The following is a 57,274-nucleotide window of genomic DNA, read 5'->3' on the forward strand; positions in this document are numbered from 1 at the left end:
TGACCATCTAGGAAAACCTTACACTAACCTTTTTATGATAAAGGTCTATACTTAATTTGTAAACAATTATCTAAGGAAGGTCTATTATGAGTAATTCAGTATCAATCACAGAACTAACTGCACCAAATCAACTCAAAGCCGTTACCACGTTTGCAAAGTTCTATATCAAACTTTACAAGTCAGAAAACCTTGAGATTATTTCTTCATATGTTCCCGCTGGTTATTTGAGTGACATCAACGCCTTCATTGCGCGGAATCGTTACCTAACCAAAGAGGAACTGCTATCCATCAGTATTGAAGCTTCCCGGGCAGATTACATTCAAGTAATCGCGCACCTTGGCCAAAGCTTCACTCCTAATGGTGCTCCAGAAATATCATGGAATGACTGGGAAATTTCTCATCACAAACATCTTGTGGTAGAAAGCTAGTCAGCAACATCCATTAAATATCATGCCGGTCGCGCGTAAATAGCTCATTACTTTTTCCACGAAAAACTTCAGCCTGTAAAGTCACGTGATCCACGTGATATTTTTTTTGCAATAAATTCTCTAAATCACGGTAAACAGGCTCCACATCACTTAATAATTGATCGTTTAAATTAATATGTGCAGAAAACATAATCCGATTTTCATCAATTTGCCAAGCGTGAATATGATGGACATTGACCACTCCAGGCTCTTTTAACATATCACGTTTCATTGCCTCAAAATCAAGATTTGGAGCCGCCTGCATCAGAATATTAATTGATTCTTTTAACACAGGCCATGTTTCCCATAAAATATAAAGCGAAACTAAAATCGTCACAATTGGATCTACAAGGTCAATCTTCCAAATTTGAATGATAATGGCACCAATGATAATTCCAAAAGACGACAACGCATCACTCAGAATATGAAGATACGTCGCTTTTATGTTTAGATTATCCTTTGCCCCTTTGCTTAACAACAAAGCCGACCCAAAATTTGCAATTGTCCCAATGATGGCCACAATCAGCATAATGCCACCATTCACTGCCTCTGGGTGAAACAGACGGCGGACACTTTCCCCCATTAAAACTACGGATACTAAAATTAAAAATATTGAATTGATAAATGCTGAAATGATTTCGGCTCTTCGATATCCAAATGTTTTTGAATCATTTGAATTCTTGAGCCCGATTCGACTCGCTACATACGCCAAAACAACTGATGCAGAATCGCCGAGATTATGAAAGGCATCAGAAAGAAGTGCTAAACTACCAGAAAGCATCCCTCCTATTAACTCAACCACTGTGATCAAAGCATTCAAAATTGTAACAAGTAGGAATCGTATCCCGCTCATATTTGAATTATCATGCATCGTAAAACTCCCCTTCAGCCATAATTATCAACCAAAATAGGTGAGTAAGCAAGTCCCGTTCATTATACAAAAATAAGGCCTCCGAATTTTAATCGTTGGTCTTATTTTATAACCTTAAAATTATTATTAACGGTAGCTTCAATGATCGGATGCTGCTGAAGATAATCGGCAATTAATTCTGACATGGCTTCCGTATTTTCGCGAATAATTTTCGACTCGGAAAACATAGGATAATGACCACCACCAACAGCCCGATACTTATTCAAAACAATTTCAAATGAGTCATTGGCTTCAATGGTATGCCCCTTACAGCTTAATTGGGTAACCCGTTTACCAATTGGTTTGGAGATATCTAATGTGTAGTCAATGCCTTCATACATATCATAATTATAATGACGTTTTTTGGGCGATAGATACTTTGGATTTACCATCAATTGATTATGGCCATCCAACGTGAAATACTTGGCGCTCACTTCCAATGCCGCCCGCAGATCTGCTCCGGAAACTCGCAGCACTGCTAGTGAGTTAGGATAAATATAATTTGTAACCACTTCACGCATCGTAATTTGGCTACCAAATCCGGTTGCCTCATCATTGAACAAGGCCGTCGCCGAAATGGAAGTTCCTGTAGCTGCCATTTGAACTTTTTGAATAAACTCAATAAATGCCGACTCTTCAACGCGCGCCCGAAAGGGATTGTTAATTCTCATATCTCCATGAACTTGACCCAGTGGTTGATCCAACCAAGTCTGCGTGTCAGTTTCAACATCTGACATAATGGCCCTTAACTTTTTATGTACTGGTGCTTTTGCAGCCGAACATAATTCAGCCGTAGCATCCACCACCATGTGGGGACGACTTGGATCAATTTTTAAAACGATTTTGCCAACCGCTGCTCCGCGATGACCGGCTTGCACAATCGGCACACCAAATAATTTAGTTGCAATTAATCGATGTTGATGGGCAGAAATTAAAGCATCAATGCCTTTCACCGTTTTCAGAAGTTCATAGCCAACGTTCTCGCCACGAAGCGATTCGGTTTCTATCCCCGATTTCAAATCGCGTTCAAAACCGCCATGATAAACAACAATCACAACATCGGCACGTTTTCTTAGCCACGGAACATAACGTTTAGCAGTATCAAGTACCCTGTTGAATTTAAGTCCCTTAATATGTACTGGATCTTCCCAGAAAGGAATGTAAGCCGTTGTTAACCCCAAAATGGCGATCCGAACTCCATGAATTTTTAAAATTCGATAAGCGCCATCACCAATTGGTTCATCATTGTCATTTAAAATATTGGCTGATAGCATCGGATAATCTGTACTTCGAATAGCAGCGTTTAGATAACTCATTCCATAATTGAACTCGTGATTACCTAATACCCCAATATCATACCCAATCGCATTGTACGCTTTAAGCAGGCGTTGCGGTGCGGACGGATTACTAAATTTAGCCAAATATTCGGTTAACGGTGACCCTTCTAAAACATCTCCCGCATCAATAGTTAAAACGGGATCTGTTGTTTTTTTGCGTTCATTTTCAATAATACTCGCCGCTTTTAAAAGACCAAACGGCAAATTGGAATGGCGTTTCACAAAATTAGTTGGGTACACGAAGCCGTGAACATCACTTGTTGAAAGTAACGTTAAATTAAATGCCAAAATCTCGCCTCCTGCAAAACTTTTGATAACTTAAATTCTACCACAAACTGATCTCATCGCGTTGGTTTTTTAAGATGAAACGAACTATAACAATGTTTTTTACATAAAAATCCCCTATTTTGTAATTTATCATCCACTATTAATTGACCCCAACCCGCTGAAATTCTATACTTACGATATTACAAATACGAAACGAGGAATTTTTAAATGACCTATCAAGTCGATTTCAAAACTGTTTCAACAGTGGGACTCGAAAGCTCACCAGTTGCAAAAGCTCTGGCTGGCTTACGCGCAAACGAAGCTCGCTATTACTGGAACAAATATAAACATATTTTTACCACCGTTCCTGCCGACGGGGATCCCGAAACCGTTGCCTGGATAGAAAAAATTCTTTTAGAAAAAGACATGAAGTTTGCGGATAAACCATTGGAAACCACAACTTTTGAAGTCGATAACATCAAAATGGCCTATATTTTTTACGAAAACGGTCTTGCGGTCAATGTGATGTATAGTTTAGATCCAGCTGGTAAGCGCGCCGTTGGGTTTAAACTCTCGGACGGAATGGCTATTCCTAAAGAATTTGAAGACAAATTTAAATTTGCCCATCAAAAATCGCGTTTAGCTGGAACGATTCGCGGATCCTACTTTGTAATCAAAGGTACTTATTAGTATTAAAAAGGCTTCAAACGAAGAAAATCGTTTGAAGCCTTTTTTAGTCTTAAATTATTTTAATGGCGACTATGCCGACCTTGCGCGTCAGTCTCTACATATCTTGCGACCAAATCGTAAAACTTATTATACAACCAACGGGCGATTGCCAACCATGCAACGGCTAAGAAGAACGCCGCAAAGACATCGGAAGGATAATGGGCACCAAGGTAAACTCTGGAGTACATAACTAACACAACCCAAATGATCAATACAATCTGACAAACCTTTTGCACCGTTTGTGAATTGATTTGGCTCACAAAGAACCAAACCAAGAAAAAGACGATTAGCACAGCGCCAAATGTATGCCCACTTGGAAAACTAAATCCCGTTTCAGGAATTACTTGATTCCATCTTGGCCGGGGCCGTTGGGCAATTTCTTTGAAGATATAAGCCACCACATCGCCACCACCCAGGGTAGCTAACGTCCAGATTGCATCAACCCGCAGCCGCATGAACCATAAGACGGCAGCAATAATAACGGCATAGACAATTGCAAATTTTGGTTCCGCAATCGTCGTAACGGCCTTCATGATGTCAGTTACGAACGTAGGCATGCTGTTTTGAACAATACTAATGATTCCTGTATCGAATCGCAAAAGCAAAGCAGAGTTGGCTTTTACAGCCGCTAGTAATAAAGCAAAAAGAAAGCCCGAAGTCCAGGCATATTTAGCAGAAATTGAGTTTTGATTTTTTAACATGAGTCGCTCCAATTATTTATTTTGATTCCATTCAGCTTTAAATTCTTGTAGAAAATCTTCTAATACCGCTGTTCGATGTTGCGCAGCTTGTTTAGCAGCGCTGGTATTCATTAAATCTGCAAGCTTTAAAAGCTTTTCATAAAAGTGGTTAATCACCGTTTCATTCTGACGATATTCATCGTGAGTCATTTTTTGCCGGGGAGCAATCTTCGGATCATACATGATATGGCCATGGGCCCCGCCATAATAAAAAGCCCGGCCAATCCCAATTGCACCAATCGCATCCAGACGATCCGCATCCTGAACAATCTGCCCTTCAAGGGTTAATTGGTAATGATGTTCAAGATTCTTCGAAAATGACATGTGTGTAATGATTGCAAAGATTGCGTCAATATCAGCTTGGAAAACCTGATGGGCTTCTAAAAATGACCTGACTTCGTTTTCTGCCTTGGTTTGATCTGCTACAATTTTTTCATCAATTACATCATGCAACTCCGCACTTACCAGAACGACAAAAAGACGCCCTTGTGCACTGTCTTGAGCCAAGCGCTGGGCCATTTTTACAACCCGTTGAATGTGAGCATAGTCATGTCCCGTTTTGTCATCACTTAGCTTTGAATACACAAACTTATCGACTGTCTTAAGAATCTCTTGTTCTTTTTCAGTTATTTTTTCCATGTTTACCCCGCGTACTCAACCACTTGTAATTTACGAACAACTGTCACCTTCACCTGACCAGGGTAGGTAACTTCTTGCTCAATTTGATCTTTAACATTGCCAGCCAGCTTCTCAATACTCTTATCGGAAGTTTGGTTAGGCTTAACAATTACTCGAAGTTCACGGCCCGCCTGAATGGCGTAGCTTTCCTGAACTCCAGGATATTGGTTGGCAATTCCCTCTAAACTAGAAATTCTTTGTAGATAGTCTGCAGCAGATTCACTACGAGCACCCTGGCGCGCACCAGAAATGGCATCGGCAGCAGCCACTAGATCAGAAATAACATATTTAGCTTCTACATCCCCATGATGAGAAGCAATTGCATTAATCACAACCGGATCTTCATGGTATTTAGTTGCAAGCTCTACACCTAATTCCACATGGGTAGCCTCAACATCACGGTCAATTGCTTTTCCAATATCATGCAAGAGCCCCGCCCGTTTCGCTAGGTTTACATCCTCGCCAAGTTCAGCCGCAAACACACCTGCTAGATTGGCTGCTTCGATCGAGTGATCCAAAATATTCTGGCCATAACTGGTCCGAAAATGCATTCTCCCAATCAACTTGATTAAATCGGGATGCATATTTTTAATATTCAACTCATTAATTGCTTGCTCACCGAACCCACGAATGAGTTCATCCACTGATTTCACAGTTTGATTTACAATTTGTTCAACAATGTCCGGATTAATCCGATTTACTTGAACAATCTGCGTCATTGCGCGTTTGGCAATTTCACGACGCATGGGATCATACCCATTCAAGGTAATCATCCGTTTTTGATCATCAATATTAATATCAATCCCTGTCAAAGCCTCTAAGGCCCGGACATTTTGACCAGAATTCCCGATAATTTTACCAAGCGCCTCATTGTTAGGCACTTCCATGGTTCGGTTAGATGAATAAACATGGGACCGAATCCCACTGTGCTCAATGGCGTGAGAAATTAGATTTTTGGCTTCCTTTTCGCTACTGCTCTTATATTCAGTTTCTGTGTTTCGAACAACTCGTTTTTCTTCTTCTTTTAAGTCCCGAGAAGTTTGATCTAAAACGTAATCTTTTGCCTTAGCTTTGCTCATTTCGGCCGTTTCTTCTAAGGTTTCTTCCCGTTTGCCGATTAAGCCTTCTGCCTGTTGTTTTATTTCTTTTAGTGCTGACTTATCATCTTTTAAAGCGTCTTGTTTGCTCTTAAAGTTATCAGAACGCCGGTTTAAAAGATCCTCTTTTTCTTTCAAAACTTGATCACGTTGATCCAACCAGGTTGCCTTACGCTCATTATCTTTCACATCAGTTGTGATCTCTTGATCAATTGACTCTTGGTAAGCTAAAGTTTCAGCACGTCCTTTTTTATGTTCTTTTTGGGCGGCAGCTTTCCCTTCTGCCTCAGCCTTGGCAAGCGTCTGTTGTGCTTGTTCATGGGCTATTTTCAACTGTCGCTGATGTTCAATTTTACGAATTTCAAACCCAATTGCAACAGCAATCAGAAGGATAATAATACTCACAACAAACATCTTGGTTGCCTCCCATTTTAGAATTTAATCGTTAATTTCATATCTTTCATTATATCACACTGTCACAAATTGCTTCTCGCTTTTCCAGACACCCGATTGCCTAATAAAAGGCATCAAAAAAGCACCTTTCAAGAACCTGCTCAACTTGAAAAGTGCCTGGGGGATAGATCTAAGTACCAATCTAAAACATAAAGTTTCAAGGTACATATTGTTTCAATTACGATTCCTTACCTTTCCTAGGATTCAGTAGGAAGAGTAGTCAAGCGTATTTGTACGCATCTAATTAAAAAATCTTTCACAAAACTTTCTTCTTAAAAACGTTGCAACATGATAAGCATCGGTCCATCCAAAAAATCGGCCGATATTTGCAGGTATTACTTGGTACGAAGATCGAACCCTACCCCAAACAAAGAGTAGCATCTTTGAAACTAAGTCACAAGCAAAAAGACATAAAATATCAACTATCTTAATCTTCTGCATACCAGCTGTGATACAAATCTTCAATAATCTTGGTTGTTTGCAGTGTAATAGCCGGTTTCATAATCGGACTTAATTGTTTACCGTTTAAAATTTGTTCAGAAACATGATTAAATTCATACACAAATTCACTCGCCTGGGGGTGCGCAAACTTCTGCGTTTTATCGCCAACTGTCAATTCATAATGATCTGTTTTCCAATAATTGGGAACCTTTAATGATCCAGTTGTGCCCCAAAATGTCATTTGACTAGGCACTTGATCAGTCGTTGTCGTTATATAAACGCTCGCCAGAACTCCCGAACTCAATCTAAAGTTTACTTGGACTTGGTCATCCGCCTGCGACCCAACTTTACTAATTTGACCCTGATAAGCTGTAATATCGCTTTCCAAAACCAGTTGAAGGTACTCTGCAGAATATGAAGCACTGCCATAAAAAGCACCACCACCTACAGACACATCATGGAACCAGGGAATTTTTTCAATGCCTGGATGTGATTCTTGAATCGTGACCCCTTGAATATCTCCAATCGCATGTTTAGTTACGAGCTGCTGTCGAACCTGATCGGTAATTGGTAAAAAGGCCGCCTTTTGAGCTTCCATGATGAAACAATGTTGCTTTTTAGCCAATGCAAATAGCTCTTGTGCTTGCGCGAGTTTTAAAGTAAATGGCTTTTCCAAAAGAACATTTTTATGATTGTTCAAGGCCAGTTTGGCGCCATCATAGTGACCGGCATTCCAAAGTGGAATGTAAATCACGTCAATATCAGGATCCTTACAAAGTTCTTGATAACTCCCATAGGCTTTTGAAATGTTAAACTGACTTGCAACCACTTCGGCCTTTTCTAGTTTACGTGCTGCAATTGCCACCACTTCACTATTAAAAGACTCACGAATTCCTGCAATAATTCGGGGAACAATGGAGGCGGCCCCCATAATGCCATATCGAATAATTTTTTGTGTCATGTTATTGCCTCAAACTTAGTCCTTCTTTGGCTCCTCGTCTGAATCTGGATCGTTAATCATGCGCCACTCACCTTCGCCAGCTTTGGAAATATCATTCACAAAGCCAGTTACCATTTGTGCGCGTTCCATATCTTTTTCAGATAAAACGTTCAAACCTTTTCCAGTCGTCATTGGAATTCCAAGTTCGAACTGCTCTTTACCCATTTTTCCTTCTGTAAAGGCAACGACCCAATCCTTGGTATCAATTTGTGTATATAAGAAGAACAGTGAAAAACCGTCTGCCAAATATGCAGGTACAGCCCAAACATTTTCGCCAACTTCTTGCATTTCATTACCGTTGAAATTGTATTGACTGGCATTATCTTTTGTAATTCCGTGATTTAAAACCAACAGCATTTGTTCAAACTTTTTATCACCTAATGATAATTCTACATCTTGGAAATCTTCATCCTCATTACTCATTTTAATTACCCCATTACTTTCTATTTTTCTTGATTACATTGATTTTATAATAAAACAAAGGTAAAAGATACCGCAACGATTAGAAAAAAGCCGAATCCAGACATTCATCTGAATTCGACTCCTATTTTTTATATTTAAGAACCTAAGCGTAAACTGGTTCGGTTGTTACAATTGGTTTTTGCATATGATCATACATATGATCGCCAATCTTTTTGGTGCCCACTTTTTTAAATCCATGACGCGCATACAGACGCTCGGCAGCGGGGTTTGCAAGATCCACGTTCAAGCCAATAATGGTATCGCCATCCTGACGAACAAAATCAGGCAATGCTTTTAGCAATCTTCCGCCAATGCCTTGGCCTTGATACTCAGGGTCAACAGCAATGGAATCAAGATACCATTCATCTTTAAATGCTTCTAAATCAGGATCCAAAACATCCCCATCAAAAATATTTGCTTTAAGCGTGATTCGATCAATAATTGCATCCAAATCTTCTTCATACTGGTCTGGGTAACCAAACGCTACCCCAACCACTTTGCCTGTGGTCGTTTCTTCTGCCACAATCGTTGTGGCCTTTTCACCAGTGTAAGCATCCGTTTGGTAAGCTCGTTGTAACACGCGCATCCAAACAGGGTCAGGAACATCATCCAATTCATCAAGCTCCATCTCATCATAAATAATATTAATTAATGGCGCTATCTGACCGGCATCATCTTTATCAGCTTCACGTATAATTATCACAAAAATCCTCCTTTAATCTATTTACTAGATTACGGTATGCCGATAAAAAAGTAAAGCTGTCTGTTCCAATGCAAGTATAAGTTTACAAAAAGATAAGTATCTAAAGTTTGAAAGTATAAAAATTCATCTAATTAACTGGTAAAAAAGATTAACAGTTTAAATTCCGTCTTCCAGCAAATTTGGGCTGGAACGTAGTGGGCACGACTTAGAGCTGAAATTCACATCTCTAAGCTCGGCCTTTATCTAAGCAAAAATCGCTAAGATAAATAACACTACTGAGCCCATTTGCTTCCAGACTGATTCATACGCTGTCGATTCTTGTAGCAAAAATAGCCGCAAAAATTCGCACCTCGTTCCAGGCCAAGTAAGCCGGAGAACGGCAAGTAATCTAATTTCGGTGGGCTAAAATGTTTAATAACAGTTACTAGAACTACTTCTATATTTTCAATCTTTAGTAAATATTCTAAACTGGTTGCATGCCACTATTTACCAAACATCTCATAATAACCTACCGCAGCAATTGCCTGTGCTGAACGAATTCGGCCCTGCTTGATCAACCGTTTTAAATGATCATAACGAATCAGTTGGCTATTCACAAACTCATCCGCATCAAAATGTTGCGCAATCTTTTTAGCTGGATCAATCTGAGCCACAATTAATACAACCTTCTCTGTTGAAAAACCTTCTGAAGCCGTAATTGTCGTCAGCTCTCGCACTTGGGTTGCTTGATAGCCCGTTTCTTCTAATAATTCCCGTTTAGCTGCATCTTCCGCCGTTTCGTTTGGATTAATTAATCCTGCTGGTAAAGACAAGCTTTCTGCATTAATTCCTACACGATATTCTGTATTTAACAAAACATGCTGATCCGGTGTAAATGCCAAAATCGTAACTGCCGGTTGATGCACAATCACATCTCTGTTTACCACCAAACCATCTGGCGTTTCAATTTTTTGTTTATCTAATTGAAAAATTGGCCCCTCATATACTTGTTTTTGAGCTACGATCTTTCCTGATTTACCTTCATTTTTAAACATGTTTTAATTGCTCCATATCTTCCGGAAGTTTCACTTTAAACGTCTGTTCTCGATCAGTTAACGGATCCGTAAATGTCAGAGATTCAGCATGCAGAGCCTGGCGAGTGATGCCCATATCTAGCGGACCCCCGTATAGTTTGTCACCTAACAGTGGATGACCCAAAATGGTAAAATGAACACGAATTTGATGCGTTCGGCCAGTTAACAGCTCTGCTTCTACTTCAGCAAAGTTTTCATACTGATGAATCACCTGAAAACGCGTTTGCGCTTGTTGCCCATCTTCCGAAATTTCGCGATGAATCCCGTCAGCCGTTTTAGCAATTGGTTTATCAATCAGCCCTTGTTTTTCAGTCAATCTTCCCGAAACAAACGCCCGATACTTTTTTTGAATCGTGTGCTGCTCGATTTGTGGCGATAAAACGCTAGCTGCCAACCGATTTTCGCAATTAGCATCACGCCACTTGTGAACCGATCCAACCGTGTAATCACATGGGGAACCAAATCTTGACTCCCTTGATTTTTCAAATGGCCCTTCACCCGATTAACGACCGTGTCATCCCGGTTACTGGGACCGGGCACCGACGGCAGACCAGCGGGTTTATCAATCACCAGCCAATTAGCATCTTCGAAAACTACGGTCAAAGGTTCAAAACTAAACGGCACATTGGGATCTGATTTTTCTTTAGGCAATCGCAAATTCAAAATGTCACCAGATTCAATAAAATCTGCCGTTGTCTTCTTCTGCCCATCAATCCTCAACATTCCTGATTTCTTAATGGAACTAATCAGTCGATGACTAAACCCCTTGGAAACCAAAAAGGCCTTAATTTTCAATCGCTCTGAAGTTGCGTTTTGCATTGTCATAATCATAATAAACTCTCCATTATTTTGAAGCCTTGAGAACATGGCGCATCGACTTGCTTAGACGTAAGTACGCCACAAAATGATACACGATTCCTGCCAGTAATAAAAATGTTCCTAGCCAAATCGAAAAAAAGGTTGCCAGAATTGCCAGGCCGTATATTGAAACACTTCTAATCGGATCAAACTTAATTGCTTGATAAAAATGTTGTTGATCTTGTTTCATTTTGGTAAGTTCTGAATGATGCCGAACATAGGTATACAGCCAGGCAAACGTCAATGAGATAAATAACGCCACCAAGTCATAGTAGATAAACGCCACCCGCATATCGGCCACGTTGCCCACAGTTAGAGAGTGAGCAACTAACGCCGTTGGATAATCAATCAAGGTCACAGAAAAGAGCATCACTAAATTAATGACATTCAAACTCGTATTTGTCAGTTTTAACGTCTGAAAAAAATCATGATGAAACAGCCAAACTGTGCCAATGTACAAAAATGAAACGATATAAGCAAACATCGTGGGCCACTGTTTAACTAATGCAGCTAACAAATGACCGGCACGGTATTCTGGAACGTTAAAGTCCAACACCAAAATTGTGATTAAAATTGCATAAACCCCATCACTAAAAGCCTGCATGCGATCAACTTTCATACGCCAAACCTCCCCACTTTTAACCGTTACTAAGATTCTTTAATTATATACTAGTTTATCAGGGACAGGAATGGAACTAGTTGAAACAAAAAAAGGATCCTACTATTATGTAGAAATCCTCTTAACATTCATTTTCACAATTAAATATAAAAATTAGTTAGTTCATTTTTGCGCAGATACTGGACTCCCCATTTTGAGACTGGCTGCTGCGTAGTTGGTTTAAATTGCCAATTCAACAAGATTGTAATCAATTCATCATTGCTAAGCTGGGCAGCCATTCTTGCAACTCGCACGGTCTGTCGATCCCAAGAGCAGGCCTGCTCATTGGTTTGATCATAAATGACATCCGTTAAGAAACCAAGGTTGCTCACTAAATTTCCTTGATTGTTTAAATCTCGATCTTTAAACCAGCGTAAAACTTGAATGCCATCACCAGAAAGTTCCACTGTCTGGTGATCTAATTTGGAAATTTCATCTAAAAACTTAGCATTGGACATTTGCATTAAGGCGCGAGCGACTCTAATTTCTTCTTCGTTGTAATTACTTAGCGCTCCTTTGTCATCCTCAATTGAATTCATGATACGATTTAAATGCCCGAACGTTGTAAAAAAGTTTACAGGTTTGGGTTGCTTTCCTTTGAGCTGCTTTTCAATCCAACTAATAAAGTATTCATGTTTTTTCATAACAAGTCGCCCTCCTTTTCAATTCTGGCTTTTTCAACTTGTATTTATCTTACCCAAAAAATGTGTCAGCAACATTACCAAGTGTTGAAACTGAGATTAATAAAAGCTTACATCGCTGTATTAGTTTATTTTTATTTAAAATATATTTGCATTTTAGGGTGGTTTAAGATTACAATGATAATAACTTATTTTTTAGGAGGAACATCATGCGATCACCATATAACTCATTTGCAAAACGCCGTCCAGTTGCTGGTAAGCGTGAACGTCGCCGTCGTCAAGCACGAATCGTTGCTATCCAACGTTTCGCTAAAGGCAAGACTGAAAAAATTGCTGATACATCTAAAGTTAAATAATAGGCTTTTTGCCATTTTTAAAAACAACTGCCATTTGGCGGTTATTTTTTTTACAATTTATTTCAATTAATTTTCAATTTAGACTTGACGAAAGTTCGTCGACGGAGTAGATTAAAAGCATATTATAAATAAATGAGAAAAGCTATGAAAAGAAAAGTAAGAGAAATCGCCATTGTTTAGCGAGCGTCGTTTGGTGCAAGGACGTCAATGAATTTCTCAAGCTATCATCTTTGAGCGATGCTTACGAAGTTTGAGTAGGCACTGGGGGCTCCCATTATAGAGCTAGGGTATCGATCTGCAGGTCCGTACTCGAAAAGGCAGAATCAGTGATGATCCTGTAAACAAAGGTGGTAACGCGTTTAAGACGTCCTTGTTGGAATTTATATTCCAGCAGGGACTTTTTTTATGGACTTTTCTAATGGTTAACTCATTTTAAATTTTAAATAAATTGAGGAGTGGTTATATGTTAGAAGAGAGAAAGTTAACTAAAAAGGATTACGTTGTGGTAAGTTCGATGTTATTTGCATTATTTTTTGGAGCCGGAAATTTAATTTTTCCCCTTCACCTGGGACAATTAGCAGGATCACATTGGGTACCTGCCGCTTTGGGTTTTCTGGTAACCGGTGTCCTTTTGCCGCTATTATCCGTTTTGGCAATCAGCATTACCCGTTCGGAAGGCGTTTATGATATCGGAAAACCACTTGGAGCTGGGTTTGCTTTAATCTTCATGATCCTAATCCATGGGACGATTGGCCCACTGTTTGGCACACCCCGGACTGCCACCGTTTCTTACACAGTTGGGGTAGCTCCACTCATTCCTGCCCACTTTCAAACTTTAGGACTCGTCATTTTTTCGGCAGTGTTCTTTGGACTCGCCTTCTTCTTATAGGTAGAACAAAGCAAAATTGTCTCTAATGTTGGTAAACTACTGAATCCGATTTTTCTACTTTTATTAGCCTTTGTTTTCTTCCTTGGCTTCAGTAATCCCATGGGAAGCCCTGCTACGCAATCCGTTACCGCTGCTTATAAAACCGGCGCGTTCACAAATGGATTTTTACAAGGTTACAATACTATGGATGCCTTGGCCGGTCTCGCATTTGGTGTCACCGTTGTTACGGCTATTAAATATATGGGCAAGAAAAACGCGAACGGTATCGCGATGGTCACTGCCAGAGCTGGCTTGTTCTCAATGGGCTTTGAAGCGATCATCTATGTTGCCTTAATTTTATTAGGAGCAATGTCACTTGGAAAATTCAAGCTCAGCGCAAATGGGGGCGTGGCTTTTGATCAAATTGTTAATCATTACTTAGGCGTTGTTGGTCAATCAATTTTGGCCGCTTTGATCACCCTAACTTGTTTGACAACTGCCATTGGTTTGGTTGCTGCTTTCGCTCAAGACTTTCATAAACACTTTCCCAAAATCAGTTACAAAACTTGGTTAGCATTCACGAGTGGTGCGTCATTTTTAACCGCTAACCTCGGCTTAAATCAAATCATCTCATGGTCAACACCAGTTTTAATGTTTCTATATCCTTTAGCAATGGCCTTGATTTTGTTGTCCGTCTTATCACCACTGTTCCATCGCGACCCAATTGTCTATAAATTTGTCGTTACGTTCACAGTAATCCCTGCTCTCTTTGACATGATGGCTGCTTTCCCACCTGTAGTAAGTCAAAGTGCCTTGGGTAAGCTCATGGGAAATTTCCAACAGAGTTACCTGCCACTTGCCCAATATGGCTTAGATTGGCTCTTACCAGCTTTACTCGGCATGGTAATCGGCGTTGCTTGTCATCTTTATAAGCAACATGCAAACGCCAAAGTTCAAGTACCTCAAGAAAACGAAAACTAATCAAAAAAAGCACTTCATACATCAACCTAAGCCGATGTATGAAGTGTTTTTGAGGACAATTCTACAAAGCAAACCACAAAATGTAAGTGCGCCTCTGGCGGGATTACGATCCCTCCGCCGTCACACTTACATTTTGAGGTTTAAACGCTTTGTTTCACTCACTGTTTTTGAGGACAGCTCGGCAAGTCAAAAGGCAGAAAATAAGTACGCTTCCCGCGGGATTGCGATCCCGCCTCCGTCACACTTCACCTGCCTTTTTCCACTAAGCTTGAGGACAGCTCCACAAAACAAGTCCAATGACATAAGTGAACCTCACAACGGGATGCGATCCCGCCTCCGGTCCCCTTATGTCATTGGGCTTTAACGTTTTGTTGCACTCACTTAACTACCAACTAGCCTTCCGCACACCTGGAATTTGACCCTTATGTGCTAAATCACGGAAGTTTAGTCGTGATAAACCAAACTTACGCATATAAGCATGTGGTCGACCATCGAGATGATCACGACGATGAATCCGTGTTGGTGAAGCATTTCTTGGTAACCGACTCAAACCTGCGTAATCGTGATTCTTGCGAAGCACTTCACGAAGTGGCGCATAGTGCGCAACAGTTGCTTCAATTTTTTGTTCCTTAATAATTTTTGATTTCTTTGCCATTTATTTATGCAATCCCCTTTCTTTGTTTTTTAGCAGCTTTAATCACACGTAAAGCAGCTTTTCTTGTCTTCAAACTTGGACTCTTTAAGCGTCGATAAGCACTTGCTGTATCCATTGCTTTTCTCATAATCTCAACTTCCTCTTTCCGTTAATCGTAATGGTTACTATTTAAACACATTTTAGTGACTTTTCCAAACATTTAGTTTCAAAAAGAGATTCAACCACTTTATTTAGTTGGTTGAATCTCCTTTATTTTTCGGCAGTGTTCGAGAGGACACCCTCATCTGCTTGGATCACATCAATAAATTGTTGACCATATTTTTCTAGCTTTTGACTACCGACACCTTTAACCTCTGCCATTTCACTCAACGTCTTCGGTAACAATTCACACATCGCCCGCAACGTTTTATCTGAGAAGATCACGAATGGTGGTACCCCCTGGCTCTCGGCTAAATTGCGTCGTAACATCCGAAGTTTGGTAAACAGTTCACTGTCCTCAAGGATATTAGTTTTGACGGGAACCGCCATTTTGCGAAAGACCTTCTCTTCGCCCTGCAAAACCCGCACCCCAGCAAGAGTTAATGACAGCACCGGATATTGACCGTTAGACGCCTGCAAATAGCCAGCGGCCGCCAAGAAATCAATGAGTTCGGTTAATTGCTTTTGTGACTTATTCTTCAACAAGCCATACGTACTTAATTGATCAAAATTAAATTGTTTAATCCGTTGATTCCTAGATCCCGCTAAGACCTGGGCAATCAATACTTTTCCAAAATTTTCATGCATCCGTTTTACACAAGAAAGAACCTTTTGCGCTTCAACCGTAATATCTTGGGAATCCCGTTCGTCCAAACAATTACTGCATTTTCCACAAACTGGTCCGTCTTCCCCAAAATAATTCAAAATGTATTGTTGCAAACATTCTTGGGTATTGGCGTACTGAGTCATATCTTGAAGTTTTTGATACTCACGCCGTTTATTATCATCATCCATTTCAGATTGATCAATAAAGAAGTGTTGGATTTGCACATCATGCAATTTAAATAACAAAATGACATCACTTGGTAGACCGTCACGTCCTGCACGGCCAGCTTCTTGATAATAAGCTTCTAAACTTCCCGGAACCTGCGCATGAATGACAAAGCGGACATTACTCTTATCAATTCCCATTCCAAACGCATTGGTCGCAATCATCACCCGATCCCGATCATAAAGAAAGTCTTCTTGATTCTGGCGCCGATCATCTTCAGACATGCCACCATGGTACATCGTGACGCTCACCTTATGCTTTTTAAGCAGTTTGGTAAGCCGTTCCACTTCTTTACGCGTACTTGCATAGATAATGCCAGCTTCGGTTTTGTTGGCTTTCAAGTAATCCAGCAAAAACTGATCGCTATTCTGATCTTTAATAACCTGAAAAGAAAGGTTCTCTCTGGTGAAATCCGTCTTCACTTCTTGATCTGCTGGAATATGCAAGCGTTCTTTGATATCCTCAGCCACTTTAGGAGTCGCTGTGGCCGTTAATGCTACGACAGTGGGATTCATCGGTAATTGAGCCAAAGTATCCGTCAACCGTAAGTAACTGGGGCGAAAATCATGACCCCACTGGGAAATACAGTGAGCTTCATCCACTGCCACCAAGGAAATCTCCAAATCCTGGAGCTGATATAAAAAACTACTGGAATCCAAGCGCTCAGGCGAAATATACAAGAGTTTCACTTGGCCACTCGCTGCTTGTTGGAATCGTTGTCTCATTTCATTTGCGCCGATACTACTATTAATAAACGTTGCAGGAATTCCGTTTTCATTTAATGCGTCAACTTGATCCTTCATTAACGCAATTAATGGTGAAATGACCAATGTAATTCCGCTAAAAAGCATTGCTGGAATCTGATAACAGAGGGATTTCCCACCACCAGTTGGCATGATTGCGAGAACACTTTGCTTATTCAAAATTTTTGTAATTACTTGTTTTTGACCATTGCGAAAGGAACTATAGCCAAACTTTTCTTTTAGAATTGTTTCTGGTGTCATACATTGCCATTCTTTCTGTAAGATCTTTATATCTATCTTAACGGAAATTCACTCAAATTGATAATAAAATTCTGAGTATGTGTTATATAAGTTAATACGCAAACGTGACGGAAAGGCTTTATTGAGTTATGATATTGTTACTTAATCTAATTATTTGAAAAGAGGTTGATCCCATGTCCGAAACAAACAACTCTCCCAAAGTTGACGAACTGACCAAGAAAAAAGAAGCCCTTGAAACTGAAGTGATTAAAAACCAGCAACTTATTAATAATTTATATAGTCGCTTCGAAGTTTTAAATCGTCAAGAAACTGATTTAAACAATAAAATCAGCAACGAGACTGATGAACTTAAGCAGTTGGATGCTGATTTAGAAGCTAAAAAATTAGTGCTTCAAAATAAGAATCTTGATCCTACCCAATATACCGATCTCCAACAACAAGTTGCCGATTTAAATGTTGATAAACAGAATCTTCTCAAAGATTATCAAGAACTAAGAGATCGGCCTCTTACAAAACGCATAAGCAATAAACTTCCAGAACGTCACTACCTTCCAAAAGAGTAGGTCGTTCTTTTTTATTCCTCAACTTTCACCTTTTAAAATTTTGGACACAAAAAAAGACGATCATTACGATCGCCTTTTTGATTTAGGATAAATTATTTAATTAGATTTCGCGACGACGACGGATACCTGCTAAACCGAATAATGCAGAAACAGCACCGAGTAAACCAACTACGGCTACTGAGCTATTTGCTTCATCAGTTTGTGGTAATGTCGTTGAAGATGCAGCCTTTGTAGCTGCTTTGCCAGCAGATACGGATGAAGAAACCACTCCGCCTTTAACGCTAGCAACAGGAGCAGCAACACCACTCTTGCTTCCACCATTAACACCAGCAGCAACGCCTGACTTGCTTCCGTTAACGCCTGTAGCACCAGGGCCAGCAACGCCAGTCTTGTTACCGTCAACGTTACCAGAACCATTACCGTTGCCATTAACATTAGAGCCTTTATTAGCATCAGCCTTAGCAACTCATGTTACCTCCGCTATACTGCTAAATAAATTAATTATATCAGTTATGTATCCATAATAAACCCATTTTCTAATTTATTTACCTGATATCGTAATTTCAACTAATAATGTCCGTCACCGAATCTTTTTAGTTCTTCGTTTTAACGTTTAATAAAAAAAGCGTAATGACCACATTTACTGAGTGATCATCACGCTCTATTATCATTTAGCAATTAATTCAAATGAGCTTCTCTAGAACTCAAGAAATCATTTAAGGCTTGCTCTAAATCAATCTGGTTTTCGTTTGCCAAGCTGCTTAGCCACCAAATGCTTTCTGCAATTTTATAATTCAAGGTCGGCTCGTCACTAGAATCAGGCCAACTTCCTTGTTTATCCATAACTAATCTACCAACTAAGCCAGCATCCGTTAAAAAAGCCAAGGCATCCTGTTCTGTAGACCATGGTTTGCCATCTTGTTTACTTTCCAATTTATGATAAGCTGTGCGGATTTTTCCTGAACGATCAGACAATTCCTTAATATCCATAATGATTTCTCCTCGTATTTTAAAAAATACAAGGATCACAAAAATGTGTAATCCTTGCATCCCTATCTAATTCTTATTTCTGCGCATCTTCAATCACTACGGTTTTAATTGTGATATCTTCATTGGGTTTATCTTGATAGTCGCGCGCGGCGTTGCTGATCTTTTCAACAACATCTAATCCGCTGATTGTTTGGCCAAAGACCGTATGATGATGATCCAACCATGGTGTGCCGCCTTGCTTATAAGCTTCAATAATCTCACTCGGATAGCCAGCTTGTTTCATATCGGCTAACATGTCGGCTTGCACGTTTTCATTAGAGACAATGAAGAATTGGCTGCCATTCGTGTTTGGACCCGCATTTGCCATGGACAAGGCGCCCTTTAAGTTAAACACCTCGTTAGAAAATTCGTCTTCGAATTCTTTACCGAAACTACTTTGACCACCAGCACCGGTACCAGTAGGATCGCCGCCTTGAATCATAAAATCAGGAATAACTCGATGAAAAATAATCCCGTCGTAGTAGCCCTGGTTAGCAAGTGCAACAAAGTTTTCTACCGCCTTTGGGGCTTGAGCAGGGAAAAGTTGAATCTTAATGTCCCCGAGGTTTGTTTGAATCGTTGCTTTAGGACCAGCAACATTTTCTAAATCAAGTTGTGGATATGTCATGTTGAATCTCCTTTTAAGTTTAGTGATTAATTTTAATTTTGTTTAACGAACAACCTATTTTCGCAGCTAAGCTAACCGCTGTCAAATTTAACTAATTCATGACTATTTTTTGGGCTTGTTGGTTTTATTGGGATTGTTGAGCTTGTCAGGCTTTTTATTTTGATCTGTTTGTCTTTCATACGGCTGCCTTGAAAAAGGCTGTCTTGAAAAGCCCGCTCCCATTGTTGACTGGTCAAAACCACCGTCTTTAAAGAGGTCGCGCATTTCTTTTGCCATATCCTCCTGCCAGTTCGGATTGGTCTGTCTTTGCTTCATATATTTATGGCTAATCTGACGCTGTTTTTTCCGATATTCTCGTAAATCTGTGTTTGAAAAATTTAAATATTTGTTCTGATCTGCCTGTGGCAAACTGGGAACTTCTTTTAAGTCCGTTTGATCATCTCTATTGAAGATGAAGGAAATTACAGGCAGGGCTAAATAACACCAAACAGCCCAAGTTGGTTTGAAATAAGCCAGAATCAAAACAACCACATTGATTATCCCAAGAAAATTACTGTGATTTTGATAAACTTTCCTGAAAATTCTCTGCACATCACTTTTTTCACTATACTCTTGGTGAACGACTTCAAAACTGACCAGCATGGATAATCCGCTCACAATAAACGTTAAAATTCCGTAAGCCATGACCGTATGTCGATTCGTATCCACTGTAATCAGTTTGGTAAAAATGGGAATCAGCGATAAAAACGCTAGAAACACGAACTCAGAGACGAACACCTTATTGTTGATTGTCTTTGCATCACTATATAAAACCGAGTGTTGATACCAAATGTTGGCAATATAACAAAAGCTAATGAAGAAGATCCCAATTGCTTTTCCAAACTGCAAGTATTCACTTAGCGAGTCATGTTGTGGCATTGGTAACTCCAATACCATAATGGTGATAATGATCGCAATCACCGCATCACTGAACGCATCTAGTCGTTCCTTTAGTTTTTCCATCATAATTATTCCTTCTATATAATCATTTATTCATTGGTTCCGACATCCTGAACTGCCAACTGATTTTCAACATACTCGCGATACAGCGGTAAAGTATCAATTAACTCTTGATGAGTCCCATGACCACTAACCTCTCCATGTTGAATAAAGTAGATTTGATCCGCATCCACAATCGTACTCAATCGATGGGCAATCACAAGTGTTGTCCGGTTAGCCATTAATTTTTCAAGCGCTTTTTGAACCATCATTTCTGATTCGGAATCCAAACTAGCGGTGGCCTCATCAAGCATCAAAATCTTGGGATCCCGCAAAAACGCGCGGGCAATGGCGATTCGTTGGCGTTGACCTCCGGAAAGCTTAGTCCCCCGTTCACCAACTTGTGTATCTAATCCGTGCTCCATTTGGGTCACAAAACCTTTAGCATAGGCCAAATCAAGCATCCGCCAAAGTTGATCATCAGAATATTCACCTTGTAAACCATACGTCAGGTTGTAGCGAATTGTTCCGCTCATCACCGCCGCATCTTGACTAACTAACCCAATTTGGTTACGCCATTCAGTCAAATTAATATCTTTAATCTCGGTATCACCAATCTTTATTTTACCGCTAGTAGGTTCATAAAAACGTTCTAGCAAACTAAAAATTGTTGTTTTTCCACCCCCGGAAGGCCCGGCAAACGCAATTACGGTATCAGGTTTCGCTGAAAATGAAATATCTTTTAAAACATCTTTTTTATCACTATACGAAAAATTAACGTGTTCAACAGACAGAGTCTTTCCCTGAGCGCTGGCTGGTTTCCCTGGTTTTTGCACCTCTTCCGTCACTTGAAGCAGCTCATGAATACGGGCCGTCGAGCCACTAGCCTTGGCCATGTTAGTGAAGAACTGACTCAAAATTGCAAACGGACCAATCATCTGCGTGAGGTACAGTAAGAAAGAAATGATGGTACCAAACGACATTGTGCCAGCTGTCACCCGACTAACACCATAAACTAGCGTACACACAATTAAAGCCATCATGGCCATTTGTGTGATGGGCTGGGTCACAGAATCATAAACGACTTCTCTAAGGCCAATTTTATATAGTTTATTGATTTTCTTATATCCAGAAGACCGCTCCGCATTTTCAGCGGTAGAAGCTTTCACCAATTCTACAGCCCCTAGGGTTTCACTGACCCCACCATTAAATTCAGCCAACGCATCTTGTCTTGCGAGCGCAATTTTATGCGATCGTGAAATAACAGGCATAATACACAAAATAACCAATGGTACGCCCACAAACATGATTAACGTCATTTTCCAATCCATTATAACCATAAACACTAAGGCCCCAACTAACTGCAAAATGGAAGTAATCATGTTTGGTAAAGAATTGGCAATTAAATCTTTCACTTGCGAGGTATCATTGACCAATCTGGAAGTAATTTCACCAGATTTAGTTTCATCAAAATAGCCAACTGGTAAGGATAAAATCTTATTCCATAAAAACCGGCGTAATTTGCGAACTACATCTTCGCCAAAGAATCCTAACACGGCTCCTGAAACGGCGCTAATGACCGCTCCCAAAATACACAACACAATGATAATTATCACTAGTTTGGTATTAATCGAATGATGCAATTGATTAACCAGTTTTTGGGCAATTTTGGGCACGATCAATTGCGAGCCTGTGGCAATGATGCCTAAAAGCACACCAACAATTAATTGCCAGAAATGCGGTTTAATTTGTTTAACCAGACTTGCGAAATCTTTAAAATTAAATTTTGTTTGTTGCGTTTTTGCAGACTTATCTGTATTTTGCATCGCTTTATCTCCATTATGTCGCGTTGATTTAGTTTAAAAGTGGCGGTTACCCCAGTTTTTGGGATTAAACCCTTCTGGTGATTTGAAAAATTCCGTCCAGTTTTGGCGATTATCCCACTTTGATGAATTATCATTCAAATTCTTCAATAACTTTTGTAATAACACAACAAACTGTTGCTGTTCTTCATCAGATAAATTTTCAAAAAAAGAATCAGATAATTCATTTTTTAGCTTTCGGGAGTTAGCTAATGATTCACGTCCCTCATCAGTTAGCGAAATAAACGTTACTCGTTTGTCCTTAGGTGAAGCAGCTTTCTTAACCAAGCCACTTTCTTCCAGCTTACTAACAAGCACACTTGCCGAGCTAGGACGAATATCTAATTCTTCCACAATTTGGGAATTCGTTAAGGGCTCTTTGGCCAATAGCAATCGTAAAACTCGTAATTGTCCACGCTGATTAGCCTGCGGGGTATTGTCTTCCTGGCTACTACGCACAGCAGCTGCGACGAAAAATCTTTCTTGAAATAAATTGCCAAACAGACTAAGCAATTCTTGCGACATTTCTTGCATACTTGTTCCTCTTTTTTTAGTTAGTTTAAAATTTCTTTAACAGACGAAATCCATTGTACTTACTTAGTTAGAGCACGTCAACACCAAACTAACTACGCATAGTCACTTCATTTGCAAAATTATGGTCACCCTCTTACTATTTAGGAAAAGAATCCTAATCTCAAGAAGGTGGTTTTCATTGCTAAACTTTTTAAACAATTCAACGATTTCCCTTAATGGAAGAAAGTCACACCATCATTCTGCAAAAAACGCAATCTCATTTCACGATTACCTACCTATTAATGGCATTCAACAATGGGTCAGTATCGACGGCCAGCAAAAAACTAATCCCATCCTGTTTATTATTCACGGAGGACCAGCGTCTACCTATTCAATGTTTACAAAAGCCACTCAACTTTTCTCCACCCACTTTACTGTGGTGCATTGGGATCAGCGCGGTGCTGGAAAAACTTACTTGAAACAACCAGTTGTACCTAAAAATTTGCAAACACTCGTTGATGACGGGCTCGCCCTTACCAAACAACTAAAGCATGCGTTTCCTAAGGCACCGATTGTGTTGCTCGGGAGTTCAATTGGGAGCATTATTGCCAATCTGATGTTGCAACAAGGTGAAAATCTTTATGCCGCCTATATCGCGACTGAACAAATGACCAGCCGTTCCCACCAAGTTGCGTTTAACCACCTTTTATCTGAATCCAAAGATCATCTTCTTAAAAAATCGTGGTTAAATAAGCTCCCTTATGATGCTGGTACCTGGTCCGCTAAACAAATTGCCCAATTCAATGTTTTCTCAGCTCTGCAGCAAACTGATGTGCCGAACATGGTAACCGATCTATTTATTAAAAATTTGCTGCACACCTATGGACTGAATGTACGAGATTGGTCTGCATTTTGTCGTGGCCTTTTGGCAAGCCGGCAGGCCATTCAACCGGAGTTAGACAGTTTTGACTATCGCCGCCTTTTATCAAAAACTGACGTCCCATTTTTTGTTTTCCAAGGTAGCCATGACCCAATCACGCCAGCAGCGGCTACGCGAACCTATTTCAATCAGGTTCAGGCCCCAGATAAACAAATGATCATTGTTCCCAACAGCGGTCATCTTTGTTTTTTTGCCAATCCGCAATTTTTCTTGGATAAGCTTGTTAACGTTGTTTTACCTGTTCTTGATTAAAAATTGAAAACGAAGAGTTTCACCTTTAGTCCTCAAAAAAACTGCTCTTAATAACGTTTCTACGTTATTAAAAGCAGTTTCTTTTATTGTTTAGTTGTGACTCCAGCAATCTTGGAAACTTTTACATCCTTATCTAGTAATCCCGCGGAATAAAAAGTATCGGCGATTTTTTGTTGTTGTTTCACAATCTTGGTTGTCATGGATCCCATTGAATAAGAGCGGCGATCAACCATCTTAGTCACAACCGCTTTAGACAGATTTAGGGATTTCATCATCATCGTAATTAGTTTTGTCTTGTGCGTATTAGCCCAATTCATATCTTCAGACATATACTCAGTTAAGTACCCCGACGCATCGGTATTATTCTTGGCAAAGCTTGCCATCGCCACAATAAAGTCGCGATTATAGCTAATTCCACCTTCTCCAGTGGTTAATAACTTGGCATTTTGTTGCACCTGCGCTTGTGAGGTGTACGGATCCCAGGTTGCCCAGGCATCGACCTTTCCTTTTGAAAAGGCCACATTCGCCGCTGATTGGTCCATATTGACCCAGGTAATGTCACTCGCCGACATCCCCGCTTTTTTCAAGGCTGATAAGAGTAAATATTGCGAACTAGTTCCTTTAGTGTAAGCAACGCGTTTTCCTTTCAGTTCTTTCACTGATTTAATATTTGAAGTAGCCGGAATCAAAATTCCCGTTCCTTTTTCCTTAGAGGCTCCAGCAGCAATGTACGTTAGTTTTACGCCTGAAGTTTGAGCAGTGATGGGCGGTGTATCACCTAAACGCGCATAATTGATACTGCCACTCTTTAAAGCTGTCATCAAAGCCGAACCATCTTGAAATTCTTTAAAAACAACTTGATAACCCTTGGCCTTCATTTTCTTTACTAAAACGCCTCGAGTTCTAGAAATATCGGCCGGATCGCCTTTTTGATACCCAACCACAATTTTTTTTCAAACTAGTATCACTACCGCTTACCTGTTGATGCCCGTAGTAAGCCACACCAATCCCAATTAGGACTACAAACAGTAAAATAAATCTTTTCCACTTCTTCTTCATTGATTTCCTCCAACCATGGTTGCCAGCAACTCATCTCGAAGTTTTGGCCGAACAACTTTACCGGTTGTGTTCCGCGGAAATTTGTCTACAAAAAGGATTTTAGTTGGCCGTTCAAATTTGGCTAATTTATGTTCGGTATAATTTAAGACCTCTTCTTTTACTAACCGTTTGCTACTTTTGGGCTCCTTCAAAACAATAACCGCGGTAACTTCTTCACCATACAAGTCATCTGGCAAGCCAATCACAGCCACTTGTTCAACAAATGGTAATTCATTTAAAACATTTTCAACCTTCGCCGGTGCCACCTTTTCACCACCACGACTAATCATTTCTTTTCGACGGCCCTTTACAAATAAATACCCGTCTTCATCAAGATAGCCTAAATCACCAGTTAAAAACCAACCATTAGTGAAGGAATCTGCATGAGGTTCTAAATAGTCTGCGATGACATGATCACCACGAACGGCAATTTCACCGACCACATTAGCTTCATCCGTCAATTTACCGTCCGCCACCAGTTTTAGTTCAGTAGCAAATGGTTTCCCCGCCGACCCAATTTTAGGCGCTTCAATTGGATTGATCGTACATTGGCTCGCCGTTTCTGTCATCCCATAGCCTTCCAATATTTGCGTATTAAATTGCTTCTCAAAATCCGTCAACTTTTTTAAAGGGAGCGCAAAAGATGAACTCCGTAAAAAACGTAGATGAATTTGACTTTTGTATTCTTGATACTGAGCAATCGCATTTTCGTTCAAAAGCAAGATTGAAATAATTGTTGGCACAACTGATACCCAAGTGACCCTACCAATTGCCACTTGCTGCCAAAAATGACTGGCACTAAATTTCTTGGCAATCACCACTTTACCGCCGGACAACCGCATCTGAAACAAGGTCATCACTTGCGCATTAACATGAAACATTGGCATTAGAATCAAGGCAGTATCATTAGCAGTCATCTGATGACTATCACGATCGTGAATGGCGCCATTATAGAGTAATTCTTGGGTAAGTCCGACACTCTTAGGTTTACCCGTTGTTCCTGAAGTATGCAAAATCATGGCTAAATCAGTTTCCTTTATCGGCACTTGAATTGCCTGATTTCGTACTTGCAGTAACTGATCGTTTACCAAGAATGTAATTTCCTCGATCGTATTTAAAGCAATATACTCTTTTTTTATTTCCAAGTCCTGACTTAAATCACTCACAAACTTATTTTGGACAAAAATCGCTGAATATTGATTTGTGGCAATTTGCCTTCTTAGTTCATCTCCAGGGGTCGTATCGGCAATCGGCATGGCAATGGCTCCCAATTCCCAGATAGTTTGCATCAAAGCTGGATAAAAAATCGAATTTTCTAGGGCAATCAACACCCGATCGCCATTACCAATCTTGTTTTCAATCAATCGTTGTTTCAAACGTGCGACGTCTTCTTCCACTTGACCACGGGTCACCCAGTCACCAGTTTCTGCGTCTTGAAAAATCGGTTTAATCTGATCTTGCATCAACTCACTTTTAAGTGCTGAAATTAATTTTGTCATCCGATCGCTTCCTTTTCTTATTTTGTTTCGTTTAAGTTAATTACCTTTTCAGATTGCCGCTTGACTTTGCTAACAGTTTTAGAAACTGGTTTGCGACACCAATTCGGTCGTCCTATTAAAAATCCAAACGGTGGTACTTTGTAACAAAAATACGCAATTAGAAATGAGCACCCAACTACAAAAATGTAACCGAGGGGCAAAGCCAATAACATTGCCCAAGTTGGAATAAATGAAAGTTTTGCCAACCAATTATCTAAAATTAAAATTGGAATTGTTTGTGATAAGTAGATTCCGAAAGATACCTTAGATCCTGTGGCAACAAATTTTTCGATCAAAGGATTCAATCCGTGCGTACGTTTATAGGCGTAACGTTTCCCTAGATAGAAAACAAATGCCACCATTACCAGCGCGTAAATCATGATGTAAGGCTGGTGCACAATTTGAATGCTTGAATAAGGTAATTTCAAAAGGTAAGTATTGCCATAATACAAGCCGACGGTCCCCAACGCTAAGATCCCAGCACTAATTCCGATAGCTTTGGCATGCGTCATAATAAAACTTGTAACTTTTTGATAATGAATTGCCGCATAGGCTCCGGCCATGAAATAAACTTGGTACACAAGAATATTCATCCCGTATGACCGAAAGATGTACCACCAGGAATCCGTATTAACATGGGGCAACCAATATTTGATGGCAATTAGCAACATCAATTGCGCCAAAATACTAACTAGCATCATAAACTCGTGATTCTTGGGAAATCGTTTAAACAGCGCTACGATCAACGGAAAGATAAGATACAATTGAAAAATCACAAATACATAGTATAAATAAAAATTACTCCCGTGGGTCACACCATAAACAAAATCTGACCAGAATTTCTGTCCATTTAGTGCCGTCCCGGTAATCAAGCTGGTCGCCACTAACAAAATTGCGTTCCATGCCAAGTAAGGAATTCCAGTACTCTTGTATCGCTTTTTCCAGAAGGTTCCCCAATGATGTTCCCGATTATAGTAGTTTAAAAATAAAACAAGTCCCGTCATGAACATAAAACCCATTCGGGTAAAATGCAGTGACAAGTGAGTTGCGTGTAAGAAATTTTTGCTTACACTGTCTGCCATTGCCATTGAAAATGCTGTCGTTGTATGATTTAAAAGCACTCCAAAGATAAATATTACGCGCATCAGGTCAACCTCAAATAAGTAAGGCCTCCCGTGCCTCGTTTTCTTATTTTCAGCCATTAATTGTCTCCTCATCCATAATGTCATGTAATACTCTTTCAGCAGCTACAGCCACCTTAGTCGGATCGTCTTTACTAACACCGGCTTCTTCGTAACGATTAGTTCCATTTCGAATGACCACCACCCGATCAGCCATGCGCACCGCCTCATTTACGTCATGGGTAACTAAAACAGTTGTCAATTTCTGTTCCTGACAGATTTTTAAAATTAAATCCTGCATTTGGCGTCGGGTCAAAGCATCCAAAGCGCCTAAAGGTTCGTCTAACAAAAGAAGTTGTGGATGAGCCATTAATGCTCGGGCTAAGGCGACCCGTTGCTTTTGTCCACCAGACAGTTGCCTAGGATATTGACTAGCCAACGTTTCTAGACCAACTAGTTCTAACATTTTAGCAGCTTCTGTTTGTTGCTCTTTTTGATTACTTTGAAAAGATACATTTTCTAAAACAGTCATCCAAGGTAACAGGCGATCATTTTGAAACATGACTCGGATCACAGGGTTGTCATTGGCAAATTTAATCTCCCCAGCACTAGGCTGTTCTAACCCAGCAATTAAACGAAGTAACGTACTTTTTCCACCACCACTCATTCCTACTAAAGCGAGGAACTCCTGATCAGCAATCGTTAAATCAATATCATGTAAAATTTGTTTAGAACCATAGCTTTTTTGAACATCAGTAATTTCAACAAACTGTTTAGTCATTCATTTCTCTTCCTTTAGCATTGCGCCAATCCAGCATGTAGCTTTCCAAACCTTTGGCAATCAAATCTGATAGTTTTCCTAACAAAGCATAAATAAAAATGCATAATAGGATCGTTTTCATATCCATAAACTCTTCGGCGTTAGTTGACATGTATCCAATTCCTGAATCCGATGCAATCGTTTCAGCCACAATTAAAGTTGTCCACATAACACCAAGTGCATATCGAACACCCATTAAAATGGTGGGCATTGCACCAGGCAAGATGATTTTTTTGAGTAATTGGAAGCGAGATAATCCATACGATTTTCCCATCTCAATTAGTTCAGGATCAACTGATCGAATGCCATGCAATGTATTAATATAAATCGGGAACATAACTCCGATAGCAACTAATGAGATTTTTGCTGACTCACCAATGCCAATCACAATAATCACCAACGGAATCAAGGACAGATGCGGAATATTTCGTAACATTTGAACCGTCGTGTCCGTTAAACTTCGAGAAATTTTTGACACACCATTAATAAATCCTAAGAGAAATCCTGCTGTACCACCAATTGCAAAGCCCACTATGGCTCGATACAAACTAATGCTGATATTTTTTTGTAGTTCTCCCGTTTGGCTAAGCGCAATGCCATCTTGAATGACGGCAACAGGAGATGGCAAGGTATCACTTGATAGCCAACCTATCGAACTAGCTAATTGCCAAATTCCAATTAAACCAACAGGAATCAACCATGGCAAAAATTGTTGCCAAGGAAATTTTCTTTTCTTTTTCTCTATTAGTAATGGTTGCGTTTTTGAAATACTTTCCATGTGCACATCAGCTTCTTTCTTTTTTGTGTTCTTATGCAATGAATTAAGCTTACTGACTATTTATGCATTTTTTGGGGTGATAAAAGTTGTCATTTTGTGAAACTTTTATCACCAATAATCAAGCAAATCTTAAGATTCATAGACAAAAAAAGAAGCAAATCATGCTTTGCAACAGGGTTTCTGGCCTTATTTCAAAGTAAAGATTTGCTTCACAATCTGTTCAAACACATAAAATGAAAATTAAATTTTTTGAATATATTAACTAATTCGCGATATTAACTAATTACATTTATTTAAAACTATCTAATCGTTTTACATTATCTTGATTATTCTTCTGTCCAGCGTTTTGCCAGCTCATGATCTTCTAGCGATCTTTGTTGCCGTTTAAGAAAATCGGCCGCAATTTGTTTTTCTTCGTCAGTCTCTGGAACAACTTCTGGTAAACGATAATCCTTTTTCAACACAATATAGGTAAAAAATGCATAAGCAATCAGCTCATGGCTTGAATTGTAGGCTCTGCCAAACACTTCAGCGACCCGCTCATCGGTTCCGGAAACGGTCGACACAATCGTAATCGTATCGCCTAGTTTCCCAGGTCGCAGAAATCTAACCTTATCCACACTGCCAGTTACGGCATTTTCATTCGTTAACTTCCGGATTGCATTGGCAAAGTTCAGATCCATTTCTGCAACCGTCTTGCCACCAAATAAAATTCCTAAATAGTTTAAGTCTTTTTTAGTTACCAAAAATTTATTTTCATACCGTGTTTCACTAGTTTTCATCAAGTTTACCACCTTGTTTAAGTCTGAATCTCATTGTAAAGCAATGGATAGTAGCTTGTCCAACACACTTATTGGCAAAATAAAAAGATTGATTCAAGCAGGATTTTTAGTCATGACTAAAAATCGAACTCGTTTCAATCCTTTAAAATACTAGTCTTTAAATCGGTTAATTAAATCAACAAAGGTGTCCATCGCGCTTTGCAAAAACTTAATTGTGCCTTCATTTGTAATCTTCAAGTTATCATCAAGAATATTTGTGACATTTCCTAAATAAACCTCTGGTTGTTGAACAACTGGCATATTCAAGAATACTAATGATTGCCGCAAGTGATGGTTCGCACCAAAGCCACTGATGGCACCAGGGGAAACACTCAAAATAATAGCTGGTTTTTTATCCCAAACACTGGCACCATAAGGTCGTGAGCCAACATCGATGGCGTTTTTCAAAACACCGGGAACGGAACGGTTGTACTCTGGTGTTGCAAAAATCACAGCATCAACCGTCTGCATTTCTTCACGGAATTTCTTCCAGCTTTCGGGTACACGGTTTTCATCATCAAAATCTTGGTTATAAAGATCAAGATCCCCAATATTAATTTGTTTTACGACATAATCCTTTGGTAACAATGCCGCCGTTTGCTCGGCAACTGCTCTGGTGTATGACCCTTTTCTTAAACTTCCAACAATTAATCCAACTGTAGTTGACATATATAAATACCTCACTTTTCATTTACTATTAGTAAGTATACAATCATCAGATTTAAAACGCCACTATTTATACTCTGCCTATTTCAAAAAATGCCTTCATTTAAAAAAACTAGCTTTTGTTAGTCCTTTCCTTTGCACAATTATAACGGTCGTGCTAGCTTTAAGGTAAATTTCTTATCTATAAAATAAATCATTTAAGGAGCTGGTATCTATGTTCGATGTTTTATTTATTGGTAGTGGTCAAGGAGCCTGGAACGGCGCCATTCCTATGAGTCAGGCCGGTTTAAAAGTTGCCGTAATTGAAGAAGGCTTGTTTGGCGGAGTTTGTACCAATCGTGGTTGTAATGCAAAAATCGCATTGGATAAGCCCGTTGAGTTGGTTCAGACCATTGAACAGTTACAAGGACGCGGATTTGACAGTGTTCCGAAGATTAACTGGCCAGATTTAATGGCCCATAAACATGAAGTGATTGGCAAACTAGCCGAAAGTAATAAACAAAAATTAATTGATGGTGGCGTAAAAGTCATTGTGGGCCACGGCACCTTAGTGGATGCCAATACGGTTCAAGTTGGCGAGTCGACCTACCAATCCAAAAAGATTGTGTTAGTTTTAGGCCAGCATTCCCACCGGTTGGATATCCCTGGCAAAGAATATTTACATGACAGCACCGATTTCTTGTCGATTCCTCAGATGCCAAACCGGCTCACTATTATTGGCGCTGGTTACGTCGGAATGGAATTTGCTTCGATTGCCAACGCAGTGGGAGCTTCGGTAAACGTCATCTTAAACAGTCATACACCGTTGCGCAGTTTCTACCAGCCGTATGTCCAGCGTCTTGTGAAAAGTCTTAGAGCGCGCGGCGTTAAGTTCTTTTATGACCAAGAAATTACTAAGGTGGTCAAAACAGAAACCGGTTTGCGTTTACAAGGACCTGATCAGTTCGAACTAACCAGTGATTACATTGTGGATGCAAGCGGTCGAATTCCAAGCTTGACAAATAGTGGTTTGGAAAAATTAGGCATTGCTACAAATAAAAATGGTATTGAAGTCGATGATCACTTACAAACCAACATTCCCGGAATTTATGCAACGGGTGATGTGGTAGACAAAACGCAACCGAAAATCACCCCAACAGCCATTTTTGAATCCCAGTATTTAGCGCAATTATTTACTGGTAAAAGCACTGCTGCCATTAGCTATCCCACCATTGCAACCACGGTCTTCTCTACGCCCCGAATTTCACAAGCTGGTGTTAATCCTGATGTGGCGGCTAAATCGCCTGATAAGTACACCATCGAACATTTTGAGTACGCCGATGATTGGTTCAAACAAGTACAAAATGAAATTGACGGTGGGCTGACCTTAGTGTTTGATCAAGAACACATTCTGGTGGGTGCCGTTGAATATAGTAATGAAGCGGTTGATGCAATTAATGGCTTGTTAGATATTATTGAATTGCGGCTGACTCATGAACAGGTCCAACGATTCATTTACACATTTCCAAGTATTCAGCATAGTTATTTCCGGAAAATTTAATTTGAAACTAAAATGCGTCACAAGCCTAAATCTAGCTTGTGACGCATTTTTATTCTATAGATCTACAGGTTTAAAGTACAAAGTCTCACCTAATTACCTGGTACAAAGGGATTAACAACAATGCTATTAGTTTAGATGACGTCTTCCAGCAAATTCGGACCGGAACGTAGTGCGACTTCTTGCGGCTATCCTTGCCACAAGAACTCGCACCCCGTTCCAGGCCAATTAAGCCGGAGAACGGCAATTAATCTGATTTTGGTAGAGTAAACTGCTTTATAACAGTAACTGAAATCATTTTTGTACTTTCAACCTTTAGCTATAGATCTAACTCCAAAACTGCATTAAATACTTCTTGCGGTAAATCACTAGTATTTTTAGCAGATTTACGTTTGTTAACTCCCTGACGGTGAAGCAATGCCTGTTTCTTAGCAGCGCCCTTTTTCCCACCAGAAGTGGCACCTTTTCTTAGCGGTGGAATGTCAACTCTGGCAACGGCCTTACCTTCCACCACCGCCTGCACAGGGGTAGGATAAAGGCGTCGTGGTACCGCAACCTTTAATTTCTTAACCAATTCCTGAGTTAGTTTATCAGCGTCCTGACGGTGAACTACAAAAGATAAAGCATCAACGGTCGCATAGTTAATATCAACTTCAACTTTGACCAGATCAGCAACCTCATAGTCGAGCGCCGTCGTATCCAAAGTGGCATACCCGTGTGACACGGATTTTAACTGATTGAAAAACTCATAAGCCACTTCCGAAGTCGGCATTTTATACGTTAAGACAATCAAATCTGCCTGATTATCCATGTCTAATAACGTACTTTTGTGCTTTTCCGCCAGTTTCATAACTTCGCTCAATAAGTCATTCGGCGTGGTGATCTCCGCCTTAACAAATGGTTCTTCGACATAGGAAATTTTTGAGAATTCTGGAAAATTAATTGGATTGTTCACAATCATCGGTTCTGTTTTCCCGTTTAAATACACATGATAGGTAACGTTTGGTGCAGTCGTGAGAACCTCCAAACCATATTCATCCTGCAAACGTTCACGAATAATCTGCAAATGCAGCATCCCTAGAAAGCCACAGCGAAATCCAGCCCCAAGTGCTTCCGAGTTTTCAAGTGTGTAGTGAAACGAAGAATCATTTAAAGATAACTTTTCAATTGCTAATTTCAATTCATTATAATTATTGTCTTTCGGATAGAAACCGGCAAATACCATCGATTTAGCCGGTTCATAGCCAGCCAGTGGTTGTTTAGTTGTATTGGTAACCGAAGTCATGGTATCTCCAACTCGGACTAATTGTGGATCTTTCAAACCCGTGACCACGTAACCAACATCCCCCGCGTTTAACTCATCAATAGGTGTCATATTTGGCGCAAAGTAGCCCAGTGAATTAGCAGAAACCTTTGTTTGTTTGGCCATTAATAACAAGTCGTCATCTGCTTTTATCGAGCCATCAATCAACCGGACATACGCGATAATCCCCTTAAAAGCATCATACATATAGTCGAATACCAGCGCTTTTAGCGGTGCATGCTTGTCTCCGGTTGGTGCCGGGATCGTGGTTCGAATGGCCTCTAAAACTTCGTGAACGCCCATCCCCGTCTTAGCAGAGATTTTCAGCATGTCTAAATTTTCAAAACTGGAATCCAATTTTTGAATTTGAGCTTCCGTTCTTGGCACATCTGCAGCGTCACTATCAACCTTGTTAATCACTGGAATAATCACTAAATGATTCTGTTTGGCAAGTCGTAAATTGGCTACCGTTTGCGCCTGGACACCCTGAGTGGCATCAACCAACAGAACGGCACCATCACTCGCTGCTAAGCTTTTGGAAACTTCATAAGAAAAATCCACATGTCCGGGGGTATCAATAAAGTTATATTCATACGTTTGCCCATCATCAGCTTCATAATGATTCCGCACTGTTCTCGATTTGACGGTAATTCCATGAGCCTGTTCAACTTCCATGTCATCCAATAACTGGGCCTTTGTGTCCCGCTCACTAACGGTATGGGTTTGTTCCATGATGCGATCGGCCAAGGTCGACTTACCGTGATCAATATGGGCAATGATTGAGAAGTTCCGAATGTTTGCTTGCTTCATTTTTTATTTATCTACTTTCTTTTTTAATTGCTGATCGGTATAAACTGATTTGTCGTCTGCTTAATTATTTACATTTTACTAGCTTGTTTTTCTTCTTTAACATACTGTCTCGCTTGATTAATCGTTTCAACGGCCTCCGGAGATTGATAGATATTTAATTTGTAATCAATTTCCTTTAAATTTTCGGTTAATTGTTGCTGCTTGGCCAAAACTTTCGCTCGTTGCGCCGAAAGTAATTTGATCCTTTTCCCAATTGTCGCCGATCCGGCCATCACGTAATCCACATACTGACGAATATCACTAATTTTCATATCCGTATTTTTAAGGCAACAAATCGTATGAATGATGCTCAGATCGGATTCCGTAAACGTTCGATAACCCGCCTCGTTTCGCATCACAAAGGGCAACAAGCCTTGTTTATCATAAAAACGGAGTGTGTAAATCGACAAGCCTGTCTTTTGGGCAACCTCTTTAATCGTATAAGTCATATTTTATCTCTTTTCGTAAATTAAGTCTTGCCCTAGAGTTATGTCGAGGGTTTATGGTTATCATCATAAACAATAACTAACAAACATTCAACTACATGGAGGTAATTATGAAAAAAACTGTTTTAGTAACTGGTGGTAATGGCTTTTTGAGCATGCAACTGATTTTGGAGCTTTTAAAACAAGGATACACGGTCCGAACTACTTTACGATTGCTTCAAAAAAAATCTGGTGTCTTGGCGACCCTCAAGGCCAATCATGCAGTCAATCTTGGAAACTTAAATTTCGTCGTCGCTGATTTAACCAGTGATACTGGTTGGCAAGATGCCATGCAGGGAATGACCTACGTTTTAAGTGTCGCTGCACCCATGTTTTCAACCGATAAAGCTCATATAAATGATGCCAAGGATGGTATTTTACGCATTCTTAAACAGGCCCAATTAGCTCAGGTAAAACGCGTGGTGATGACCGCCAATTTTGGCGCCATCGGTTTTAGTAATAAGGATAAACATTCGGTAACGACCGAAACAGACTGGACTAATTTTGATGAAAAAGGTTTCTCTTTATATGAAAAATCAAAAGCAATCGCCGAAAAAGCTGCCTGGCAATTTATGGATAAATCATCCAGCAATTTAGAATTTACCACTATTAATCCAGTGGCAATTCTTGGGACCTCCCTCAACGAACATGTTTCTGGGAGCTTTGGGTTAATCAAAAGTTTGATTGACGGCTCGCTCAAAATGATTCCTAATATTCCCTTAAACGTGGTCGATGTGCGTGACGTCGTTGATTTACACATTCGGGCCATGACAAATCCAAAGGCGAATGGCGAGCGTTTCATTGCCAGTGAGGATGGTCAAATTTCACTGCCAGAAATTGCTGCCTTAATCAGGAAAGCTCGTCCTCAGCTTAGTGATCAAATTCCGACAAAAATTATGCCAAACTGGATAATGCGAGTTGGTGCTCCGTTTAGTAAGCAAGCTCAAGAAGGTAAGTTACTCTTGGATATCAACCGCAACGTTAGCAATCAAAAGGCTAAACAGGTGTTGGGATGGCAACCGCTGAGTAACAATGAAGAAACTGTTCTGGGTGCCGTTGATTCTTTGGTTAAATATGATCTGCTGAAAAAATAAGCATAAGGAGTCAATCTACTGCACACGTAGATTGACTTTTTTGTTTTATTTTTTTGGATTAATCCTTATGTTGATCAAAGAATCCCGAAGCTAATGAAATTAAAAATTGATCAACTATTTATGCGTATTTAAAATTAGAGAAATTAATAAGCAGTTTTTTATAAGTATGATGTGTATAGATTGAAAATACACAAGTATGTATTATATAATTTAAGGAGTGCTTTAGATTGCCCATAAAAACTAGAAAATTTGAGAATATCTTACGCAAAAATGGCTTTGAAGCTATTCGTCAAACAGGTTCTCATCGAACTTATTACAACCCTGATACGCACAAGCAACTGGTCGTTCCAATTCATGCCCGAGAAATACCAAAAGGACTCTTGAATAAAATGATGAAACAGGCCGGTCTAAAATAAAAATTTGTCGGTTTAGTCCACAGCCAACCACTAGAAAGGAACTATTATGAAAAAAGCCAACATCGTGACATATCCAGCATTAATCACACCAGATGAACACAACACTTATGATATTGAATTCGTGGATATTCCAGAAGCCTTGTCATTTGGAAATTCGATTAACGATGCCGTCATTCATGGTCAAGAAGCACTTGGCCTAGCTTTATACAGTCGCAAGCCATTACCTGCGGCAACTGCCATTGAGAATATTAACAAAGAAGATAACCAGATGATTGTCATTGTCTCCGTTGATTTGAACATTATTAAATCACAGGTTAAAGAACCAACTATCCATAAAAATGTAACTGTACCCGCAGATCTAGCAGAGCAAGCCCAACAACAGGGCATTAATTTTTCGGCAACTTTGTCAGATGCACTTAGAGAAAAACTTGATATTTAACTTCAATATTTAGAAAGGATCGATATTTATGTCTGTTAAAAATAGAGAATATATTTATCCAGTAATTATTACACCAGAATCATCCGAACCACATACATTTACAGTTGAAATTCCGGATATTGATGGCATGACAGAAGGAAACAGTGTGAGCGACGCATTAGATATGGCGGTTGATTATGTTGGCGCGTACAGTCTAGATAATGAATTACCACCATCGAATACTAATTTACCCAAACAACATGGAAATCAAATTATTTCGCTCATTCAAGTTCACCCTGATGAATATCGGCGGAAACATGACAACAAAGTTATCAAAAAAACATTATCCATTCCAAACTATCTAAACGAACTAGGGAAAGAACAAAACATCAATTTTTCAGAAGTCCTCACTGAATCACTCAAAGAAAGACTTAAAATCTAAATAACTGTTTTGTTTCCTTCAACTTTCAGATAATCCAACAGTAAAATGCATTTCAAACTATCAAAACAGTTTGAAATGCATTTTTGATTTAATCCTAATTCAGTTCTTTACTTTCTTTGCAAATGCAATTCCGCCAATTGGTCATAATGGTTTACTCCTATCAATTTCAACCGTGTAGCGTAGTCCCCGTCAGGAAAAAGACGAATCCCTCTCCCTAATAAAACAGGGGCAATTTGAATCCACCACTCATCAATCAAATCTTCGGCCACCAAATCGGTAACAATCTGACCACCACCCACGATCCAAATATTACCGCCAGGCTGTTTCAGTAGTTGTTGAACCAAATTTACAGGTGCAACGGATTTATAAATGGCATCCTCTTCTTTCCCCTGTCGAGTTCTTGAAAGAACATAATTAGTTTTATCCGGAAAAAGTGGCTCATCATGCATTGCCTTTTTCGTTACTTCATAAGTCTTCCGTCCCATAATCGTGGTATCAACTTGGTTTAAAAATTGATCGGTATTAGCTTTGTCGCCATCAGCAGTATCAAACAACCATTGCAAATCATGTTGTGGGGTTGCTAAATAACCATCTAAAGATATGGCACCATAAAATTGAACTTTTCGCATTAACGCATTACTCCTTTTTTACTAATTCCATGTTTCCAATTTTAAAAGATCTCATAGTCACTTTCATCTTTATTGTTTAAAATTTTATGAACGAAAAGATTACTTACATTTTCCTGATGAACAAATCTTTTTATTTAGCACGTGCTAAATACGTGTTAATATAATATTATGCAAGTATGTTTTAAAAAGTAGAAACCACTAGATAATATTTGGAAACAAGCAGGTCTCAAATAAGGCCAGAGTTATATTGAAGGGAGTAATGTTTATTATGAAATATCTGTATTTTGCCGTACTCAGCGCTACTGAAGACAAAACCAAAATGGAAGTCTCTTTTCCTGACTTAAGACCCCACGCAGCAACATTTGGTAACGATTTACCTGACGCTTTGCATATGGCACATGATGCTCTGGAAGGATATTTACTCACTGCAGAGGATTTTAAAGAAAAATTACCTACCCCGACTTCCTATGAAAATTTATCTATTAGCAAAGGGGAGTTACTGGTTCCTATTGAAGTAGATACAACACTGGCTCGTGAACGTGAACAAAACCAAATAGTAAAAAAGACATTGACGATTCCCAAATACCTAAATGACTTAGGAAATGCAAATAAAATCAATTTTTCAGCTACATTAACTAATGCATTAAAAGAAAAACTTGATGTTTAAAATTTAAATTCACTCATCAATAGACATTCGAGCTGGAATTGCTTGTGCAAAACTATTAGTCCATAAAAAAATCGCTCATTCGTTTTGAATGGGTGATTTTATGTTTCCTAAACCATTTAGTTTTTAACCTGCAAATTGATTTTCCACATATTCATGATAGATTGGTAATTTATCAATCAATTCATGATGCGTCCCATGACCACTCACTTTACCATCTTCAATAAAGTAAATTTGGTTGGCATTTACAATTGTGCTCAAACGATGGGCACTGACCAAGGTGGTCCGATTGTGCATCAATTTTTCCAATGCTTTTTGAACCATCTTTTCTGATTCTGAATCCAAACTTGCAGTTGCTTCATCAAGAATTAAAATCTTCGGATCACGGAGAAATGCGCGTGCAATGGCAATTCTTTGCCGTTGACCACCAGATAATTTCACACCTCGTTCGCCAACCGTTGTATCAAGTCCATCATCCATTTTTTCGACAAATTCCTTTGCATAAGCCATTTCCAGCACATGCCAAAGCTGTTCATCAGAATACTCTTTCTTCAAACCATAGGTCAAGTTGTAACGAATTGTGCCACTCATTACAGCGGCTTCTTGCCCAACAATACCAATCTGTTGACGCCAATTCGTTAAGTTCAAGTCTTCAATGTTGGTATTGCCAATCGTAATTTTACCACTAGTTGGTTTGTAGTAACGTTCTAACAAACTAAAGATAGTTGTTTTCCCACCGCCGGAAGGGCCAGCAAATGCGATCACTGTATTTGGCTTTGCAGTAAAGGAAACATCCTGCAAAATTGGTTTGCCATCTTCATACGAAAAGTCAACATGTTTAACTGCCAAGGTTTGTCCTTGCGCAACAACTGTTTTCCCTTGATCCTGAACTTCTTCATCGACAGAAAGGAGTTCTTGAATCCGAGCGGTTGAGCCACTCGCTTTTGCCATTGCTGTGAAGAACTGACCCAGCATAGTGAATGGCCCAATCATTTGAACAAGATACATCAAAAATGAAATCAATGTTCCAAAGGTCATTGACCCATTAGCTACTCGACTTGCGCCATAAATTAACATCCCGATCATCATCCCCATCATGACCATCTGCATAACGGGTCCGGCAACAGAATCATAAACTGCTTCTTTAAGGCCAATTTGATAAAGTTTGTTAATGTCTTCATGACCAGATTTGCGTTCCGCATCCTCGGCAGTAGAAGATTTCACTAACCGGATTTCACCTAATGTTTCGCTGGCTTCACCATTAAATTTTGCCAAGGCGTCTTGACGCGTATGCGCAATTTTACGTGATAATGAAGTGATGGGGATAATACATAAGGTAACTAATGGCACACTGATAAACATCAACAAGGTCATTTTCCAATCCATCGACAACATAAATGCCAGTGCTCCAACCAACTGAAGAATTGAAGTTACCATTGAAGGCATTGAATTGGCAAGTAAATCTTTCACTTGCGAAGTATCGTTAACCAGTCGCGAAGTGATTTCACCAGATTTAGTATCATCAAAATAACTAACTGGTAACCGCAAAATTTTATCCCAAAGGAATTTACGCAACTTACTGACCACATCTTCACCAAAAAATCCCAATGCAGATCCTGATGCTGCATTAACTATGGCGCCAACAACAAATAGCCCAATAACCAAAACCACAAGCTTAACATCGACAGTATGACCCAACTGGTTGACCAACTTTTGAGCAACCTTGGGCACAATTAAGTTGGCACCAGTGGCAATTAACCCTAACAACAGCCCCACAGTAAGCAACCAAAAATGAGGCTTTACTTTTCCGATTAACCGAGCAAAATCTTTAAAACTAAATTTTTGTTGCTTAAATTGTGGAGCCTGTTGCCCACTTTGTACTTCTTGTCTATTTTGCATGTTTCTTTATCTCCAATTATTTATAATTATGTTATTTACGAAAATTGAAACCGTTGGGAACCCCACCGAAATTTGGAGAATTAAATCTCCCATCAGCAGAATTGCCTTTCCAACCTCGTGGTCCATCCCATTTTGGTGATTTTTTTTCTAAATCTGCATTGAGTTTCGTTAGGATTTCAGTAAGTTGCTTTTGTTCCTCATCGGATAAAGCATCGAACATTGAATCCGATAAATCATCGTTAAACTGACGGGCTTTGGTGATTGCCTGACGTCCTTGTTCAGTCAAAGAGATGAATGTGACCCGTTTATCATCAGGGGACTCCGTTTTTTTAACTAAACCGTTATCCTCAAGTTTTCCAACCAAAACACTGGCGGAGCTTGGCCGAATATCTAACTCTTCAACAATTTGTGAATTCGTCAATGAGTCTTTATCAAATAACAAACGGAGGACACGTTGCTGGCCACGCTCATTACCACGCACATCATTTTCACTTTGCGTGCTTTTGATTGCTGCAAAAACAAATGCTTTCTGTTGAAATAACTTGCCGAATTGATTCATAGGTTCTTTAATATCATTTGTCATAATTGAATTCCTCTTTTTTTCTTTTTTTAGTTAGTTAGTTTCTAAATACTTTAACTAACAAAAATGATTATAAAACGTTAGTTAGTTAAAGTCAACGTAAAACTAACTATTTTTTAAATAAAAAAAAGAGTTTCTAAAATTGAACCAAAAGTTCAACCTTAAAAACTCGCTTACTGTTTATTTTTTTATTTAATAACCTTAGCTACTGCCTCATTGACACTAGCCTTTTGTGCTTCAATCAAGTCGACGCGACCTTCAATCACTTTGGTATCCATTGTGATTTCCCGTGTTAGGCCTGGTGTATTCAGCTTAGGTTCAAAGAATGCTTTGAACTCTGCCAGTCGTTCTGGGGTTCGGAAAATTCCTGCGATTACGGTGATATATGTGGTAAATTCCATATCACCACCAACCGTATCTTCTAACCATTGCCAATCATTACGAATCCAGTCCCAAGCTGCTTGTTGGCCCTTTTCGTTAGCCAACACACCGCGGAACCAAGCCCGTAAATCTTGTGGTTTAATCGTATCTGTGTCTTCAAATTTCTCGATCAACCGGGCAATTAGATCAGCATCCGGCGTACTCGTCAATGCGGAGCAAATGTCTTCTTTGTAATTGCCATCAGCTGTTTGATGATGAGCAGCAAATAATTTATCAAATAGTGCGGTACTACCGAAATTTTTAACTTCATTTCTTAAAATAAATACCCGTGTATCAGCTGGTAAAGTCTCTAATTTGTCCGCATTAGCTGTGAAGATCTTATGAGCTGCTGCAATTGCATCAGCATTTTTTGCGTACAAAGCTGCACTCAAGACATATGGCCGCGTCAATTGATCATCATTTGATTCCCCTGCTTTTGGCGTCCATCCCAAACGAGCAACTTGCGCTTTACTTAACTGGTTATATAAAGTTTGTAATTGCGCTTCTTCATCAGAATTTGGTGTGACAAATTTCTTCAGATTATTGGCGACAACATATAAAGCTGCATTGACAACGTTTGAAGTGCTATCCGCAAAGTCCTTCAACAATGGCACAACTTCAGCATAAGAGATTTGGCGACCCTCCGCCAACAAGCGCAAGTCCTGTAAAACTTGTAATTGGGAAATAGAGTCCAATGACTTCACATTATCCAAAATGTCTTTTAATAATTCACGATCATATTTAACGATGAAATGTGAGTCATTGCCCACATTCAAACGGAACGGTTTGCCATTAGCTTTCCGTAATTTAGCATAGTCACCCAGCGTGATGCTCCTTTCAGACATAATAGTTGGGGCAACGTCGTAATTACTATTCAAAGGAATCTGCCATTGACGGCCAACTTCTTTACCTTTACCACTAAAGAATTGTTTTTGTGACAAAGTAAGTTTGCCATCAACTACTGCCGCAGTTACCACTGGATATCCAGGTTGTTCCAACCATGAATTCATGATTGCGCCAATATCGAGATCGGAAGCAGTTCCTAAAGCAGCCCATAAATCTGCACCGGTAGCATTGCCATACTTATGGGTAGCAAAGTACTTCTTTAAACCAGCCCGTAAGGCGTCATCGCCAAGTAACGCGCGGACCATGACTAACATCCGTGAACCCTTAGCATAAACGATAGCACCATCGAACAACGAGTCAATTTCTGCTGGATTTTCCACCTGCACATGAACAGACTGCACACCATCAATAGCATCCCGTTGTAAGGCTGATGGCGCTTCTGAAGTTTGGAACATTTCCCAAATATGCCAGTCAGGTTCAAGCGCATCAATGGCCACATATTCCATCATATTGGCAAAACTTTCGTTTAACCAGAGATCATCCCACCACTTCATTGTGACAAGATCACCGAACCACTGGTGAGCCAACTCATGTGCAATTACGGTTGCCACAAGTTGTTTGGTTTCAAGAGCCGTGTTGTCAGGATCGAGGACTAAGTATGCTTCACGATAAGTGACAAGCCCCCAGTTTTCCATTGCACCAGCCGAGAAATCTGGTAAGGCCAGCTGCCATGAATGTGGCAATGGATACGGTGTTTGGTAAAAGTCTTCATAGAATTCAATTGAACGTTTAGCAATGTCCAGAGGAAAATCGAGTTCGTTAGCCTTATGGGCCTTCGTTGCAAACACACCAACTTTTACACCACTCTTCGTCGTTGTCTGCTTACTTTGGAGATCACCAAATGCAAAGGCAACCAAATAAGTAGACATCCGCACGGTCGTATCAAAGTAATGCACGCCATCTTCAGTGCGCACTTCTGGCATATTACTGATAATTGTTTCCCCAGGTTGTTCATCAAACTTAATTGATAAAGCAAATGTCGCCTTTGCTTCCGGCTCATCCACACAAGGGAATGCTTGCCGAGCAAAGTTCGTTTCAAACTGAGTCCCAATAATTTGTTTTTTGACACCACCGACTTCGTAATATGAAGGATAAATTCCCATCATACTGTCAGTGAGTTTTGCCGTATAAGTAATTGCAATTGTAGTTTCGCCAGTTTTTGGTAAATCAATTTGAATCGCATCAGTATCGTTATCAGTGGTAAATGGCACGTCATTCCCATCAGCTTGCACAGAAGCCACGACCAATCCGTTTTGGTGAATGGCAATTTCTTGGGCCTTCGCCTCACCGGTAATGGTTGTTTGGCCGTTAAAACGTTTTGTTTCGCGATTGATATCTAAGTAGACATCATAGTGACTTGGTTGAAATTTCTCATAGAAACGTTTGAATTCTGTCATGAAATTCTCCTTATTTTTTTAGAATACTGCCATTATACGACTTTTAGAGGGAAAAGCCTATATTGGAATCCTCTAGATAAATGTCCTAATCACTTGTTTTGCAAACGAGCAACCAAGAAATCATGGAAACTTATTCGATCTGCTTCACTTAAATGCCCAAAAGAATTCCCTACCATCTTTGTAGGAAATTCCAAAGGTTGTGAGTTTGTGTCAATCCAGGACGGCTTTTTAAGCCCTGTTTGTTGCCAGTCTGTTATTTTAAAGTAATTTTGTCTAATTTGCTGAGATTTATTTTTAAATTGAGAAGTAATTTTAAACGCTAATACAAAATCATCCTTAATTTTGACAATTAAAATTGGTCGGCGTTTCCCCTGGTCAATATTAATATAACGAACAAATGCAGTTGCAACATCATTAATCTTCACGCAACCATTCCTCAACTTCCTTAGCATTTGTCGTCTTCTTGTGTAGCATTGCATCAGACATTTCGCCAATTTCATGATCAATTTGTTGCATATAATCTCCCTTTAACCTTTGATATTCAGCATAATCTTGGGCACTTATCACAAATAAATCCTGATTGGGTCCTTCACCTTTGTTAGGTAAAGTTACCCGAATCGGAGAATTATTGTTGGCCACCTGTTTCAATAACTTTGATTGTTGTTTCCGAAAATTTGATGGTGTGTACGTTGGTGTCAACTTATTTTTCGTATCCATGATTTCATCTCCTAGTATTTGTACATTATTATACCTAAATTTTGTACATAATACCAACAAACCAATTTAACCAATTAATTTTAAATACGCATAAAATCTAAATTTACATGATTAAATAGACTTAACTTGCATAAAACCAGTTAATAAAAGCCCTCAAAACCGAATCTTATCGAATTTGAGGACTTTTTTGAATTATCTTATAAGCGTGCATAGACATCGCGGGCTATCATCAATTCTTCGTTGGTAGGAACAACCATCGTCTTTACCCTTGCATCCGAAGCACTGATATCACGTTCTTTGTCGCCAGACTCATTTTTAGCTTGATCAATTGTCGCTCCCACATAGCTGAAAGAAGCCATAATTTGAGCTCGCATTTCAAAGCTATTCTCTCCGACACCGCCGGTAAAAATCAATGCATCAACCCCATTCATCAAAGCAATATAACTACCCACAAATTTAATCACTCGATTGGCATACATATCAAGCGCCAACTGAGCTCTTGGTTGAGTTGTTGCTAATTTTTTTAATTCTCGTTGGTCATCAGAAAGACCTGAAACACCCAATAATCCAGATTTATTATTTAAAATATTTAACATCTCATCTGAATCTTTCAGTTTTAATTTTTGGGCAAGATACAACACCAGTGACGCATCAATTTGGCCGCTACGCGTATTCATCATCACGCCATCAAGCGGTGTGAATCCCATTGATGTATCCAGCGACTTTCCATGACTAACCGCAGTGATACTCGAGCCTGCCCCTAAATGCATGACAATTAATCGTAAATCTTTTAGGGGTCGCTTCAAAAATTTGGCTGTCCGTTTAGACACATAGCGGACACTGGTTCCATGGGCGCCGTACTTACGAGCCCCATATTTTTTGTAATAGTCATAAGGAATGCCATACAAATAGTTTTCTGCAGACATAGTTTGATGAAATGCAGAATCAAAAACGGCCACCAGGGTCGTCCACGGCATCAATTGCCTAAAAAGTTCAATCCCACCCACTTCACGATGATTATGGAGGGGCGCGAAAACGCCCAAATCATCAATCTGCTGCAAAACATCTTTCGTAATCACTACAGATTCTTTGTACACTTCGCCACCGGCAACCACACGATGGCCAATTCCCACAATTTCATGCAGATGCTCAACCAATTTTAGTCTTTTCAATTCATCCATTAACACCATAATGGCATCTTTAAGACTTAATTCTTTGTCAAAACTCTTATTTCGTTGTTGATCTCCAAATTTAACCGTAATTTCAGCCTTAGAGTTATCAAAAAAATCAACTAATCCTGACGCAATCTGCTTTTCATCAGGCATTTCAAATAAACGCCATTTTAAAGTAGAGCTACCCAAATTTACCGACAAAATTTTGGCCATGTTTCCACCCCTCGTGTTAATTATTTACTTTGTATATTAAGCTAATTACAAAGAATAATCACGAAGGAGGCTCACTAAATTTTAGGTTAACAGCATTCTAAAATTTACTTAAAAAATTATTTCAATAAGTTAATCCAGTATCGTTTTAATTGATAGCCAGTTGCCTTCTCAACCAAAGTATTTTCATAAACACCGCCAGCAGATTCAATAATTTTTTGACTCGCTACATTCCAGTCTTCAGCAGTAATCAACACCTTCTCAATCTGTCGTTGCCGAAATAAGTTTAAAGCTTGCTGCATCATTTCATTGGCAATCCCTTGTTTGCGGTAATCAGGTGCCACACCATAACCAATATTGCCACCAAAATTCAACAAATAATCATTTAATTCCCAGCGACAAGAAATACCACCTTTAATAATATTATCTTCAATATAAAAATACTTGGTAGCAGGAACTCTTGGTGGCTCTGGATGACTACTGTTTATTCCGAGTTGCGTTATAAATTCTACAAAACTAGTTTTTAAAGGTTGCGAAACCGATACCTGGGTCGGTTCATTTTGCCAGGCAACAAGCCACTTTTGATAAATTTCTTCATCCTCAAGGGTTAACTCCCTTATCTTAGGCATTTTGGATACCTTCTTTCAGGCTAATCGTTTAGATCGATTAACTTATGAATATCTTTAGCATTCTTTAATTTTGCGCGGTACTGATCGTGAGTCGTTGGATCCACAAAATTAGTTCCCGGCGTAAAGTGAATTGTTTCCGTACCAGCTTCCACAGAGGTTTTGTAATACCACTTTTTGAATCTTAAGAAATCTAATTGATCCTGCATTTCTTGGACTTTTCCTTCTAAAACACTCTCTTCTTTGTCTAACGTTCTTGCAAAGTTCCATCACCTTGTAAACACAGATTAATAAATTTACTAATGTCTTTGATCGGAACGCCACTTTTTTCAAACAATTAATAACTTTTAGAAAATTAAAATCATTATCTTTAAATTTACGTCGTCCAGCAGCATCGCGATCAACGAAAGGTAACAATCCTTTTTTATCATAATACCGTAGCGTTGAGGTATTGGTCCCCATTTTTTCTGCAACTTCACCAATTGAATAATTCATTTTATTATCTCCATTTGTTGTTTGACTTAAACCCGGGTTCAAGTCGTATGATAACAAAGAATCAAGTAAATATAAATATGAGGAGGAAATAATTCATGAAAAGATTAACCGGAAAAGTCGCCATTATTACGGGTGCTAGTTCTGGATTCGGCCGTGGAACCGCTCTTGCCTTTGCAGCTGAAGGTTGTAACTTGGTTCTCACTGCCCGTAGAAAGCAAAGATTGCGAGAAGTAGTTACCCAATGTGAAAAATTAGGAGTCGAAGCAATATATTTTGCGGACGATGCTCAAGAAGAAAACACCGCCCTTGAAACAGTCAAATTGGCTATTAAGACCTTTGGAAAAATCGATATTTTGATCAATAATGCAGGGATTGGTCGAACACTTTCCCTAACTGACACATCGATGTCTGATTATGATTTGATCATGAATACAAATGTGCGCAGCGCTTTTGCGTTTACAAAGGCTGCTGTTCCAAATATGCTTGAAAGACACGACGGACAAATTATTTTAGTTTCGTCAGTAACAGGAATTGTTGGCCATGCAAACGAAACAGCTTATACAGCCAGCAAATTTGCTTTACGTGGATTGGGTCAAGCTCTAGACAAAGAATTGCTTGATCAAGGCATTCGCACCTGTGTTTTCTGTCCACATGCAGGAGCAACTGAATTTGAAGTTGGCCATGGACGAACCACGGAAGGCGTTGCAGCATCGGGCTTCTTAACACCAAAAGATGTTGGTCAGGCTCTTTTAAGTGTCTGTGTACAGCCTAAGAATTCTCGTATCGTTGAATTACGATTGGCTTCCAATAACGTTAAGTACTAACCTAAAAAATAAGACTCAAAAAGAAGTTTCTAACATTTCTTTTTGAGTCTTATTTTTTAGATTATTGGGAAAGTTTCCTATTATGAATAGGAATTCCAACTACAAAGATTTAATTTTACGAGCAGGAACACCCCCGACCAAAGCATTATCGGCAACGTCTTTGGTTACAACTGCCCCGGCAGCGATCACCACATTATTACCAATCGTGACCCCGGGCATAATCGAGACTTTGCCACCGATCCAAACATCATTGCCAATTGTAACTGGGGATGCTTGGGCCAAATACTTTCTTCGCCCTTCTGCAGTCATCGGATGATTTACCGTATAAATATCAACGTTCGGCCCAATCATGACATGACTCCCAATGTTGACCGGTGCGATGTCTAAAATCGTTAAATTATAATTACTTAAAAAATCTTCGCCAACATGAATGTTCTTTCCATAATCACAATTAAATGTTGCTTGAACTGAAACTCGTTCACCAGTGGAACCAAATATTTCTTTGATTTTTTGCGTTTGAGCTGTCGGATCAGTCGCAGAAATTTCATTAAACTCCTGACACAATTTAGCAGCTCGTGCTTTTCGCTTCGCAACCTCTTCATCTAAAAAGTAATATTCTTCACCAGCTGTTAATTTTTCTAACTCAGTCATTCTTATCACCTCAAGGTTCAGATTACCACTTAAACTAGGGTTCAAGTCCAGAGTTTAGTGCTAGCTTTTTGATTCGTTGCTCAATTTCATCACGGACATCCCTAAAAACCTGCAAAACTTCAGCTTCTGTCCCGTGTGCTTGGGCTGGATCTGGTAACGGCCAATGTAACTTTTTTACGGTAGCAGGGGTTACCGGACAGCGATCACGGGCATCACCACACAGTGTTACCACCAAATCACTACTATTCAGATAATTTGAATCAATTAACTTTGACTTATTTTTAGAAATATCAATCCCTTTTTCTGCCATCACTTTGACAGCTTTCGCATTTAACCCATGGGATTCAATCCCCGCACTAGCTACTCGCCATTGATCACCAAGAATTTTTTTGGCAAAGCCTTCCGACATTTGGCTTCGACAGGAATTACCTGTACAAAAAAAATAAATTTGCTTCATATTTAAAACCCTCCATAGATGTTTACCATAAGAATCACAATTCTTCTACCTGCAGCAACTTCCTACCCAGTCCAAACCAGTATACAAATATTTCAGTTAATCGCAAAACAAAAATTGGTAAAAATACCAACAAAATCTTTACCTTTTCCAGTATAGTTAGTACACTAACTATATGTAAAGGAGTTTACTTATATGAACAATACTGGATACTTACTAATGAATATTTCAAAAAAGTTAAAATATAATTTGAATAGCGCATTAGCTGACTTGGATATTACTGCTCAACAATGGTCAATTATTCAACAGTTACACCATTTTAATGACGCAAAACTTCAAGTAACTGCTAACCAATTAGCCACCATTCTTGATATGGATAAACCGACAATATCCGCGATCATCAAGCGTCTTACCATTAAAAAAATTATTTACAAAAAAAAAAATAATCAAGACAGTCGTGCGTTTGATCTATCTCTAAGCCAAAAAGGTACTGAAATATACACAAAAGCCGTTATCATTAGTGACAAAGTTTTAACCCAATTTATGAAACAACTTACACAAGCTGAAAAACACGATTTAAATCAGATCCTACAGAAACTTAATCGAGAGAAATAAACATAATGGAAAAAATATTAGTCCTTGGTGGAACCGGAAATATCGGCTTTCCACTAATCAAAGAACTTTCAAAAAATAACAACGTTGAAATTATTGCCGGCGTTCATCACCCGGAAACCGAAACAAGCCAATTTGAAAATATGCAAAATGTTACGGCGGTTAAGTTTGATTTCTTGGATTCAACCACATTTGCCAATGCATTAGCAGCCGTTGATCGTGTCTTTTTTGTGCGCCCACCACAACTATCAAAACCCAAGGAGGACATGTTTCCATTCTTAGATCAGGTTAAAGCACATAAAGTTAAGCAACTCGTTTTTGTATCGTTAATTGGGGTTGAAAAAAATCCAATGACTCCTCATCACAAAATTGAGAAACGCATTCTTGAATTGAAAATTCCACACACATTTATTCGGCCAAGCTTTTTCATGCAGAATTTAAATACAACCCATTTAGCCGATATCCGTGATCATCATACATTATACATTCCAGCCGGTCATTCGAAGACTAGTTTTATCGACACACGAGATATTGCAGCGGTCGGAGCTAAATGTTTGTTATCTGATAAATATCTTAATCAGGATCTTGAAATCACCGGAGACAAGGCCTTGTCATATGATGAAATAGCTGTCATTATGTCAAAAATTCTCAAAACAACTATTACATATAGTAAACCTAGCTTATTAGCATTCCGGAAAACCATGTTAGCTCGAGGGGTAAAAAAAGACTATGTTAACGTCATGGTGATGCTTTATCTAATCACTCAGCTTGGTAATACCAACAAAACAACTTCGACCATTGAAAAAGTTCTGGGCCGAAAAGCTACCTCCTTTGAACAGTATGTTAAGGATTATCAAGATGTATTCTTAAAAATTAATCATTAAGCTACTCTAAGACCTCCAGATGCATCAAAAGAAACCAATTCAAATGTGTATTACTGCACATTTGAGTTGGTTTCTTTTTTAAACTACTTTATTTTTTTATTTGGTCCAGGGATTTCATTTACTAATCCTCTTCTGACTTAGATTCATCGCCATACTTAAAGTCCTGCAATTGCATAGCAACCGCTTTGTTTGGATAAGCATTCAAGGTAAACCAAGCCCCAGCACCTCCGGCTGTCATCATCACCGGAATTTGGCAACCATCATAATAATGATAACGCACATATTCATACGTACCATCGCCAGCTGTCTGATGTGCGCCCCGAACATCAAGCCACTTAATATTTTGAATTTTGAGATACGTAAGCTTAACGTCGCTAATCTTTGATTCTGGTTGACTATCAACTTTTTTATCAGAGGTATCATAATAATACCAAGTTCCTTGATACGCGTTTGGCCAACGTTGTGGGGAAACCTTCACAGAACTGCTAACATCCGTATTTAATGAAGCATCCGTCAATACTGCTGGCCTTGTTCCTGTAACAATTCCAGCAAATCCGGCTTGAAGATCTCCATTTTGAGTATCTTGAACTTCTAAAGTATTGCCATTAGTTGTTTGCGTCATCAAAACAACTGGTCGTTTATTGTGAATACAGAATAAATAACTGGTTGGAAAATTAGTTCCCGGTTTACCACCCGTTGCCACTGCGACAATTTGAAATTCATTTCCATTTTCTCCATTTGTAGACCAGGTTAGATTAATTTTGCGACTTCCCCATTTAACCTTGCCATCTAATTGACCATTCTTAATTACATCAGGAAATACATACCCTAAATGATTGGGTTTCTCACCATTATATGTTCCCTTATAGGTTTGGCCCATTTCTGATTGCCATGTCTGCATAAATTTGGCAAGCTTTTGTTCCTTAGTCTTATTCCAAATTGTTGTAGATACCGGTTTAGATTGTGCAACAACTTTTTTCTCACTGCTACTACTTTCACTGACCTGTGAACTCACTTTATTAGTCTTTTTCGTTACCACCGATGACCGAGACTCCTTGGAACTCGGCTTGCGTGAGTGGCTAGCTGCATTCGTTGAACAGCCACCCAATAGCAAAACGCCAATTAACATACTCCACCATATTTTTTTCATACCTTTTTGAATGAACCTGTTTTTCATTCTGCCAAATTCATTCATCCTCCTATTCTTTTGATGATTTCTTGCCTACTACTTTAATGATTCGAAACTCACGTGGTATAAAAATTATGTAATGAACTGATACCGTATAAATTATAGCATAAAAAAGCCCTTACATAGTAAGGACTCTAAGGCTTTATCTATTTGATTCAATCTTGTTGAACGTTTTTACCCCAGTGGCGAACCAGATAAATCAGAGTCGCTACAATTAAGACTGCCGCGCCCACAAATACCGAAATTCTGGTATCAGGGTTAACAAACATAAAGGCCACAATGACGGTTAACATCACCAGCGCAAAGTAATTTGAATATGGGTAAAATGGTAGTTTAAACGGATGCGTCATCATGATTTCAGAATTGTTTTTTCTAAATCGAAGTTCTGCCAAAAGAATCACGAACCAGGGCACCATTCCAGGCAAAACTGAGGAACTGAAAACAACCACAAACAGATTTGAAGTCGACTTACTGTAGATTGTGGCCACTGTATCAATAACAAACCCAATCAATATCCCGCCCGAAATGCCGAGAATGGCTATATTAGGCACAATTCGTTTCGATAACTTTCCAAAAAAACTTGGGGCATCCCCTTCATGCGCCAGTTTAAAAAGCATCCGACTAGATGAATAAATCCCAGAATTGGCTCCCGATAAAGCAGCCGTTAAGACAACAAAATTAATTACCGAGGCCGCCGAAGTGATTCCCACTTTGGCAAACGTAGAGACAAAAGGTGACCCCACTGAACTAAGCTGATTCCAAGGATAAATGGTCACAATCACGAAAATTGCCCCAACATAAAAAATTAAAATTCGCCATAACACGGATTTGACCGATTTCACAATGGCCTCTTGCGGGTTGGCAACTTCTCCCGCCGAAATTCCCAGCAATTCGATGCCTTGATAGGAACCCACAATGATTGACATGGAAAAGAAAAAGCCTTTAAATCCGCCCGTAAAAAAACCGCCATGGCTCCAAAGATTACTAAAACCAACGGGATGACCGCCGTTTCCAAAGCCAAAGAAAATGATCATAAAACCTAACAGAATCATCATAATGATTGTAATCACTTTGATCATCGCAAACCAAAACTCCAGCGACCCATATGCCTTGGCACTAGCCAGGTTGGCAAGAACCAGAAATAAGATTATGCATATTCCCGCTATAAACGGGTTAATTTTTGGCCACCAATACTTAAGATACTCAGTTGCAGCCACAACTTCTGACATTCCCACCACTATGTATTCAAAAACATTGGCCCACTTAGCGAGGTACCCCGCAATGGGATGGACATACTCAGTCGCATAATCGGCAAACGAACCCGTCCCAGGATTAACATAAACCATTTCACCAAGCGCTCGCATGACAATGTACAAAATCAAGCCTACAAACATGTAAGCTAAAAGAACTGATGGCCCGGTCCATTTAATTGTTGAGGCGGATCCCATAAACAGCCCAACACCGATCGCGCCTCCCAATGAGATCATTTCCATCTGGCCAGCCGTCATTGAACGCTGTAACTTTGGTGCTTGATTTGCTTTTTGTTTCATAATTTCCTCCAAAGTTAAAAAGTGGTTTTAGCCTATGTAAATTTAACTAATCCGCTTATTCAATAACGCTAATATTAATATAGTAAGATATAATCTAGTTTCAATCAAACTGAATTGGTCTTTTAAAATCAAAAAAAGCCCTTCAAAAAGAAGGACTTCTCATACACTCCAATTCTATTTTCAACATGCGGCCAACTTTTTATTTCTTTTCGTCAACCAATACAGTTCCTTGATCTGGATTATGATCACCCGCACCCACAATTTCGTGGGGAACGTACAACTCTTCCAAATAGTTAATATCATCTTGGGTAAGATGAATCGACAAGGCTTTAACTGCATCATCCAAATGGTTAGCCTTGGTAGAACCAACGATTGGCGCCGTAACCCCTTTTGCCCATTGCCAAGCTAAGGCAATTTGGCTCATCGAAACGCCGTACTTTTTTGCCAGTTCATCCACACGCTTAACAATTCCTAAATCTTCACTTTCAGCACGATCATATTTGCCCATCGCGACTCGGTCCGTTTGACTACGCAACGTGTTTACTTGCCATTCACGATGACTTAAGTGCCCAGCAGCTAACGGACTGTACGGCATAAGGGAAACACCCCATTGCTTACAAATTGGAATTAATTCTCGTTCATCTTCGCGATATAACAAATTATAGTGATTCTCCATTGTCTGAAATTGAGCCCAGCCATGATCTTTAGCAACTTGCTGCATGTTATGAAACTGATAACCATACATTGCCGAAGCACCAATTGCCCGTACTTTACCAGATTGAATTAAATCATTGAGTGCCGACATTGTTTCTTCAATTGGGGTGTCATAATCGAACCGATGAATAATATACAAATCTAAATAATCGGTTCCTAATCGCTTTAAAGAGCCCTCAACTTCACGATGAATGGCCTCATTAGAAAGCCGACCAGGATTGAAATAAACTTTCGAAGCCAAAACAACTTTGTCACGGGCCACTTGATTTTCTTTTAATGCCCTACCTAAATATTCTTCGCTCGTTCCTTTTGAATAAACATTAGCCGTATCAAAAAAATTGATTCCTAGGTTTAAGGCATGTTTGATAATCTTTTCACTGTCTGGATAGTCAAGACTCCAATCGTGCATGGTTCCAGGCTTGCCAAAACTCATCGCTCCGATACATATCTTGGAAACCTGAATATCCGTTTTTCCTAGTTTTGCGTACTGCATATCCGTATTCGCCATTCTAAATTCTCCAATCTAGTTTTTATCCAACTTAACCACTTTTAAATTCTGGTCAATCAATGCTAATAAAGCGTTTTCTTAGTTTCACAGTAGATTCTACTCCTTGAAGTACACTTCAAGTCAAGTAATCCACAATTATAAAAAAATTACCTCGAAAGTTTCACAGTAACTTTCGGGGTATAGGTATTTTTTTATAAAATTTTAAAAGCAGTAACTCACTTATAAATCAGCAATGAATTACCAAGGTAACTTTCCGTCTTCTTCAGTAAATGTGCCATTAAGATCATTTTTAGGATCACTCGCAAGTTCAACTGCGCGTTTGGCACCTTGCTCTACACCCTGAGCGCCATTAGCCTGGAACGCCTTTTTATTAATTAAATCAGTCGCTGTCATCCCAGGATTAATTGAATTTATCGTCACATTTGTATCCTTTAATTCTTTGCTGTACGCAATTGTCATAGAATTAACGGCTGTTTTTGAAGCTGGATAAGCAAACGCATCAAATTTGTATAACATCGAGGATGGATCCGAAGCCAGTGTGAGAGAACCCATGTCACTGGCCACGTTGATGATTTTACCAAACGGAGCCTTTTTTAATAAAGGCAGCGCAGCATTTGTCATTGCAACTGTCCCAAAAAAGTTAGTATCAAAAACTTTGTGTAAGGCGGCCGAAGTTGTTTCACTTGGCTTACTTTGAGGACCACCAAGCCCCGCATTATTAATTAAAATATTTAAATAACCGTATTTTTGATCAATCGTTTTGATTGCCAGATCAATACTTTCTTGTGAGGTGACATCACAATTAACCAAATCAGCATCAACACCCTGATCTTTTAAATCAGCGATTGCTTTTTTCCCTAATTTCATATCGTAGGCGCCAATAAAAATATGTTGCCCACGTTTGCCTAATTGCTTCGCATATTCAAATCCTAATCCACGTTCTGCACCTGTAATTAAAGTGATAATTTGTGTTTGACTACTCATAAACATTTGCCTCCAAATTTAATTTATTATTCAAAGTCCTTATTCCAACTTTATTTTAAGTGTCTGGCTATTCTTTGTTAATTTAATTGTGAAACATTTGTCTTTCCTATGTTACATAAGAATTTTAAATTAATTGTTCTTCATTTGAATCAAAAAAATGACCGCAAATTCTTTACAAGTTCACCAAAAAATTTGAGTCATTTATTAAGATTCAGGGAAAACGCCTTAATCATTGAATTTATCACCAAAAACTAATCGTAAAATTTGTGATCCTGTCACGTCTTCTCTCCGATAGCGTTTTTGAAAAATATTATTACCATTCCTCCGCGCCACTGCAAAAATCGATGCAATGTAGAGACTGGCATCGATTTTTGGTAGTACCCCAGTATCAATAGCCGTTTGAAATAACTGCACAACAGGATTTTTCGGATCATTTAACCCATCACCATCAAAATCTGGCAAAAACTTAATTTGCTCAATAATCCCCAAACTGTCTGGATTGGCCACGGCAAATTCAGTTAACACTTGGACATAATGAATTAATCGTGTTTTCACTGGCAATTCAGTATCGATGACACCTGCTTCAACAATCAATTTTTCTAATTTTTGTTGTTCACGATTAAACACGGCCATTAATAAAGCCTGTTTACTGGCAAAATATGTGTACAAAGAAGATTGCCCAATCCCAACCCTTTTTGCCACTTTTGTTGTGGACACTGCGGCCGCTCCTTCGTGAGTGATGATAGCCGCTGTTTCTGCTAATATTTGTTGTCGCTTATTTTCGTTTTTAATTTTCATATGTTTAGCATACACGAAAAAAATTGCGTGTTCAATCTTGACAACCGATAAATCTATCGGTTATAATCTTCTTTGTTATAAACGATAAATCTATCGGTAAAGGAGATCTTTCATTTTGAAAATTACACTTTTAGGTTCTGTCGGAAATATTAATCAGTACACAATTCCTGTCTTAGTCAATGCAGGGCATGCTGTCACCGTTATCACGCATTCTGAGAAGCGAACAGCTGCAATTAAAGCATTAGGCGCCATTCCGGCCGTTGGTTCAATGACTGATGAAGCATTTTTAACCTCACAATTCACTGACGCAGATGCTATTTATTTAATGCTGAGTGGTGGAGCTAACAACGACGCCTTGCAGGCTGCAAAGACCCAAGGACAAATATTTTACAATGCGGTCAAGACAGCCAACGTCAAGAATATTGTTGATCTCAGTAGTATCGGTGCCGATTCGACTTATGAAAAAGTTGGCGCCCTATCTTACTACCATTTTATTGAAGATGCTTTGAATCAATTAACAGATGTCAACATTGCCTTCCTTCGTCCAGTCGGTTTTTATTCTAATTTATACAGTAATATTGCAACAATTAGACAGGATCAGCAAATTGTTTCCACAGTTCCAATTAATATCAAACGTGTTTTTGCTGCTCCAAAGGATATTGCGACCAAAATAGTCGCTTTGTTACAAGCAACACCCAAAGGTCACACCATTAATTATGTTATCAGTGATGAAATTACCGGCCAACAGATGCTATCAACATTTCGGGATGTTCTCAATATGCCCCAGCTAAAATACGTTACAATCAGTGATGAACAATTACAAGCGGGAATG

At 39.3% G+C, this 57,274-nt stretch carries 61 protein-coding genes, 3 pseudogenes and 1 other annotated feature (1 of these 65 cut by a window edge); of the genes and pseudogenes, 17 read left to right on the forward strand and 47 right to left on the reverse strand.

What is annotated here, in order from left to right; genetic code table 11:
* Positions 1-86: 86 nt before the first annotated feature.
* Entirely contained in the window at positions 87-428 is a 342-nt protein-coding gene (locus tag IV84_RS00310) for a hypothetical protein (RefSeq protein WP_052694486.1), read from the forward strand.
* A 13-nt stretch (positions 429-441) separates the two neighbouring features.
* Here IV84_RS00310 and IV84_RS00315 read toward each other — a convergent pair whose 3' ends face one another.
* Together IV84_RS00315 and IV84_RS00320 are read right to left on the reverse strand one after the other, a co-directional pair.
* Complete coding sequence (locus IV84_RS00315; RefSeq protein WP_046871274.1) at positions 442-1,338, reverse strand: cation diffusion facilitator family transporter; 897 nt, start codon at positions 1,336-1,338, stop codon at positions 442-444.
* A 101-nt stretch (positions 1,339-1,439) separates the two neighbouring features.
* The gene (locus IV84_RS00320; RefSeq protein ID WP_056985957.1) at positions 1,440-3,002 is read right to left on the reverse strand and encodes a bifunctional metallophosphatase/5'-nucleotidase; all 1,563 of its coding nucleotides are present in this window, start codon (positions 3,000-3,002) and stop codon (positions 1,440-1,442) included.
* Between the two features lie 207 nt (positions 3,003-3,209).
* Here IV84_RS00320 and IV84_RS00325 point away from each other — a divergent pair, with 207 nt between their 5' ends.
* Entirely contained in the window at positions 3,210-3,671 is a 462-nt protein-coding gene (locus IV84_RS00325; protein ID WP_046871272.1) for a hypothetical protein, read from the forward strand.
* 59 nt (positions 3,672-3,730) lie between these two features.
* Here the strand turns inward: IV84_RS00325 and IV84_RS00330 are convergent, their stop codons facing one another.
* The 11 genes from IV84_RS00330 to IV84_RS00375 all read right to left on the reverse strand — a co-directional run bounded on the left by IV84_RS00330 (position 3,731) and on the right by IV84_RS00375 (position 12,517).
* A complete protein-coding gene (locus tag IV84_RS00330) occupies positions 3,731-4,411 on the reverse strand; it encodes a phosphatase PAP2 family protein (RefSeq protein WP_046871271.1) in 681 nt (226 codons plus the stop codon).
* 12 nt (positions 4,412-4,423) lie between these two features.
* On the reverse strand, positions 4,424-5,080 hold the full coding sequence (locus IV84_RS00335; RefSeq protein ID WP_080945514.1) for an HD domain-containing protein: 657 nt from the start codon (positions 5,078-5,080) through the stop codon (positions 4,424-4,426).
* Positions 5,081-5,091: 11 nt separating this feature from the next.
* Positions 5,092-6,639: a ribonuclease Y gene (gene rny / locus IV84_RS00340; RefSeq protein WP_056985958.1), complete on the reverse strand. Its 1,548-nt coding sequence runs from the start codon at positions 6,637-6,639 to the stop codon at positions 5,092-5,094.
* Positions 6,640-7,105: 466 nt separating this feature from the next.
* A complete protein-coding gene (locus tag IV84_RS00345; RefSeq protein WP_046871268.1) occupies positions 7,106-8,080 on the reverse strand; it encodes a Gfo/Idh/MocA family protein in 975 nt (324 codons plus the stop codon).
* A 15-nt stretch (positions 8,081-8,095) separates the two neighbouring features.
* A complete protein-coding gene (locus tag IV84_RS00350; RefSeq protein WP_046871267.1) occupies positions 8,096-8,542 on the reverse strand; it encodes a hypothetical protein in 447 nt (148 codons plus the stop codon).
* A 142-nt stretch (positions 8,543-8,684) separates the two neighbouring features.
* Positions 8,685-9,284: a GNAT family N-acetyltransferase gene (locus IV84_RS00355; protein ID WP_056985959.1), complete on the reverse strand. Its 600-nt coding sequence runs from the start codon at positions 9,282-9,284 to the stop codon at positions 8,685-8,687.
* A 482-nt stretch (positions 9,285-9,766) separates the two neighbouring features.
* On the reverse strand, positions 9,767-10,318 hold the full coding sequence (locus IV84_RS00360; protein ID WP_046871265.1) for an NUDIX hydrolase: 552 nt from the start codon (positions 10,316-10,318) through the stop codon (positions 9,767-9,769).
* Positions 10,311-10,751, reverse strand: coding sequence for an RluA family pseudouridine synthase (locus IV84_RS11370; protein ID WP_307722701.1), 441 nt, complete (start codon positions 10,749-10,751; stop codon positions 10,311-10,313). The genes IV84_RS00360 and IV84_RS11370 overlap by 8 nt, the downstream gene beginning before the upstream one ends.
* Complete coding sequence (locus IV84_RS11375; RefSeq protein ID WP_307722700.1) at positions 10,670-11,188, reverse strand: pseudouridine synthase; 519 nt, start codon at positions 11,186-11,188, stop codon at positions 10,670-10,672. The genes IV84_RS11370 and IV84_RS11375 overlap by 82 nt, the downstream gene beginning before the upstream one ends.
* A gap of 13 nt (positions 11,189-11,201) precedes the next feature.
* Complete coding sequence (locus IV84_RS00370; protein WP_046871263.1) at positions 11,202-11,834, reverse strand: TMEM175 family protein; 633 nt, start codon at positions 11,832-11,834, stop codon at positions 11,202-11,204.
* Between the two features lie 140 nt (positions 11,835-11,974).
* The gene (locus IV84_RS00375) at positions 11,975-12,517 is read right to left on the reverse strand and encodes a hypothetical protein (protein ID WP_046871262.1); all 543 of its coding nucleotides are present in this window, start codon (positions 12,515-12,517) and stop codon (positions 11,975-11,977) included.
* 206 nt (positions 12,518-12,723) lie between these two features.
* Between IV84_RS00375 and IV84_RS11050 the strand changes: the two genes are divergently transcribed.
* Both IV84_RS11050 and brnQ read left to right on the forward strand, forming a co-directional pair.
* The gene (locus IV84_RS11050) at positions 12,724-12,870 is read left to right on the forward strand and encodes a hypothetical protein (RefSeq protein ID WP_100077831.1); all 147 of its coding nucleotides are present in this window, start codon (positions 12,724-12,726) and stop codon (positions 12,868-12,870) included.
* A gap of 135 nt (positions 12,871-13,005) precedes the next feature.
* Positions 13,006-13,245, forward strand: a binding site (T-box leader).
* Between the two features lie 88 nt (positions 13,246-13,333).
* Positions 13,334-14,719 (forward strand): annotated as a pseudogene (gene brnQ, locus IV84_RS00380) (branched-chain amino acid transport system II carrier protein).
* A gap of 385 nt (positions 14,720-15,104) precedes the next feature.
* On the opposite strand, the gene rpsN reads toward brnQ, so the two are convergent.
* The 3 genes from rpsN to recQ form a co-directional block, all read right to left on the reverse strand.
* A complete protein-coding gene (gene rpsN / locus IV84_RS00385; protein ID WP_056985960.1) occupies positions 15,105-15,374 on the reverse strand; it encodes a 30S ribosomal protein S14 in 270 nt (89 codons plus the stop codon).
* 4 nt (positions 15,375-15,378) lie between these two features.
* Complete coding sequence (locus IV84_RS10990) at positions 15,379-15,501, reverse strand: putative metal homeostasis protein (RefSeq protein ID WP_100077832.1); 123 nt, start codon at positions 15,499-15,501, stop codon at positions 15,379-15,381.
* 122 nt (positions 15,502-15,623) lie between these two features.
* Positions 15,624-17,408 (reverse strand): DNA helicase RecQ, encoded by a 1,785-nt coding sequence (gene recQ / locus IV84_RS00390; RefSeq protein WP_046871259.1) that lies wholly within the window; start codon positions 17,406-17,408, stop codon positions 15,624-15,626.
* Positions 17,409-17,581: 173 nt separating this feature from the next.
* Between recQ and IV84_RS00395 the strand changes: the two genes are divergently transcribed.
* Positions 17,582-17,971, forward strand: coding sequence for a hypothetical protein (locus IV84_RS00395; protein WP_046871258.1), 390 nt, complete (start codon positions 17,582-17,584; stop codon positions 17,969-17,971).
* A 100-nt stretch (positions 17,972-18,071) separates the two neighbouring features.
* Here the strand turns inward: IV84_RS00395 and IV84_RS10640 are convergent, their stop codons facing one another.
* The gene (locus IV84_RS10640; protein WP_080945507.1) at positions 18,072-18,239 is read right to left on the reverse strand and encodes an LPXTG cell wall anchor domain-containing protein; all 168 of its coding nucleotides are present in this window, start codon (positions 18,237-18,239) and stop codon (positions 18,072-18,074) included.
* A 40-nt stretch (positions 18,240-18,279) separates the two neighbouring features.
* Between IV84_RS10640 and IV84_RS10645 the strand changes: the two genes are divergently transcribed.
* A complete protein-coding gene (locus IV84_RS10645; RefSeq protein ID WP_080945506.1) occupies positions 18,280-18,495 on the forward strand; it encodes a hypothetical protein in 216 nt (71 codons plus the stop codon).
* A 154-nt stretch (positions 18,496-18,649) separates the two neighbouring features.
* On the opposite strand, the gene IV84_RS00405 is transcribed toward IV84_RS10645, so the two are convergent.
* The 5 genes from IV84_RS00405 to IV84_RS00425 form a co-directional block, all read right to left on the reverse strand.
* Complete coding sequence (locus IV84_RS00405; RefSeq protein ID WP_046871256.1) at positions 18,650-18,961, reverse strand: MazG-like protein; 312 nt, start codon at positions 18,959-18,961, stop codon at positions 18,650-18,652.
* Positions 18,962-19,034: 73 nt separating this feature from the next.
* Positions 19,035-19,628, reverse strand: coding sequence for a peptidylprolyl isomerase (locus tag IV84_RS00410; protein WP_046871255.1), 594 nt, complete (start codon positions 19,626-19,628; stop codon positions 19,035-19,037).
* Between the two features lie 102 nt (positions 19,629-19,730).
* Positions 19,731-20,633 (reverse strand): TMEM175 family protein, encoded by a 903-nt coding sequence (locus IV84_RS00415; RefSeq protein WP_063510319.1) that lies wholly within the window; start codon positions 20,631-20,633, stop codon positions 19,731-19,733.
* A gap of 23 nt (positions 20,634-20,656) precedes the next feature.
* Entirely contained in the window at positions 20,657-22,432 is a 1,776-nt protein-coding gene (locus IV84_RS00420) for an ABC transporter ATP-binding protein (RefSeq protein WP_056985961.1), read from the reverse strand.
* Between the two features lie 33 nt (positions 22,433-22,465).
* Positions 22,466-23,002, reverse strand: coding sequence for a MarR family winged helix-turn-helix transcriptional regulator (locus tag IV84_RS00425; RefSeq protein WP_046872555.1), 537 nt, complete (start codon positions 23,000-23,002; stop codon positions 22,466-22,468).
* A gap of 178 nt (positions 23,003-23,180) precedes the next feature.
* Here IV84_RS00425 and IV84_RS00430 point away from each other — a divergent pair, with 178 nt between their 5' ends.
* A complete protein-coding gene (locus IV84_RS00430; RefSeq protein ID WP_046872554.1) occupies positions 23,181-24,173 on the forward strand; it encodes an alpha/beta fold hydrolase in 993 nt (330 codons plus the stop codon).
* A gap of 83 nt (positions 24,174-24,256) precedes the next feature.
* On the opposite strand, the pseudogene IV84_RS00435 reads toward IV84_RS00430, so the two are convergent.
* From IV84_RS00435 to IV84_RS00465, 7 genes and pseudogenes are all read right to left on the reverse strand, one after another.
* Positions 24,257-25,232: pseudogene (locus tag IV84_RS00435) on the reverse strand (aliphatic sulfonate ABC transporter substrate-binding protein).
* The gene (locus IV84_RS00440) at positions 25,229-26,770 is read right to left on the reverse strand and encodes an AMP-binding protein (protein WP_046872553.1); all 1,542 of its coding nucleotides are present in this window, start codon (positions 26,768-26,770) and stop codon (positions 25,229-25,231) included. Before IV84_RS00440 ends, IV84_RS00435 begins: the two are co-directional and overlap by 4 nt.
* Before the next feature lie 17 nt (positions 26,771-26,787).
* Positions 26,788-28,011 carry an acyltransferase gene (locus IV84_RS00445; protein WP_056985962.1) on the reverse strand — a complete coding sequence of 408 codons (1,224 nt, stop codon included), beginning with the start codon at positions 28,009-28,011 and terminating at the stop codon, positions 26,788-26,790.
* On the reverse strand, positions 28,004-28,711 hold the full coding sequence (locus IV84_RS00450) for an ABC transporter ATP-binding protein (protein ID WP_046872552.1): 708 nt from the start codon (positions 28,709-28,711) through the stop codon (positions 28,004-28,006). The genes IV84_RS00445 and IV84_RS00450 overlap by 8 nt, the downstream gene beginning before the upstream one ends.
* Positions 28,704-29,528 (reverse strand): ABC transporter permease subunit, encoded by an 825-nt coding sequence (locus tag IV84_RS00455; RefSeq protein WP_046872551.1) that lies wholly within the window; start codon positions 29,526-29,528, stop codon positions 28,704-28,706. The genes IV84_RS00450 and IV84_RS00455 overlap by 8 nt, the downstream gene beginning before the upstream one ends.
* Positions 29,529-29,854: 326 nt before the next feature.
* Positions 29,855-30,310, reverse strand: a complete 456-nt coding sequence (locus IV84_RS00460; protein ID WP_046872550.1) for an acyl-CoA thioesterase — start codon at positions 30,308-30,310, stop codon at positions 29,855-29,857.
* 150 nt (positions 30,311-30,460) lie between these two features.
* A complete protein-coding gene (locus tag IV84_RS00465; protein WP_046872549.1) occupies positions 30,461-31,018 on the reverse strand; it encodes an NADPH-dependent FMN reductase in 558 nt (185 codons plus the stop codon).
* 211 nt (positions 31,019-31,229) lie between these two features.
* Here IV84_RS00465 and IV84_RS00470 point away from each other — a divergent pair, with 211 nt between their 5' ends.
* Positions 31,230-32,555: a dihydrolipoyl dehydrogenase family protein gene (locus IV84_RS00470; protein ID WP_046872548.1), complete on the forward strand. Its 1,326-nt coding sequence runs from the start codon at positions 31,230-31,232 to the stop codon at positions 32,553-32,555.
* 316 nt (positions 32,556-32,871) lie between these two features.
* Here the strand turns inward: IV84_RS00470 and lepA are convergent, their stop codons facing one another.
* Positions 32,872-34,665: a translation elongation factor 4 gene (gene lepA, locus IV84_RS00475; protein ID WP_056985963.1), complete on the reverse strand. Its 1,794-nt coding sequence runs from the start codon at positions 34,663-34,665 to the stop codon at positions 32,872-32,874.
* Positions 34,666-34,733: 68 nt separating this feature from the next.
* A complete protein-coding gene (locus IV84_RS00480) occupies positions 34,734-35,153 on the reverse strand; it encodes a MerR family transcriptional regulator (protein WP_046872546.1) in 420 nt (139 codons plus the stop codon).
* A gap of 107 nt (positions 35,154-35,260) precedes the next feature.
* Between IV84_RS00480 and IV84_RS00485 the strand changes: the two genes are divergently transcribed.
* From IV84_RS00485 to IV84_RS00500, 4 genes are all read left to right on the forward strand, one after another.
* Positions 35,261-36,283: an NAD-dependent epimerase/dehydratase family protein gene (locus IV84_RS00485; RefSeq protein WP_046872545.1), complete on the forward strand. Its 1,023-nt coding sequence runs from the start codon at positions 35,261-35,263 to the stop codon at positions 36,281-36,283.
* Between the two features lie 227 nt (positions 36,284-36,510).
* Entirely contained in the window at positions 36,511-36,699 is a 189-nt protein-coding gene (locus IV84_RS00490) for a type II toxin-antitoxin system HicA family toxin (protein ID WP_046872544.1), read from the forward strand.
* Between the two features lie 46 nt (positions 36,700-36,745).
* Positions 36,746-37,138: a type II toxin-antitoxin system HicB family antitoxin gene (locus IV84_RS00495; protein ID WP_046872543.1), complete on the forward strand. Its 393-nt coding sequence runs from the start codon at positions 36,746-36,748 to the stop codon at positions 37,136-37,138.
* Between the two features lie 28 nt (positions 37,139-37,166).
* Positions 37,167-37,559: a toxin-antitoxin system, antitoxin component, HicB family protein gene (locus IV84_RS00500; RefSeq protein ID WP_052694581.1), complete on the forward strand. Its 393-nt coding sequence runs from the start codon at positions 37,167-37,169 to the stop codon at positions 37,557-37,559.
* Between the two features lie 107 nt (positions 37,560-37,666).
* Here the strand turns inward: IV84_RS00500 and IV84_RS00505 are convergent, their stop codons facing one another.
* Entirely contained in the window at positions 37,667-38,188 is a 522-nt protein-coding gene (locus IV84_RS00505) for a dihydrofolate reductase family protein (RefSeq protein ID WP_056985964.1), read from the reverse strand.
* A 268-nt stretch (positions 38,189-38,456) separates the two neighbouring features.
* On the opposite strand from IV84_RS00505, the gene IV84_RS00510 reads away from it, so the two are divergent.
* Positions 38,457-38,855, forward strand: coding sequence for a type II toxin-antitoxin system HicB family antitoxin (locus IV84_RS00510; RefSeq protein ID WP_046872277.1), 399 nt, complete (start codon positions 38,457-38,459; stop codon positions 38,853-38,855).
* A gap of 123 nt (positions 38,856-38,978) precedes the next feature.
* Here IV84_RS00510 and IV84_RS00515 read toward each other — a convergent pair whose 3' ends face one another.
* The 8 genes and pseudogenes from IV84_RS00515 to IV84_RS00550 form a co-directional block, all read right to left on the reverse strand.
* Positions 38,979-40,751 (reverse strand): ABC transporter ATP-binding protein, encoded by a 1,773-nt coding sequence (locus IV84_RS00515; RefSeq protein ID WP_046872271.1) that lies wholly within the window; start codon positions 40,749-40,751, stop codon positions 38,979-38,981.
* 31 nt (positions 40,752-40,782) lie between these two features.
* Complete coding sequence (locus IV84_RS00520; RefSeq protein ID WP_052694553.1) at positions 40,783-41,334, reverse strand: MarR family winged helix-turn-helix transcriptional regulator; 552 nt, start codon at positions 41,332-41,334, stop codon at positions 40,783-40,785.
* Positions 41,335-41,519: 185 nt separating this feature from the next.
* A complete protein-coding gene (locus IV84_RS00525; RefSeq protein WP_046872270.1) occupies positions 41,520-44,054 on the reverse strand; it encodes a M1 family metallopeptidase in 2,535 nt (844 codons plus the stop codon).
* Between the two features lie 89 nt (positions 44,055-44,143).
* Positions 44,144-44,479, reverse strand: a complete 336-nt coding sequence (locus tag IV84_RS00530; RefSeq protein WP_046872275.1) for a hypothetical protein — start codon at positions 44,477-44,479, stop codon at positions 44,144-44,146.
* Positions 44,469-44,771, reverse strand: a complete 303-nt coding sequence (locus IV84_RS00535; RefSeq protein ID WP_046872269.1) for a hypothetical protein — start codon at positions 44,769-44,771, stop codon at positions 44,469-44,471. The genes IV84_RS00530 and IV84_RS00535 overlap by 11 nt, the downstream gene beginning before the upstream one ends.
* Before the next feature lie 197 nt (positions 44,772-44,968).
* A complete protein-coding gene (locus tag IV84_RS00540) occupies positions 44,969-46,156 on the reverse strand; it encodes an acetate/propionate family kinase (RefSeq protein ID WP_046872268.1) in 1,188 nt (395 codons plus the stop codon).
* A 116-nt stretch (positions 46,157-46,272) separates the two neighbouring features.
* Complete coding sequence (locus IV84_RS00545) at positions 46,273-46,782, reverse strand: GNAT family N-acetyltransferase (RefSeq protein ID WP_046872267.1); 510 nt, start codon at positions 46,780-46,782, stop codon at positions 46,273-46,275.
* Between the two features lie 20 nt (positions 46,783-46,802).
* Positions 46,803-47,274: pseudogene (locus IV84_RS00550) on the reverse strand (MerR family transcriptional regulator).
* Positions 47,275-47,369: 95 nt separating this feature from the next.
* Between IV84_RS00550 and IV84_RS00555 the strand changes: the two are divergent.
* Positions 47,370-48,098, forward strand: coding sequence for an SDR family oxidoreductase (locus IV84_RS00555; protein ID WP_046872265.1), 729 nt, complete (start codon positions 47,370-47,372; stop codon positions 48,096-48,098).
* Between the two features lie 99 nt (positions 48,099-48,197).
* On the opposite strand, the gene IV84_RS00560 is transcribed toward IV84_RS00555, so the two are convergent.
* Both IV84_RS00560 and arsC read right to left on the reverse strand, forming a co-directional pair.
* A complete protein-coding gene (locus IV84_RS00560) occupies positions 48,198-48,749 on the reverse strand; it encodes a sugar O-acetyltransferase (RefSeq protein ID WP_046872264.1) in 552 nt (183 codons plus the stop codon).
* A 34-nt stretch (positions 48,750-48,783) separates the two neighbouring features.
* Positions 48,784-49,206, reverse strand: a complete 423-nt coding sequence (gene arsC / locus IV84_RS00565; RefSeq protein WP_046872263.1) for an arsenate reductase (thioredoxin) — start codon at positions 49,204-49,206, stop codon at positions 48,784-48,786.
* A gap of 192 nt (positions 49,207-49,398) precedes the next feature.
* On the opposite strand from arsC, the gene IV84_RS00570 reads away from it, so the two are divergent.
* Positions 49,399-49,818, forward strand: coding sequence for a MarR family winged helix-turn-helix transcriptional regulator (locus IV84_RS00570; RefSeq protein WP_046872262.1), 420 nt, complete (start codon positions 49,399-49,401; stop codon positions 49,816-49,818).
* A 5-nt stretch (positions 49,819-49,823) separates the two neighbouring features.
* Entirely contained in the window at positions 49,824-50,699 is an 876-nt protein-coding gene (locus IV84_RS00575) for an SDR family oxidoreductase (RefSeq protein ID WP_046872261.1), read from the forward strand.
* A gap of 121 nt (positions 50,700-50,820) precedes the next feature.
* On the opposite strand, the gene IV84_RS00580 is transcribed toward IV84_RS00575, so the two are convergent.
* The 5 genes from IV84_RS00580 to IV84_RS00600 form a co-directional block, all read right to left on the reverse strand.
* Positions 50,821-51,849 (reverse strand): DUF4767 domain-containing protein, encoded by a 1,029-nt coding sequence (locus IV84_RS00580; RefSeq protein ID WP_056985967.1) that lies wholly within the window; start codon positions 51,847-51,849, stop codon positions 50,821-50,823.
* 194 nt (positions 51,850-52,043) lie between these two features.
* Entirely contained in the window at positions 52,044-53,438 is a 1,395-nt protein-coding gene (locus tag IV84_RS00585; RefSeq protein WP_046872260.1) for an amino acid permease, read from the reverse strand.
* A 199-nt stretch (positions 53,439-53,637) separates the two neighbouring features.
* Entirely contained in the window at positions 53,638-54,645 is a 1,008-nt protein-coding gene (locus tag IV84_RS00590; protein WP_046872274.1) for an aldo/keto reductase, read from the reverse strand.
* A 252-nt stretch (positions 54,646-54,897) separates the two neighbouring features.
* Positions 54,898-55,644: an SDR family NAD(P)-dependent oxidoreductase gene (locus tag IV84_RS00595; protein WP_046872259.1), complete on the reverse strand. Its 747-nt coding sequence runs from the start codon at positions 55,642-55,644 to the stop codon at positions 54,898-54,900.
* Positions 55,645-55,869: 225 nt separating this feature from the next.
* Positions 55,870-56,442 carry a TetR/AcrR family transcriptional regulator gene (locus tag IV84_RS00600; RefSeq protein ID WP_046872258.1) on the reverse strand — a complete coding sequence of 191 codons (573 nt, stop codon included), beginning with the start codon at positions 56,440-56,442 and terminating at the stop codon, positions 55,870-55,872.
* A 115-nt stretch (positions 56,443-56,557) separates the two neighbouring features.
* On the opposite strand from IV84_RS00600, the gene IV84_RS00605 reads away from it, so the two are divergent.
* On the forward strand, positions 56,558-57,274 hold the 5' portion of the coding sequence (locus IV84_RS00605) for an NmrA family NAD(P)-binding protein (protein WP_046872257.1). 204 nt of this gene lie beyond the right edge of the window; only the first 717 of its 921 coding nucleotides appear in the window; it begins with the start codon at positions 56,558-56,560; its stop codon lies beyond the right edge, outside the window.

The sequence above is a fragment of the Pediococcus damnosus genome, assembly GCF_001437255.1.
Taxonomy (GTDB): Bacteria; Bacillota; Bacilli; order Lactobacillales; family Lactobacillaceae; genus Pediococcus; species Pediococcus damnosus.

What these genes read in the sequence shown, in the direction of transcription:
- IV84_RS00580 (WP_056985967.1), bottom strand. Translation starts at nt 51,849, where the DNA reads ATGAAAAAAATATGGTGGAGTATGTTAATTGGCGTTTTGCTATTGGGT.
- IV84_RS00440 (WP_046872553.1), bottom strand. Translation starts at nt 26,770, where the DNA reads ATGACAAAATTAATTTCAGCACTTAAAAGTGAGTTGATGCAAGATCAG.
- IV84_RS00545 (WP_046872267.1), bottom strand. Translation starts at nt 46,782, where the DNA reads ATGCCTAAGATAAGGGAGTTAACCCTTGAGGATGAAGAAATTTATCAA.
- IV84_RS00415 (WP_063510319.1), bottom strand. Translation starts at nt 20,633, where the DNA reads ATGATGGAAAAACTAAAGGAACGACTAGATGCGTTCAGTGATGCGGTG.
- IV84_RS00595 (WP_046872259.1), bottom strand. Translation starts at nt 55,644, where the DNA reads ATGAGTAGTCAAACACAAATTATCACTTTAATTACAGGTGCAGAACGT.
- IV84_RS11375 (WP_307722700.1), bottom strand. Translation starts at nt 11,188, where the DNA reads ATGATTATGACAATGCAAAACGCAACTTCAGAGCGATTGAAAATTAAG.
- arsC (WP_046872263.1), bottom strand. Translation starts at nt 49,206, where the DNA reads ATGAAGCAAATTTATTTTTTTTGTACAGGTAATTCCTGTCGAAGCCAA.
- IV84_RS00315 (WP_046871274.1), bottom strand. Translation starts at nt 1,338, where the DNA reads ATGCATGATAATTCAAATATGAGCGGGATACGATTCCTACTTGTTACA.
- IV84_RS00495 (WP_046872543.1), top strand. Translation starts at nt 36,746, where the DNA reads ATGAAAAAAGCCAACATCGTGACATATCCAGCATTAATCACACCAGAT.
- IV84_RS00375 (WP_046871262.1), bottom strand. Translation starts at nt 12,517, where the DNA reads ATGAAAAAACATGAATACTTTATTAGTTGGATTGAAAAGCAGCTCAAA.
- IV84_RS00525 (WP_046872270.1), bottom strand. Translation starts at nt 44,054, where the DNA reads ATGACAGAATTCAAACGTTTCTATGAGAAATTTCAACCAAGTCACTAT.
- IV84_RS00600 (WP_046872258.1), bottom strand. Translation starts at nt 56,442, where the DNA reads ATGAAAATTAAAAACGAAAATAAGCGACAACAAATATTAGCAGAAACA.
- IV84_RS00585 (WP_046872260.1), bottom strand. Translation starts at nt 53,438, where the DNA reads ATGAAACAAAAAGCAAATCAAGCACCAAAGTTACAGCGTTCAATGACG.
- IV84_RS00540 (WP_046872268.1), bottom strand. Translation starts at nt 46,156, where the DNA reads ATGGCCAAAATTTTGTCGGTAAATTTGGGTAGCTCTACTTTAAAATGG.
- IV84_RS00395 (WP_046871258.1), top strand. Translation starts at nt 17,582, where the DNA reads ATGTCCGAAACAAACAACTCTCCCAAAGTTGACGAACTGACCAAGAAA.
- IV84_RS00350 (WP_046871267.1), bottom strand. Translation starts at nt 8,542, where the DNA reads ATGAGTAATGAGGATGAAGATTTCCAAGATGTAGAATTATCATTAGGT.
- rpsN (WP_056985960.1), bottom strand. Translation starts at nt 15,374, where the DNA reads ATGGCAAAGAAATCAAAAATTATTAAGGAACAAAAAATTGAAGCAACT.
- IV84_RS00425 (WP_046872555.1), bottom strand. Translation starts at nt 23,002, where the DNA reads ATGCAAGAAATGTCGCAAGAATTGCTTAGTCTGTTTGGCAATTTATTT.
- IV84_RS00405 (WP_046871256.1), bottom strand. Translation starts at nt 18,961, where the DNA reads ATGGATATTAAGGAATTGTCTGATCGTTCAGGAAAAATCCGCACAGCT.
- IV84_RS00465 (WP_046872549.1), bottom strand. Translation starts at nt 31,018, where the DNA reads ATGTCAACTACAGTTGGATTAATTGTTGGAAGTTTAAGAAAAGGGTCA.
- IV84_RS00500 (WP_052694581.1), top strand. Translation starts at nt 37,167, where the DNA reads ATGTCTGTTAAAAATAGAGAATATATTTATCCAGTAATTATTACACCA.
- IV84_RS00535 (WP_046872269.1), bottom strand. Translation starts at nt 44,771, where the DNA reads ATGGATACGAAAAATAAGTTGACACCAACGTACACACCATCAAATTTT.
- IV84_RS10990 (WP_100077832.1), bottom strand. Translation starts at nt 15,501, where the DNA reads ATGAGAAAAGCAATGGATACAGCAAGTGCTTATCGACGCTTAAAGAGT.
- IV84_RS11050 (WP_100077831.1), top strand. Translation starts at nt 12,724, where the DNA reads ATGCGATCACCATATAACTCATTTGCAAAACGCCGTCCAGTTGCTGGT.
- IV84_RS00480 (WP_046872546.1), bottom strand. Translation starts at nt 35,153, where the DNA reads ATGACTTATACGATTAAAGAGGTTGCCCAAAAGACAGGCTTGTCGATT.
- recQ (WP_046871259.1), bottom strand. Translation starts at nt 17,408, where the DNA reads ATGACACCAGAAACAATTCTAAAAGAAAAGTTTGGCTATAGTTCCTTT.
- IV84_RS00515 (WP_046872271.1), bottom strand. Translation starts at nt 40,751, where the DNA reads ATGCAAAATAGACAAGAAGTACAAAGTGGGCAACAGGCTCCACAATTT.
- IV84_RS00460 (WP_046872550.1), bottom strand. Translation starts at nt 30,310, where the DNA reads ATGAAAACTAGTGAAACACGGTATGAAAATAAATTTTTGGTAACTAAA.
- IV84_RS00325 (WP_046871272.1), top strand. Translation starts at nt 3,210, where the DNA reads ATGACCTATCAAGTCGATTTCAAAACTGTTTCAACAGTGGGACTCGAA.
- IV84_RS00360 (WP_046871265.1), bottom strand. Translation starts at nt 10,318, where the DNA reads ATGTTTAAAAATGAAGGTAAATCAGGAAAGATCGTAGCTCAAAAACAA.
- IV84_RS00510 (WP_046872277.1), top strand. Translation starts at nt 38,457, where the DNA reads ATGAAATATCTGTATTTTGCCGTACTCAGCGCTACTGAAGACAAAACC.
- IV84_RS00445 (WP_056985962.1), bottom strand. Translation starts at nt 28,011, where the DNA reads ATGGCTGAAAATAAGAAAACGAGGCACGGGAGGCCTTACTTATTTGAG.
- IV84_RS00590 (WP_046872274.1), bottom strand. Translation starts at nt 54,645, where the DNA reads ATGCAGTACGCAAAACTAGGAAAAACGGATATTCAGGTTTCCAAGATA.
- rny (WP_056985958.1), bottom strand. Translation starts at nt 6,639, where the DNA reads ATGTTTGTTGTGAGTATTATTATCCTTCTGATTGCTGTTGCAATTGGG.
- IV84_RS00370 (WP_046871263.1), bottom strand. Translation starts at nt 11,834, where the DNA reads ATGAAAGTTGATCGCATGCAGGCTTTTAGTGATGGGGTTTATGCAATT.
- IV84_RS00485 (WP_046872545.1), top strand. Translation starts at nt 35,261, where the DNA reads ATGAAAAAAACTGTTTTAGTAACTGGTGGTAATGGCTTTTTGAGCATG.
- IV84_RS00575 (WP_046872261.1), top strand. Translation starts at nt 49,824, where the DNA reads ATGGAAAAAATATTAGTCCTTGGTGGAACCGGAAATATCGGCTTTCCA.
- IV84_RS00570 (WP_046872262.1), top strand. Translation starts at nt 49,399, where the DNA reads ATGAACAATACTGGATACTTACTAATGAATATTTCAAAAAAGTTAAAA.
- IV84_RS00310 (WP_052694486.1), top strand. Translation starts at nt 87, where the DNA reads ATGAGTAATTCAGTATCAATCACAGAACTAACTGCACCAAATCAACTC.
- IV84_RS00505 (WP_056985964.1), bottom strand. Translation starts at nt 38,188, where the DNA reads ATGCGAAAAGTTCAATTTTATGGTGCCATATCTTTAGATGGTTATTTA.
- IV84_RS00470 (WP_046872548.1), top strand. Translation starts at nt 31,230, where the DNA reads ATGTTCGATGTTTTATTTATTGGTAGTGGTCAAGGAGCCTGGAACGGC.
- IV84_RS00520 (WP_052694553.1), bottom strand. Translation starts at nt 41,334, where the DNA reads ATGACAAATGATATTAAAGAACCTATGAATCAATTCGGCAAGTTATTT.
- IV84_RS00420 (WP_056985961.1), bottom strand. Translation starts at nt 22,432, where the DNA reads ATGCAAAATACAGATAAGTCTGCAAAAACGCAACAAACAAAATTTAAT.
- IV84_RS00450 (WP_046872552.1), bottom strand. Translation starts at nt 28,711, where the DNA reads ATGACTAAACAGTTTGTTGAAATTACTGATGTTCAAAAAAGCTATGGT.
- IV84_RS00330 (WP_046871271.1), bottom strand. Translation starts at nt 4,411, where the DNA reads ATGTTAAAAAATCAAAACTCAATTTCTGCTAAATATGCCTGGACTTCG.
- IV84_RS00455 (WP_046872551.1), bottom strand. Translation starts at nt 29,528, where the DNA reads ATGGAAAGTATTTCAAAAACGCAACCATTACTAATAGAGAAAAAGAAA.
- IV84_RS00560 (WP_046872264.1), bottom strand. Translation starts at nt 48,749, where the DNA reads ATGACTGAGTTAGAAAAATTAACAGCTGGTGAAGAATATTACTTTTTA.
- IV84_RS00345 (WP_046871268.1), bottom strand. Translation starts at nt 8,080, where the DNA reads ATGACACAAAAAATTATTCGATATGGCATTATGGGGGCCGCCTCCATT.
- IV84_RS00555 (WP_046872265.1), top strand. Translation starts at nt 47,370, where the DNA reads ATGAAAAGATTAACCGGAAAAGTCGCCATTATTACGGGTGCTAGTTCT.
- IV84_RS00410 (WP_046871255.1), bottom strand. Translation starts at nt 19,628, where the DNA reads ATGACATATCCACAACTTGATTTAGAAAATGTTGCTGGTCCTAAAGCA.
- lepA (WP_056985963.1), bottom strand. Translation starts at nt 34,665, where the DNA reads ATGAAGCAAGCAAACATTCGGAACTTCTCAATCATTGCCCATATTGAT.